General features: G+C 27.0%; 40 protein-coding genes, 3 tRNA genes and 2 pseudogenes. 8 read left to right on the top strand and 37 right to left on the bottom strand.

Annotated features, from left to right (window positions below; translation table 11 throughout):
• Positions 1–305: 305 nt before the first annotated feature.
• Together CRV10_RS02820 and rluD are read right to left on the bottom strand one after the other, a co-directional pair.
• A pseudogene (locus CRV10_RS02820) lies at positions 306–2435 on the bottom strand (AAA family ATPase); the annotation flags it as partial.
• 252 nt (positions 2436–2687) lie between these two features.
• Positions 2688–3652 (bottom strand): annotated as a pseudogene (rluD, locus tag CRV10_RS02825) (23S rRNA pseudouridine(1911/1915/1917) synthase RluD).
• A gap of 84 nt (positions 3653–3736) precedes the next feature.
• Here rluD and bamD point away from each other — a divergent pair.
• Complete coding sequence (gene bamD / locus CRV10_RS02830) at positions 3737–4471, top strand: outer membrane protein assembly factor BamD (RefSeq protein WP_136130314.1); 735 nt, start codon at positions 3737–3739, stop codon at positions 4469–4471.
• Between the two features lie 197 nt (positions 4472–4668).
• The gene (locus CRV10_RS02835) at positions 4669–5838 is read left to right on the top strand and encodes a chorismate mutase (RefSeq protein ID WP_136130315.1); all 1170 of its coding nucleotides are present in this window, start codon (positions 4669–4671) and stop codon (positions 5836–5838) included.
• Between the two features lie 474 nt (positions 5839–6312).
• Here the strand turns inward: CRV10_RS02835 and CRV10_RS02840 are convergent, their stop codons facing one another.
• The 13 genes from CRV10_RS02840 to CRV10_RS02900 form a co-directional block, all read right to left on the bottom strand.
• Complete coding sequence (locus tag CRV10_RS02840; protein WP_136130316.1) at positions 6313–7395, bottom strand: 3-deoxy-7-phosphoheptulonate synthase; 1083 nt, start codon at positions 7393–7395, stop codon at positions 6313–6315.
• 432 nt (positions 7396–7827) lie between these two features.
• Positions 7828–8175 carry a 50S ribosomal protein L19 gene (rplS, locus tag CRV10_RS02845; RefSeq protein ID WP_136130317.1) on the bottom strand — a complete coding sequence of 116 codons (348 nt, stop codon included), beginning with the start codon at positions 8173–8175 and terminating at the stop codon, positions 7828–7830.
• 39 nt (positions 8176–8214) lie between these two features.
• Positions 8215–8958, bottom strand: a complete 744-nt coding sequence (gene trmD / locus CRV10_RS02850; protein ID WP_136130371.1) for a tRNA (guanosine(37)-N1)-methyltransferase TrmD — start codon at positions 8956–8958, stop codon at positions 8215–8217.
• 38 nt (positions 8959–8996) lie between these two features.
• Complete coding sequence (gene rimM, locus CRV10_RS02855) at positions 8997–9542, bottom strand: ribosome maturation factor RimM (RefSeq protein ID WP_136130318.1); 546 nt, start codon at positions 9540–9542, stop codon at positions 8997–8999.
• The gene (rpsP, locus tag CRV10_RS02860; RefSeq protein WP_136130319.1) at positions 9535–9813 is read right to left on the bottom strand and encodes a 30S ribosomal protein S16; all 279 of its coding nucleotides are present in this window, start codon (positions 9811–9813) and stop codon (positions 9535–9537) included. The genes rimM and rpsP overlap by 8 nt, the downstream gene beginning before the upstream one ends.
• Positions 9814–9923: 110 nt before the next feature.
• A complete protein-coding gene (ffh, locus tag CRV10_RS02865) occupies positions 9924–11285 on the bottom strand; it encodes a signal recognition particle protein (RefSeq protein WP_136130320.1) in 1362 nt (453 codons plus the stop codon).
• A gap of 675 nt (positions 11286–11960) precedes the next feature.
• Positions 11961–13544 (bottom strand): glutamate--cysteine ligase, encoded by a 1584-nt coding sequence (gene gshA / locus CRV10_RS02870; protein WP_136130321.1) that lies wholly within the window; start codon positions 13542–13544, stop codon positions 11961–11963.
• Positions 13545–13843: 299 nt separating this feature from the next.
• A tRNA-Arg gene (locus CRV10_RS02875) sits at positions 13844–13917 on the bottom strand.
• Positions 13918–13931: 14 nt separating this feature from the next.
• Positions 13932–14020, bottom strand: a tRNA-Ser gene (locus CRV10_RS02880).
• Positions 14021–14208: 188 nt separating this feature from the next.
• The gene (gene csrA, locus CRV10_RS02885; protein WP_136130322.1) at positions 14209–14379 is read right to left on the bottom strand and encodes a carbon storage regulator CsrA; all 171 of its coding nucleotides are present in this window, start codon (positions 14377–14379) and stop codon (positions 14209–14211) included.
• A gap of 245 nt (positions 14380–14624) precedes the next feature.
• Positions 14625–17255: an alanine--tRNA ligase gene (gene alaS, locus CRV10_RS02890; protein WP_136130323.1), complete on the bottom strand. Its 2631-nt coding sequence runs from the start codon at positions 17253–17255 to the stop codon at positions 14625–14627.
• Between the two features lie 117 nt (positions 17256–17372).
• Complete coding sequence (gene recA / locus CRV10_RS02895) at positions 17373–18431, bottom strand: recombinase RecA (protein ID WP_136130324.1); 1059 nt, start codon at positions 18429–18431, stop codon at positions 17373–17375.
• Positions 18432–18496: 65 nt separating this feature from the next.
• Complete coding sequence (locus CRV10_RS02900; protein WP_136130325.1) at positions 18497–18991, bottom strand: nicotinamide-nucleotide amidohydrolase family protein; 495 nt, start codon at positions 18989–18991, stop codon at positions 18497–18499.
• A 240-nt stretch (positions 18992–19231) separates the two neighbouring features.
• Between CRV10_RS02900 and mutS the strand changes: the two genes are divergently transcribed.
• The gene (gene mutS / locus CRV10_RS02905) at positions 19232–21781 is read left to right on the top strand and encodes a DNA mismatch repair protein MutS (RefSeq protein WP_136130326.1); all 2550 of its coding nucleotides are present in this window, start codon (positions 19232–19234) and stop codon (positions 21779–21781) included.
• A 157-nt stretch (positions 21782–21938) separates the two neighbouring features.
• Here mutS and rpoS read toward each other — a convergent pair whose 3' ends face one another.
• The 10 genes from rpoS to cysJ all read right to left on the bottom strand — a co-directional run bounded on the left by rpoS (position 21939) and on the right by cysJ (position 33640).
• On the bottom strand, positions 21939–22925 hold the full coding sequence (gene rpoS / locus CRV10_RS02910) for an RNA polymerase sigma factor RpoS (RefSeq protein WP_136130327.1): 987 nt from the start codon (positions 22923–22925) through the stop codon (positions 21939–21941).
• 513 nt (positions 22926–23438) lie between these two features.
• Positions 23439–23912 carry a 2-C-methyl-D-erythritol 2,4-cyclodiphosphate synthase gene (gene ispF / locus CRV10_RS02915; RefSeq protein WP_136130328.1) on the bottom strand — a complete coding sequence of 158 codons (474 nt, stop codon included), beginning with the start codon at positions 23910–23912 and terminating at the stop codon, positions 23439–23441.
• Positions 23913–23917: 5 nt separating this feature from the next.
• Complete coding sequence (ispD, locus tag CRV10_RS02920; RefSeq protein ID WP_136130329.1) at positions 23918–24622, bottom strand: 2-C-methyl-D-erythritol 4-phosphate cytidylyltransferase; 705 nt, start codon at positions 24620–24622, stop codon at positions 23918–23920.
• 188 nt (positions 24623–24810) lie between these two features.
• Positions 24811–25407, bottom strand: coding sequence for an adenylyl-sulfate kinase (gene cysC / locus CRV10_RS02925; protein WP_136130372.1), 597 nt, complete (start codon positions 25405–25407; stop codon positions 24811–24813).
• 5 nt (positions 25408–25412) lie between these two features.
• On the bottom strand, positions 25413–26846 hold the full coding sequence (gene cysN, locus CRV10_RS02930) for a sulfate adenylyltransferase subunit CysN (protein ID WP_136130330.1): 1434 nt from the start codon (positions 26844–26846) through the stop codon (positions 25413–25415).
• Positions 26847–26859: 13 nt separating this feature from the next.
• Positions 26860–27768, bottom strand: coding sequence for a sulfate adenylyltransferase subunit CysD (gene cysD / locus CRV10_RS02935; protein ID WP_136130331.1), 909 nt, complete (start codon positions 27766–27768; stop codon positions 26860–26862).
• Positions 27769–27777: 9 nt separating this feature from the next.
• Entirely contained in the window at positions 27778–29193 is a 1416-nt protein-coding gene (gene cysG / locus CRV10_RS02940; protein WP_136130332.1) for a siroheme synthase CysG, read from the bottom strand.
• Positions 29194–29389: 196 nt separating this feature from the next.
• Positions 29390–30124 (bottom strand): phosphoadenylyl-sulfate reductase, encoded by a 735-nt coding sequence (locus tag CRV10_RS02945; protein WP_136130333.1) that lies wholly within the window; start codon positions 30122–30124, stop codon positions 29390–29392.
• A gap of 4 nt (positions 30125–30128) precedes the next feature.
• The gene (gene cysI / locus CRV10_RS02950) at positions 30129–31847 is read right to left on the bottom strand and encodes an assimilatory sulfite reductase (NADPH) hemoprotein subunit (protein WP_136130334.1); all 1719 of its coding nucleotides are present in this window, start codon (positions 31845–31847) and stop codon (positions 30129–30131) included.
• Positions 31847–33640 (bottom strand): NADPH-dependent assimilatory sulfite reductase flavoprotein subunit, encoded by a 1794-nt coding sequence (gene cysJ, locus CRV10_RS02955; protein WP_136130335.1) that lies wholly within the window; start codon positions 33638–33640, stop codon positions 31847–31849. Before cysJ ends, cysI begins: the two co-directional genes overlap by 1 nt.
• Before the next feature lie 233 nt (positions 33641–33873).
• Here cysJ and queD point away from each other — a divergent pair, with 233 nt between their 5' ends.
• Complete coding sequence (gene queD, locus CRV10_RS02960; RefSeq protein ID WP_136130336.1) at positions 33874–34233, top strand: 6-carboxytetrahydropterin synthase QueD; 360 nt, start codon at positions 33874–33876, stop codon at positions 34231–34233.
• Between the two features lie 60 nt (positions 34234–34293).
• On the opposite strand, the gene queE is transcribed toward queD, so the two are convergent.
• From queE to CRV10_RS02975, 3 genes are all read right to left on the bottom strand, one after another.
• Positions 34294–34965, bottom strand: coding sequence for a 7-carboxy-7-deazaguanine synthase QueE (gene queE, locus CRV10_RS02965; protein ID WP_136130337.1), 672 nt, complete (start codon positions 34963–34965; stop codon positions 34294–34296).
• 118 nt (positions 34966–35083) lie between these two features.
• Entirely contained in the window at positions 35084–36370 is a 1287-nt protein-coding gene (eno, locus tag CRV10_RS02970) for a phosphopyruvate hydratase (protein ID WP_136130338.1), read from the bottom strand.
• Between the two features lie 39 nt (positions 36371–36409).
• Complete coding sequence (locus CRV10_RS02975) at positions 36410–38017, bottom strand: CTP synthase (protein ID WP_136130339.1); 1608 nt, start codon at positions 38015–38017, stop codon at positions 36410–36412.
• A gap of 489 nt (positions 38018–38506) precedes the next feature.
• Between CRV10_RS02975 and queF the strand changes: the two genes are divergently transcribed.
• From queF to argA, 3 genes are all read left to right on the top strand, one after another.
• Positions 38507–39349 (top strand): NADPH-dependent 7-cyano-7-deazaguanine reductase QueF, encoded by an 843-nt coding sequence (gene queF, locus CRV10_RS02980; protein WP_136130340.1) that lies wholly within the window; start codon positions 38507–38509, stop codon positions 39347–39349.
• Between the two features lie 271 nt (positions 39350–39620).
• A tRNA-Met gene (locus CRV10_RS02985) sits at positions 39621–39697 on the top strand.
• A gap of 190 nt (positions 39698–39887) precedes the next feature.
• Entirely contained in the window at positions 39888–41210 is a 1323-nt protein-coding gene (gene argA / locus CRV10_RS02990) for an amino-acid N-acetyltransferase (RefSeq protein WP_136130341.1), read from the top strand.
• Positions 41211–41272: 62 nt separating this feature from the next.
• On the opposite strand, the gene recB is transcribed toward argA, so the two are convergent.
• The 5 genes from recB to rppH all read right to left on the bottom strand — a co-directional run bounded on the left by recB (position 41273) and on the right by rppH (position 50601).
• Positions 41273–44752 (bottom strand): exodeoxyribonuclease V subunit beta, encoded by a 3480-nt coding sequence (gene recB, locus CRV10_RS02995; RefSeq protein ID WP_136130342.1) that lies wholly within the window; start codon positions 44750–44752, stop codon positions 41273–41275.
• An 88-nt stretch (positions 44753–44840) separates the two neighbouring features.
• Entirely contained in the window at positions 44841–48212 is a 3372-nt protein-coding gene (gene recC, locus CRV10_RS03000; protein WP_136130343.1) for an exodeoxyribonuclease V subunit gamma, read from the bottom strand.
• 103 nt (positions 48213–48315) lie between these two features.
• The gene (gene thyA, locus CRV10_RS03005; RefSeq protein ID WP_136130344.1) at positions 48316–49107 is read right to left on the bottom strand and encodes a thymidylate synthase; all 792 of its coding nucleotides are present in this window, start codon (positions 49105–49107) and stop codon (positions 48316–48318) included.
• A 4-nt stretch (positions 49108–49111) separates the two neighbouring features.
• On the bottom strand, positions 49112–49984 hold the full coding sequence (gene lgt / locus CRV10_RS03010) for a prolipoprotein diacylglyceryl transferase (protein ID WP_136130345.1): 873 nt from the start codon (positions 49982–49984) through the stop codon (positions 49112–49114).
• A gap of 137 nt (positions 49985–50121) precedes the next feature.
• Positions 50122–50601, bottom strand: coding sequence for an RNA pyrophosphohydrolase (gene rppH, locus CRV10_RS03015; RefSeq protein ID WP_136130346.1), 480 nt, complete (start codon positions 50599–50601; stop codon positions 50122–50124).
• Positions 50602–50806: 205 nt separating this feature from the next.
• Here rppH and mutH point away from each other — a divergent pair, with 205 nt between their 5' ends.
• Complete coding sequence (gene mutH, locus CRV10_RS03020; protein ID WP_136130347.1) at positions 50807–51484, top strand: DNA mismatch repair endonuclease MutH; 678 nt, start codon at positions 50807–50809, stop codon at positions 51482–51484.
• A gap of 40 nt (positions 51485–51524) precedes the next feature.
• Here mutH and lysA read toward each other — a convergent pair whose 3' ends face one another.
• From lysA to recJ, 4 genes are all read right to left on the bottom strand, one after another.
• Positions 51525–52781, bottom strand: coding sequence for a diaminopimelate decarboxylase (lysA, locus tag CRV10_RS03025; RefSeq protein WP_136130348.1), 1257 nt, complete (start codon positions 52779–52781; stop codon positions 51525–51527).
• Between the two features lie 215 nt (positions 52782–52996).
• Positions 52997–54520 carry a lysine--tRNA ligase gene (gene lysS / locus CRV10_RS03030; RefSeq protein ID WP_136130349.1) on the bottom strand — a complete coding sequence of 508 codons (1524 nt, stop codon included), beginning with the start codon at positions 54518–54520 and terminating at the stop codon, positions 52997–52999.
• 8 nt (positions 54521–54528) lie between these two features.
• Positions 54529–55630, bottom strand: a protein-coding gene (gene prfB, locus CRV10_RS03035; RefSeq protein WP_136130350.1) for a peptide chain release factor 2 whose coding sequence is annotated in 2 segments (ribosomal slippage) — positions 54529–55563 and positions 55565–55630 — 1101 coding nt in all. Because the reading frame shifts where the segments join, the coding sequence is not laid out codon by codon here.
• A 198-nt stretch (positions 55631–55828) separates the two neighbouring features.
• Positions 55829–57571: a single-stranded-DNA-specific exonuclease RecJ gene (recJ, locus tag CRV10_RS03040; protein WP_136130351.1), complete on the bottom strand. Its 1743-nt coding sequence runs from the start codon at positions 57569–57571 to the stop codon at positions 55829–55831.
• Between the last annotated feature and the right edge of the window lie 100 nt (positions 57572–57671).

The raw sequence follows: 57671 nt of genomic DNA on the forward strand, positions 1-57671 counted from the left end.
ATTAAACTACGCAATAAATTACGTGTTTATTCGATAGATATTTATAGTCTTATGATTAAAAATCGTTGACACTAAATCTACGAATACCCACATAGATTGTCTGATAAATTTTTAAAGAGCAATAAAATTATTATGATATCTCCATTTAGTTTATTAGTCAAGTCTTAACTTAATACCTGTTCTTGATTAACAATATGATTTTAATAATTTTATTTGTTATTAGTTAATTTGAATGTTATATTGTTTATAATATTGGTGAACATTAATTATTATCATTGTTAATGATGATCTTATTCTAGATAAGATCAATTTATTTCTATATTATTATTTCTGACAATGATTGTTATCTTTTTGTCAGCTAATAGATTTTTTGAAAGTATCATTTGTGCTAAAGGATTTTCAATTTGCTGTTGAATAGCTCTTTTAAGCAATCTTGCTCCATATGATGGATTATAGTTAATTTTTCCCAATAAATCATATACTTCATGATCAATATTCAAATGATAGCCTTGTTCTTCTAAGCGTTTTATTAAAATTTTGAGTTGAATTTTTGCAATAGAACTAATATGTTTTTGATCTAATGGATGAAAGACAACTACTTCATCTATACGATTTATAAACTCAGGTCGAAAATAATTATTAACTTTATTCATTATTAAATCTTTCATATTATCATAAGTAAGAATATTAAAATTATCTCTAATCAAATTTGAACCCAAATTAGAAGTCATAATAATAACTGTGTTACGAAAATCAATAGTTCTTCCCTTACTATCAGTTAATCTTCCTTCATCTAGTACTTGTAATAAAATATTGAAAACATCTACGTGTGCTTTTTCAATTTCGTCCAATAAAATAACTGAATATGGATGAAGTCGAATTGCTTCAGTTATATATCCACCATTTTCATATCCTACATATCCTGGAGGTGCTCCTATAAGTCTAGATATTGAATGTTTTTCCATAAATTCAGACATGTCGATTCTTACAATTGAGTTATCAGTATCAAATAAAAACTGTGCTAATGATTTAGATAATTCTGTTTTTCCTATGCCACTAGGACCTAAAAATAAAAAAGAACCAATAGGGCGATTAGAATCAGATATACCAGAACGACTGCGACGAATAGCATTAGATATTGCTTTTACTGCTTCATTTTGTCCAATTACTTTTTTGTGTATGTGTTGTTCCATACGTAGAAGTTTTGTACGTTCACTTTCCATCATTTTAGCTATTGGAATTCCAGTCCAACGAGATACAATATCTGCAATTTCAATCTCAGTAACACGATTACGCAATAATTTCATATTATTATCTTCAGAATAAGTAGCTGTAGCAAGCCTTTTTTCTAATTCTGGAATTTTGCCATACTGTAATTTAGACATTCTTGTAAGATCTACAGAACGGCGAGCTTGTTCTAAAGATAATTTAGCCTTTTCAAGTTCGGTTTTAATTTTTTGTGTTCCTAAAAGATAAGCTTTTTCGTTTTTCCATTTATCTTGAAGTTTATTATATTCAATTTCCTTTTGATTCAGTTCTTGTTTTAGTATGTCAAGACGTTTAATACTTGATGAATCTGATTCTTTTTTTAATGCTTGTTGTTCAATTTTTAATTGTATAATGCGTCTTTCAAGTCTATCAAGAGACTCAGGTTTCGAATCTATTTGAAGACGAATACTAGATGCAGCTTCATCAATCAAATCGATTGCTTTATCTGGCAATTGACGTTCTGAAATATATCTTTTTGATAATTTAGCTGCCGCTACAATAGCTGGATCAGTTATCTGGACGTGATGATGTAATTCATAGCGTTCTTTGAGACCTCTAAGAATAGCTATAGTATCTTCAATATTTGGTTCAGATACGTAGATTTTTTGAAAACGACGTTCTAAAGCCGCATCTTTTTCAATATAATATCGATATTCATCTAAAGTCGTTGCTCCTATACAATGAAGCTCTCCTCTAGCTAATGCAGGTTTTAGCAGATTACTTGCATTTATTGATCCGTCTCCTTGTCCAGTAGAAACCATATTATGTAACTCATCAATGAATAATATAATATTTCCTTTCAATGTAGATAATTCTTTTAATATACCTTTTATACGTTCTTCAAATTCACCCCGATATTTAGCACCAGCTATTAAAGCACCCATATCTAGTGATAATATTTGATTTTCTTTGAGACCTTCTGGTATTTCATAATTAACAATACGTTGTGCTAAACCTTCAATAATTGCAGTTTTACCTACCCCAGGTTCACCAATTAGCACTGGATTATTCTTTGTTCTGCGCTGTAATACTTGAATAGTTCGACGAATTTCTTCATCACGTCCAATTACTGGATCTAATTTATTATCCTCAGCAAGTTTTGTAATATTAATAGTATATTTGTCTAAATTTTTACTTTTATCATCTGATGGCTGATTATTCACTTTTTAACCCTTGTTAAAATATTCTATAAAATATTTTATAATATATAATAAATATTTGGAATTAAATATATTAGTTTTTAATTGGTTATTATATTTTTTGTCATGAATCAAATAAAATAAAAATATAGAATTTTATTGTTTTCTTTCTTAAAAGAAACACCAATTTAGTATATTTTTCGATTACAGAATAACTTAAATTAACAAATAGTTGTTCAAAGAATTTATTAATATTATAAAAACATAAGTCTTATAAATTTAATTTTCAATTTTTAAATTATCGTCTTTAAGTATGTTGATAAGATTATTCATATCTTGAGGTATGGGAGTTTCTACAGTCATTCTAACATTAGTTATAGGATGATTAAAACTTAATTTTATAGCGTGTAATGCTTGACGGTTGAAATTATATATTTTATCAAACGTCAAATTAGTATTTTTTTTCGATCTATTAGTTTTTTTTCCGTAAGTTTGATCTCCTAGTATTGGATGGTTAATATAAGCCATATGAACACGAATCTGATGAGTACGGCCAGTTTCTATACGTACACGTATACGAGAATGATTACGAAAATATTCTAATACATTGTAATGAGTTACAGCGGTTTTTCCCTGTAAATTCACTGCCATTTTTGTTCTTTCTATAGTATGTCGAGCAATTGGCATATTAATTTTACCAGTGAAGGGTATAATACCGACTACAATTGCTTCATATTCACGAATAATGTCATGTTGTTGTAACATTTTAATTAATTTTAACTGTGTCATGAATTTTTTTGCTATAATCATTAATCCAGTAGTATCTTTATCTAGTCTATGCACTATACCTGCACGAGACAAATTAATTAAATGTGGATATTTATATAGTAACGCATTTAATAATGTACCATTAACATTATTAACTCCAGGGTGAACTACAAAATTTTCTTGTTTATTTATGATCAATATATACTCATCTTCATATACAATATTTAATGGTAAATTTTGTGGTTTTAAAGCTGATTGTTCTTCAATTTGTACATTAATATTTATGACTTCACCTCCTGATATTTTTTTTTTGGTTTTTTTATGATGTTACCATTTAATAAGATACATTCATTTAAAATCCATTTTTTTATACAGGAACGTGAATGATTAGTAAAATATTGTTTTAACGCTTGATCTAATCTTTGTTTTAATTGAGTTTGAGGTAAGATTAAAGTATATTTAATGTTTTTTAACATAATCACAACTTATTTTAAAATAAATTATCATAGCAATCAGTAATTGCTATCTTGTTTACTGTTTGTAAGGTTAACAATTATAACATGAAAATCATAAAATATACATTGACTATCTTTACATTAATATTAATGATGACTGGTTGTTCTGAATTTAATAGAACAGAATCATCCTATTATTCATTAAGTAAAATATATGATTTAGCTCAAAAAAAAATGCGAGAAAATAATTTTAAATCAGCAATTAAATATTTAAAAACAATAGAAAATCAAGATTTCATTGGATTATATTCTCAACAAGTACGTCTTGATTTAATATATGCTTATTATAAAAATAGAGACTTACATTCAGCACAACTAGTAATTCACCATTTCATAAATTTATATCCTAAACATCCTAATTTGGATTATGTAATATATATGAAAGGTGTAATAGAAATGTCAATAGATAATCCATCATTAATAATGAAAGTATTAAATTTTGATTATTATGATCGTGATCTTGAACATTCTAATAATGCGTTTGTTGATTTCAAACACATATTACATCACTATCCTAAAAGTGTATATGCTAATGATTCTTATAATCGATTAATATATTTACAAAATCGTTTAGCTAAACACGAATTATCTATAGCTTCATTTTATAATGAACGTAAAGCCTATGTAGCAGTAATTAATCGTATTAAAAAAATGATAAAATATTATCCCGATACAAAAGCAACTCATGATGCATTATTGTTAATGGAAAAAGCATATCGTAAATTACAAATTAACGAAAAAGCAGATAAAATAGCTAAAATAATTGCTATGAATACTTAATAAAAAATAAGTCGTTATTTTTCCATAATTAATTATTAATACTTATTGTATTAATAATGTTAAATTGTAAAACTAATTACTAGTTTTTTAAGTAATACTATTTCTTTATCATTTAAATTTTATATCAAAGTAATTGTTGTTACTAAATAAAATAAATGATATATAGTTCAAAAATTTTTTATTTTATGGGTATAAGTATGAATCATAAAAACTTAGAATTGTTAATGCTGCGTGATAAAATAAATGAAATTGATGATAATATATTAATATTACTATCAAAACGTCAATTACTGTCTGCTAAAATAGCAAAAGTGAAACTGAAACACAATAGTCAAATTCGTGATAAAGCTCGTGAACGTTTAATACTAGATCGTTTAATTATATACGGAAAACAATATAAACTAGACTCTAGTTATATCACAAAGTTATTCCATCTAATCATTGAAGATTCTATTTTTATACAACAATCAATTTTACAAAAGGATCTTAACTGCGCTTATGCAAATACAGCAAAAATCAGTTTTCTTGGCCCAAAAGGTTCTTATTCACATATTGCTGCTAGAAAATATTCTATGAGATATTTTGATGATATCATTGAATTTAGTTGTTTAAACTTTCATGATGTCGTTTATAATGTTGAGAATGGAATTGCAGATTATGCTATATTACCTATTGAAAATACTGCTTCTGGATCTATTAATGAAGTGTATGATTTATTACAAAATACAAATTTATCAATTGTTAATGAATTATTTTTACATATAGATCATTGTATATTATCTATACCAGATACAAACTTAGAAAAAATTAAAATAATTTATAGTCACCTACAACCTTTTCAACAATGTAGTAATTTCATAAGTTTATTTCCTCACTGGAGTCTTAAATATACGGAAAGCACAGCAGCAGCAATGAAAAAAGTATCTAAATTGAATTCATCAGAAATAGCAGCTCTAGGAAGTGAAGACGGCGGAATACTATATACTTTAAAAGTATTAAAGCGTAATATAGCAAATCAACAATATAATCAAACAAGATTCATTATATTGTCAAGAAAATCTATTGAAGTTTCTAATAACGTTCCGGCTAAAACTACTTTTGTAGTGGAAACAGGTCAAAATGTCAGTTCTTTAGTTGATATATTATTAGTATTACGCAATTATAGTTTAGTTATAAATAAAATTGAATCGAGGCCTATTAATGGTAACCCTTGGGAGGAAATATTTTATATAGATATAAAAAGCAACCTAAAATCTATAAACATGAAGAATGCAATAAAAGATTTAAATAGTATTACATGTTCATTAAAAATATTAGGATGTTATCCTAGCGAAAGCTATTTATCGATTGAGTATAATAAACATTAAAATAGTATTTAACTAAATCCAAAAAATTTGCTTTTTGTTAATAATATATTCTAATGCATTAGGTATATATATAATTAAATTAATTATTTATTTTTAAGATCTAAATTTAACAATCCTTAATTTTATAATATAAAAATATAAGTAAAAATACTTATTTTTATAAAGTTTAACATGAAATATAATCAAGCTAAATTACGAATTAATATCTATTATATTTTTAATTTTTATTAAACTAAAGGTAAACATCCCATTTGCTCTAAATAATATTTTCTGAATAGTCAGTATAGAGTCAAATTCAAACCACAATTTATAATTATAATTTATATTATTATATATATTTTTAAATCATATAATTATAATTTTATTTAGTTATTTAATTATATAAATGCTTGTCAATTGTAATGATGAATATTTTTATACGAATAATTATCTATTTTTTAAATACATTGATTTAGCTTTTTAAAAATTTAATAATCATATTTTAAGACTATAACGATTTACTAATACTCCTTTTAAACTTTCTTGTATATTATATAATAAGTTTTCTGTTGACTCCCAATTTATACAAGAATCTGTTACAGATACTCCATATTTCATTTTATTACGTTTTTGTTCAGAAGATTGATTTCCTTCATTAATATTACTTTCTACCATAAGACCAATGATAGAATCATTACCTCCTTGTTTAATTTGAGAAATTACTGATTTAGCAACTACAATCTGTCTTTTATGATCTTTATTGGAATTACCGTGACTGCAGTCTATCATTAGAGCTGGATTTAATCCCGCTTTGATCATTTCTTTTTCGCATTGAGCAACATCAGTAGGACTATAATTAGGTGACTTTCCTCCTCGTAAAATTATATGGCTATCTGGGTTACCTTTAGTTTGTAATAAGCAAACTTGCCCAGATTGATTTATACCAACAAAACGATGTGCCATTGAAGCAGCGCACATTGCATTAATTGCAGTATCTAAACTACCATCTGTCCCATTTTTAAAACCAACGGGCATTGATAAACCAGATGCCATTTCACGGTGCGTTTGTGATTCCGTAGTACGAGCTCCGATAGCTGACCAACTAAATAAATCTCCAAGATATTGAGGACAATTGGGATCAAGTGCTTCTGTTGCTAAAGGTAATCCCATCTTTACTAACGATAATAGTAAGCTACGTGCTATATGTAATCCAGCTTCTACATCAAAAGAATTATCCATGTAAGGATCATTAATTAATCCTTTCCATCCAATTGTTGTACGAGGTTTTTCAAAATAAACTCTCATAACAATATACAGTTGATCTTTTAGTATTTCAGATAGATTACGTAATCTATTACCATAGTCAATAGCAGCTTCTGTATCATGAATTGAACAAGGTCCACATACTATTAATAATCTTAAATCTCTACCTGAAATAATATCAGAAATTATTTTTCTAGAAGAAGCTATTTGTATTTCTTGACTGGATGTTAAAGGAAATTTTGATTTAAGATCTTCTGGTGTAATTAGTATTTGTTCATCAGCAATATGCACATTATTTAGCATGTCTCTTTGCATAATTAATGCTCCAATTTTAAAAAATTATACAACTATTTATTTTATGGATTTAAAAGATAAGATTTTTATATTTATGTATTATCTATTAGTAATATATAAAATTAAATACTACGATTGAATCTAATTTTAATATTAAAGTAATATATATAAATATAAATTTGATTTTATTATTTTTTATTCAATAAGAATGATTATTCATTCATACTTTATATGAATTTTATTGTGGATAAATTAACAGTATTTTTATTTATAGTAGTAAATATTATAAAAAATCAATAAATTTAATATTATTTAAAACATATAATAAGATAACAAATATTGATAGAAGAATCATATATTACTTATTAGATACTTTATTAGTACATTAGTACATTATAAAGAATAACAATGATTTCTTCTTCTTTATGTGCTTAATGTGCTTCAAAAGAATAATTAATTAAGACGTTCTTTGATACGAGCGGATTTTCCAGATAATTTACGTAAATAATATAATTTAGCTCTACGAACATCACCATGACGTTTAATTAATATACTATCAATTGCAGGAGAATAAGTTTGAAAAACACGTTCAACCCCTTCTCCATTAGATGTTTTTCGTACAGTAAAAGCAGAATTAAGACCTCTATTTCTTATAGATATGACTATCCCTTCAAACGATTGAATACGTTTTTTTGAACTCTCAATTACCCAAACCTTTACTTCTACAGAATCACCTGGGCGGAAATAAGGTATATCTTTATTCATCTGTTCTTGTTCTAACTGCTTAATAATTTTATTCATAATTAGAAACTCCTATATATTATTACAACTGCATAATTTTTATTTTTTTGATTCTTTTTGAAACTCTATTAATAATTTTATTTCTTCTTGATTTAAAACTAACTGCTCAAAAAGATCAGGTCTTTTTAGCCACGTTCGACCTAATGATTGTTTCAATCGCCAACGATAAATTTTATCATGATTTCCAGATAAAAGTATTTCTGGCACTTTCCTTCCGTATGAAACACTAGGTCTAGTATAATGAGGACAATCCAATAATCCATTAACAAACGAGTCTTTTTCAACAGATTCATATGTATTTAATACACCTGGAATTAATCTAGCAATTGTATCAATAAATATCATTGCTGGTAATTCTCCTCCACTAAGCACGTAATCTCCTATTGACCATTCTTCATCTATTTTAAATTCAATTACTCTCTCATCAATGCCTTTATACCGACCGCATACTAAAATGAATTTACTATTATATTTTAATAAATTATAGGCTTTTTTTTGATCAAGTTTCTTACCCTGAGGGGATAGATAAACAACTTTTACTCCTTTACCGGCTTGTGCTATTGCTACAGTAATTGCATCAACTAAAGGCTGTACCATCATGACCATCCCTGGTCCACCTCCATAAGGACGATCATCTACTATATAATTTTTTTTACGAGTAAAATCACGAGGATTCCAAACATGAATTTCTATGAGTCCTTTTTTTATACCCTTACTAATTACACCGTAATTAGTAATAATTTTAAAGACATCTGGAAATAAGCTGATTATACCAAACCACATTTTATGATACATGAATATACAATGATTGTTTTATGATGTTATAGAACAGGCTCCCAATCTACTTGAATGATTTTTGTATTTAAATCTACTGTTTTAATAATTTTATCAATAAATGGAATGAGGAACTCTTTTTTTTTAAATTGGTTTTTTATTTTTTGTTGCACAACAATAATATAATTTGATATAGTTTCTATGAAATTTATTACAACACCTATAATGAAACCTTCAAGATTAATTACTTGACAACCTATTATATCCTTTAAGTAATATTCACCATTATCTAAAGACGGTAGTTGTGTTGCATTAACTATAATGTCATGATTAGTTAACTTACTAGCTGTATCTCTGTTATTTATATCTTTTAATTTTATAATTATATTTTTATCTTGGTGTTTCCAATTACTAACTTCTAATTGATACCATAGATTAGCATAATAAACATACCATGGTTGATAGCAAAAAATATTTTCAGATGTTTCAGTGAAAGAAATAATTTTAATCCATCCAAAAATACCATATGCTTTTCCTATTTTTCCTAAAATAACAGGATCGTTAGGATAATACTTGACTAATGTTTTATTCATTTTTAGATTTTGTTCTATTATTAACTTCAGATGTTTTTACTTTCTTGATTAATGTATTAACTTTATTGGAAAATTGGGCTCCCTGATGTTTCCAGTATTCTATGCGGTTTAAATTTAGAGATACATTTTTTTCTTTTCCGTAAGGAATTGGATTAAAGAATCCCACGTTTTCAATAAATAAACCATTACGTGATTTACGACTATCAGCAACAACTACCTGATAAAATGGACGTTTCTTAACACCATGTCTTGCTAATCTAATTATTACCATAATATTTTTCCTTTTGTGATAACAGAAAATCCAACGTTTTATTTAAAGAAACCGAATTTTATTCTAATATAGAATAAAATATTATTATCATCAATTTCTATAATAATACTCTAACGTTTATAAAAATCATATGGAATTATATTTTTTATATATTTGGTTATGTTATTTATTTTGCTTTTTTTTATTTTTTTCATTATATTTTGCATATCATTAAATTGTTTAAGTAATTTATTAACGTCTTGCACTTTATTACCTGAACCATTGGCAATTCGAAGCTTACGTGCACCTTTAATGATATTTGGGTTTTTTCTTTCTTTTACTGTCATTGAGCTAATTATAGCTTCCATACGTATTAACATTTCATCATCTATTGCCGGTTTAATATTATTTGATATGTTTCCTAAACCTGGTATTTTTTTTACTAAGTCTGATATATTACCTATTTTTCTTATTTGTTTTAATTGTTGAAGAAAGTCAATTAAATTAAAATTTTCCCCTTTTTTTATTTTCTCACTTAGATTCTCTGCTTGTTCACTGTCAATTTTATTTTCTATATCTTCTATTAATGATATTACATCTCCCATCCCAAGAATACGAGAAGCGATACGATCAGGATAGAATTGTTCTAAAGCTTCTAATTTTTCACCCGTACCTATAAATTTTATAGGTTTGCCAGTTGTATAGCGAATCGATAATGCTGCTCCTCCTCTTGCATCACTATCGGCTTTTGTTAAAATCACACCAGTAAAAGATAATATCTTATCAAAAATTTTTGCAGCATTAACAATATCTTGACCCATCATAGCGTCAATCACAAACAAAGTTTCTATTGGGTTAATTGCATTATATATTTGTTTTAATTCTTCCATCATAGAATCATTAATATGCAGTCGACCCGCAGTATCTACTAATAAAACATCATAAAGTTTAATCGTAGCTTCTTTTAATGCATTTTTTGCAATACAAATTGGTTTTTCATTATAACTAGATGGATAGAAATCTACATCAATCTGATTTGATAGAGTTTCAAGTTGTTTAATTGCTGCTGGACGGTAAATATCTGTAGACACTATCAGAACTTTTTTTTTGTGTTTTTCTTTTAAAAATTTAGCTAATTTTCCTGTGCTAGTGGTTTTACCTGTACCCTGTAGACCAATTAATAATACAACTGCAGGCGGTGGTACAGCTAGATTAAGCGTATTATTTTCTTTACCCATAGCTATAATAAGTTCATTACGAACTATTTTAATAAATTCTTGTCCTGGAGTCATTCTTTTATTTACTTCTTGACCAACAGCTTTTTCTTTAACGCAATTAATAAAACTACGAACAACAGGTAATGAAACATCCGCTTCTAATAAAGCTATGCTAATATCATGAAGAGTTTGTTTGATGTTTTCTTCTGTTAATCTTCCTATACCACGAATATTTTTTAAAGTTGTTGATAGACGATTAGTTAAGTTATTAAACAATTGTATCTCACTTTCAATGTTAACAATTACTAATTAATGTGATTTAGATTATAACATAATTGCAAAACAATTTATTAGCTTGAAGGACTTAAATGAATATAAAAAAAATAAGTAATGTTTTTATTATAGTTTTATATAAATATAATATATTATATAAAAACTTTTTATAATTATTACAAAAATATTTAGTCTACAAAATTTTTATCATTATTTTAATATAACATAATTCTTAATATACATGAAAGCAATTATGTAATTATTAAAATAAAATCATATATTTATATAAAAATTTCATCTATTTTAAAAACATCAGAAATAAAGGATTGCACATAATCAAAAATTACTTACAACAAATTACTCTTAATCGTTTATTGTTTATTAAAAATGTAATATTTATTTCTTTCAGTCTTTCATATTATGCTTTTAAAACATTATTATCATAAATAATGATATTATATTGTTATAATCTGTATCATATGATTTTTTCGATAATCAAAGTATATGATTTATAAATTGATATTTATTAATTATAGAATGATGGAGAATTGATAATTATATGACCATTATAAAAAATATTAAAATTTTTATTGTTACGTAAATAGTATAACATTATTTATATTATGTTCATAACATGAAGTATTTTATTTAAATAACTTAAACAACATAATAAATAAATTATGTTATATATTTGTTATTTCTATAATTTAAATTACTTATATAATTTTCAAAATCTAGTGAATCACTATTTTCAATTTTTTGTTGTTCAATAATAGAATTTTCTGCTTTAATTCTAAAATCCTCTTCTTTTAATATCTTTAAAGATTTTGAACAAAAAAAACTGTGGTATTTTTTTGATAATGAAATACCAGTTTTAATTATGCCTTCTTTTTTTATAAGATCTAGAATACGAGCAGAATAAGTTAATTCAGGATTATCAAAATATAAAAAAAGTGTATTACAAGTTTTTTGATATTGCATATTATTTTCATTTTTATCTAAAATTTCTGCAATTTTATATAAATCGTTAAAAATTTTTTTACCTGTTTCTACTAGAGAATATTTTTTGTTATTGTCTCCTATATAAATTTTTTGATTTGGTTTTCGTCCTTCTAGTGTTACAATTTTCCAATTTTTATTGTTGTAATAAAGCTCTTTAAAGTTCATTTCAGAAGTATCAGCTAAAATACACCAAATTAAAAATAAATCAAGAAAATACACTTGTATATTATCTATACCTACACCTGAAAATGGATTTACATCAATAGATCTTACTTCTACGTATTCAATACCTTTTGTTAGCAGCGTATCTATATACGATTGACCAGAAATATTAATACACTTAGGACGTATTGGTGAATACAATTCATTTTCAATCTGAAGAATATTGGTATTAATTTGCATTCTTTTTCCACTTTTATCTTTAATTCCTATATCTATAAAATTTTTCCATGGTGTTGTTAGTGCTTTTTTCAATGTGTTAACGTATTCTTCAATAGAATTAAATGTTATTTTTAATATACTTTGAGCCTTATTATTATATCCTAAATCACTTAAACGTAATGATGTTGCATAAGGTAACCAAAGTGTATTTTTATCATTTTTTTCAAATGGTAATTTGATTGGATTATTTTGTAAAAAACTAGAACATATTGCAGGTGAAGCGCCAAAAAGATATGGAATAATCCAACCAAAACGATAATAATTACGAATTAATATTAAATATCCCTTTGAAACAGTTTCTGTACAATTTTTCAAGTTTCTAAAATTTGCCCATTCTTGCCAAAACGAAAAGGGTAATGAAAAATTGTAATGAATGCCAGATATAATTTGCATCATAGCACCATATCTATTTTTTAAACCTTCACGATAGAGAGTCTTCATCAATCCAACATTAGACGTACCATAACTAGCTAATTTAATTTCATTTATATTTTTAATTCTACAAGGCATACTTAAAGACCACATCAACTCTTTGTCTAACTTACGCGCAACATAACAATGAATATCTCTTAAAAAAGAGAGTGTATATTCTATTCTATTGTCAACTGGTGTCACGAATTCTAATAAAGATTCAGCGAAATCAGTGGTAATCCATTCATTTTTAAGAGAAGACCCTAATGATAAAGGATGCTCACTATTTGCAATATTACCATTTGGTTCTATTCTTAATGTTTCGCGTTCAATACCTCTATTGATTTTTTTAAAAATATATGAATTTTTTCTCAACCAAGATAGTGTATTAGATATATCCGGGAGCATATTAACCTCCGGCTTAAAAATAATTTATTCTCACTTATAAAATTAATATTAAAAAATAAAAGTAGCGGTTTAAATCAAAAATGTTATTTTAAATCAATTTTAATATATATAATTATAAATTTGTCTCTATAGCAGTTTTATGATTTTACAATCATGAATTTTTAATTCATTGGGATAAATATCGTTTGTACTAATTAATAATTTTCTTTCATATATTAAATTATTTTATAAGTAAGGATAAATAATTAATATTTTATGTCAGAGGATAGAAAAATAAATTATTATAATAATTAGATAATTGCATCCGGGAGGATTCGAACCTCCGACCGCTCGGTTCGTAGCCGAGTACTCTGTCCAACTGAGCTACGGATGCATTAAATAAGATGACGGTGAGAGAGGGATTCGAACCCTCGAGTAGTTTTTAACCACATACTCCCTTAGCAGGGGAGCGCCTTCAGCCTCTCGGCCATCTCACCTATAGGTAACTTCCGTTTGAACTTAATTATATTACTTCTCTATTTTAATAAGTCAAATATTTTTTGAATATAATTTTAATAAAAATATAAAATTTAATTAAAAAATATCATTAATTAGTTGTAATAAAATAAAATTATTCGCCTCGCTTTGTTTTGTGCGAGGCGCTAAAATTTAATTAAATACTTATTTATTTAGTTTTAGATTGAATACGCTGATAAATTTCTTCACGATGTACGGATATTTCTTTAGGTGCTGTGACACCAATACGCACTTGATTACCCTTAACTCCTAATACCGTTACAGTTACTTCATTACCAATTACTAGGGTTTCACCAACTCTACGAGTTAGAATAAGCATTATTTGCTCCTCAAGCAATAAAAAGAGTCGGGCTTATGTGGTGGATTCCTTTTCTTTATAACTCATTATTTTTATTGTTAAATAGTAATCATCAATGATACATAAAATTATGCATATTGCTAGTATATAGTACAGTGTATTTTATATAAGTTTAACTGAAGTGCACTATTTAATTAAAATTTATCAAATAAATGTTTCATTAGAGCAAGAAAAATTTTTCTAGTACTCTTTTCTATAGTAATTGACTATAAACGGTTATAAACCCATGATTTAATACTTGATAATGTATCCTTTAATGCTTTTATATTTTTACCACCGGCCCTTGCTAAATCTGATTTTCCGCCACCTTTCCCATCAATTTGTTTTGCTAAATAATAAATTAGTTCATGAGCTGGAAAACGGCTAGTTAAATCTTTAGTTACACTAGCGATTAATAAAATTTTACTCTGTGTTACTGTTGCTAATACTATAATTGAAGAATGTAATTGATGTCTTAATTGAAGTATTATATTATTCATCATTGACGGAGTGGTATTTTCTATTTTATTTACTAAAAGCTTAATTCCCTCTATATTAATAGCATTATTGATTAATATTTTACTATCATTAGAAGCTTTTTCATTAAGTAATTGATCTATTTGTTTTTCAAGGATATTAGATTTTTGAATTAAACTCTCAATTTTCTGATCTAGATTTTCAACATTAGTTTTCATCTTATCAGATATATTATGTAATGTATTTTTATAAATATTTATCTGATTCAATACAGCTTTGCTTGTTATACCTTCGATTCTACGTATACTTGAAGCTATTCCAGATTCAGATCTTATAAAACACAAACCAATTTCACCTGTACTTACTGCATGAGTGCCACCACATAATTCTGTTGAAAAACTTCCTATTCTTACAACCCGAACATTTTTACTATATTTTTGTTTAAATAACATTTTTGCTCCTTGAATTTTTGCTTCTTCAAGATTTGTGGTTTTCGTTATGACAGGTAAATTACAGTAAATTTGTTCATTTATAATTTCTTCAATTTTATTGATTTCGTTTTTTTTCAGAGCACTATGGTGTAAAAAATCAAAACGAAAATAGCTATCACTTATGAACGATCCTTTTTGTAATATATGATTACCTAAAACTTTACATAGTGCAGAGTGTAACATATGTGTTGCTGAATGATTCAAAGAAATAAGTCTACGATATGTTGTATCGACCATAGTTTCACAAATATCACCAATAGATAAATTACCTGATAATAATATACCTATATGATAAGTTAAATTTCCATATTTTTTGGTATCATTTATAACAAATTTAGCATTTTGTTTGATTAGAATACCGATATCTCCAATTTGACCACCAGACTCACCATAAAAAGGAGTTTTGTCTAAAATAATTATAGCATTTTGCATATTAGTAGAAATATTTTCTACTTTTTCATCTAAAACATATATTAATTTTATCACGGATAATGAATTAAGTTGTTCATATCCAATAAAAGAAGATTCAATATTATAGTTCATCAAATTATTACGATGAAACTCGAATTGATTTGATTTACGAGCACGTGATTGCTGTGATAACATTGCTTTTTCAAAACATGACATATCTATTGTAACATTGCGTTCTTTGCATATATCTTTAGTGCAATCAACAGGAAAACCAAAAGTATCATGCAGATAAAAAACAAACTCACCGTTTAAAGTTTTACCCTGCAAATTTGAAAGTTTTTCATTTAGTAATGAACGACCTCTTTGAAAGATTTTAGCAAACTGCTCCTCTTCAAATTTCAATACTTTTTCTATTTGAGTTTGTTTATTACTTAAATCGTTTGGTTTTGTATTTATAATTTCAATGAAGGGTTTAACTAATAGATAAAAAAATGATTTTTTAGCACCCAATTTTTTTCCATGACGAATTGCGCGACGAATGATACGACGTAGGACATAACCACGGTTTTCATTTGAAGGAAGAACACCATCCGCAATTAAAAAAACAGAAGAACGTATATGATCTGCAATAACTTTAAGAGAATTATTATGAATGTCTTGAATACCAATAAGTTGTGCTATTTTATCAATTAATTTTTTAAAAAAATCAATTTCATAATTTGATCTAACATTTTGAATGACAGAAGTTATGCGTTCAAGACCCATACCAGTGTCAATAGAAGGTTTAAACAAAGGTAACATAATCCCATCAGATTGACGATCAAATTGTAAAAAAACTATATTCCATAATTCAAGATAATCATTATTGTGTAATGTTAAATCAATATTAAACAAATCTGAACTGAGATTTCTATAATCATATATAATTTCAGTACAAGGACCACAGGGACCAGTATCCCCCATTTGCCAAAAATTATCTGATAAATAAGGTATACCCTGCTGATCTCCAACTTTAATAATACGATTATTTGGAATACCAATGTCGTTAGCCCATATATTGTAAGTCTCACTATCTGATATATAAACAGTAACAAATAAACGATTTTTAGGTATGTTAAACCATTTATTGCTTGTCAGTAATTCCCAAGCAAACAAAATAGCTTCTTTTTTAAAATAATCACCAAAACTAAAATTACCAAGCATCTCAAAAAAAGTATTATGTCTTTTAGTGTACCCTACATGTTTTAAGTCATTATGCTTACCACCTGCTCTAATACAACGCTGACATGTCACAGCGCGAGTATAATCAACTCGTTCCTGACATAGAAAAATTTTTTTAAATTGATTCATTCCAGCATTTGTAAATAATAAAGTCGTATCATTATCTGGAACTAATGAGCTACTATCTATAACTTTATGCCCTTTACTCTGAAAAAAATCGAGAAACATTTGACGGATCTCATTAGTACTTTTGATCATATGTTTATTTATATCCTACATATTTCATTGATAAATTTTTTCTAATTATAATAAAATTATTAAAGATAATCTAAAAAAGCATAATTAATCATTCAATTAAATATATTTAAGGTAAATTTAAACATTATTACTATTACTTAAGGATTCATGTTGTTCAAGAGAAATTTCAGATAATGATTTATTATTATTTAATAACATTTCACGTAATTTATTATCAATTTCTTTTGCTATTGTTACATTATTTTTGAGAAAAATACTGGCGTTTAACTTACCTTGACCAATTTTATTGGATTTATAACTATACCAAGAACCGGACTTATCAATAAGTCCATATTTTACACCTAATTCTATTAGTTCACCAAAAATATTAATACCTTCACCATACATAATTTGAAAATCAGCTTGTTTAAATGGAACCGCTATTTTGTTTTTAACAACTTTAACTCGAGTTTCACTACCAATAATATTATCTCCTTCCTTTATTGAACCAATACGACGAATATCAAGTCGAATAGAAGCATAAAACTTTAATGCATTACCACCGGTAGTTGTTTCTGGATTACCAAACATAACACCTATTTTCATACGGATTTGATTAATAAAAATTAATAATGTATTAGATTGCTTAAGATTACCAGCTAGTTTCCGCATTGCTTGACTCATCATACGTGCTGCAAGTCCCATATGTGAAGCACCAATTTCACCTTCAATTTCAGCTTTAGGAGTTAAGGCTGCTACAGAATCAACAATTATAACATCGATAGCACCTGACCGCGCCAAAGCATCACAAATTTCTAATGCTTGTTCACCAGTATCTGGTTGTGAACATAATAAATTATCAATATCAACTCCAAGTTTTTTAGCATATGTAGGATCTAAAGCATGTTCGGCATCAATGAAAGCACAAGTTTTTCCTTTAAATTGAGCAGCCGCAATAACTTGAAGAGTCAAAGTCGTTTTACCAGAAGATTCAGGACCATATATCTCAACAATACGACCTAAAGGAAGGCCTCCTGCTCCTAGAGCAATATCTAAAGATAATGAACCTGTTGATATGGTTTCTACATCCATTGAACGATCTTCTCCTAAACGCATTATAGAACCTTTGCCAAACTGCTTTTCAATTTGAGATAATGCTGCTGCTAGTGCTTTCTTTTTATTTTCATCAATTGCCATTTAAGCTCCTATTGTATTTATTATATAATAGATATTAAATTAAGTTATAATGCATGCTTAAATTACTAATTTAGTAAAAATTCATTATAAAAAATTTGCAATGCCCAATATACAGATTGACTTCTTATAATGTTACGATTCCCGTTAAATTTGTGATGGTAAGTTAACACCTTTTTTTCAGGTGTAGCAAAACCAAACCATACTGTACCTATCGGATTATTAAGATTACTTCCACTTGGACCCGCTATACCGCTAACTGCAATAGAATAAGAAGATCCAGACTTACACTGAGCTTTTAAAGCCATTTCACTTACAATGATTTCACTAACTGCACCGTATTCTTGTAATAATTTATAATTTATACCTAATATTTTCTGCTTAGCTTTATAACTATAAGTTACAAATCCACATTCAAACCACATAGAACTGCCAATTGTATCCGTAAATATTTTAGAGATCCAACCACCAGTGCAAGATTCAGCACATGAAACAGTTGATTGTTTAATTTGCAATTGATTACCAATTGCTTTACTAATTATTTGTGATTTAGAACAAAACATAATTCCTTCTTCGAAGATTTATTTTAAAAAATAATAATTATTATATAAAATCCTTTAGTAGTATAAAAGGGTTATAATATCTATATTGTTTGATTATAATTAAAATTTAAAAACAAAATACTCAATAATAGATAATATTTATTTTTATTGAATAAATAAAAATAAATATTTTATGTATCAATAAAATATTATTTTCTATATAAAAAATTAAATATCAATGTTTAAAAAAAGAGAAATATAATGGATCTTTTTGCGCATACACCTATGATGCAACAATATTTAAAAATCAAATCTGAATATCCAGATATCTTATTATTTTACCGCATGGGTGATTTTTATGAATTATTTTATGAAGATGCTAAACGTGTATCACAAATGTTAGGAATATCATTAACTAAACGTGGAAATTCAGGTGGTAAACCTATTCCTATGGCAGGTGTGCCTTACTATAATGTTGATAATTATCTATCCAAATTAGTGAAATTCGGTGAATCTATAGCAATTTGCGAACAAATACCTAATGCTTTACAAACAAAAGGCTTAGTTGATCGTAAAGTTATTCGTATTATTACACCTGGTACTATTAGTGATGAATCTTTTTTACAAGAAAAATACGATAATATCATAGCAGCAATTATTCAAGATGAACACAAATGTAACTACGGTTATGCTACTTTGGATATGAGTTCTGGTCGTTTTCTTATTAAAGAATTGATTAATGCAGAATTTATGGCTATAGAATTATATAAAAGCAACCCATCCGAATTACTTTATCCAGACAATTTTAAAAATATCCATTTAATTAAGGATTGTCGTGGATTAAGAAATCGTCCAATATGGGAATTTGACATTGACACTGCAAATCAACAATTAAATCTACAATTTGGTACAAAAGAACTAAAAGGATTTGGAGTTGAAGATGCCTTTTTATCTTTAAAGGCAGCTGGTTGTTTAATACAATATGTAAAAAATACTCAATGTAATGAAAAGTTACCTCATATAAAATCGATAATAATGGAACACCCACAAGATAATATTATAATGGATTCTAATACATGTCGTAATTTAGAAATAACAAAAAACATATATGGTGATACAAAAAATACATTGAATGAAATATTAAATAAAACAATGACATCTATGGGTAATAGAATGTTAAAAAGGTGGTTGCAAATACCAATCCGCAATATTGCTCTTGTAGAGCAACGCCAAGAATCTATTTTAGAACTACAACAATTCTATAAAATAATACAGCCCATTTTACAACAAATAGGAGATTTAGAAAGAATAGTAACACGTATAGCTCTTCGCAATGCACGACCACGTGATTTTGTTCGTATACGTCATGCTTTCCAAATATTACCTGCTTTAAATAAAATCAGCTTACAATTTAAGACGAAACAATTAAAACAAATACACGAACATATAGGAGAATTTAAAGAATTATGTAATTTACTTAAACAAGCAATAGTTGAATTACCTCCTATCTTGATTCGTGATGGAGGAGTTATTGCTACTGGTTATAATACAGAACTAGACAAATTGCGAATTTTAGCTAAAGGAGCAAACGATTATCTAAATGAAATTGAAAAACAAGAACGAATAAAATTAGGATTAGAAACATTAAAAATAGGATTTAATAGTACGTGTGGATATTATGTTCAAGTGAATAAAAGTAAAAGTAATAAAGTTCCAGAACATTATATAATTCGTCAGACATTAAAGAATGTTAATCGCTATATTATTCCTGAATTAAAAACATATGAAAGTAAAATAGTTGTTTCAAAAGCAAAGTCTTTATCGTTAGAAAAAAATCTATATGAATCGATATTTGATTATTTTATGCCTTATATTGAGAGACTACAAATGAGTTCATATTCCATAGCTGAGCTTGATGTACTAAGCAATTTAGCAGAACGTGCTCTAAATCTTGAATATTGTAGGCCTGTATTACAAAATAAACCAATAATAAATATTATTAATGGTCGACATCCAGTAGTAGAAAAAGTATTACAAGAACCATTTATTCCTAATTCATTATCTTTATCAACAGAAAATAGAATGTTAATTATTACTGGACCTAATATGGGTGGTAAAAGCACTTATATGCGTCAAACTGCTCTAATAGTTTTGATGGCTTGGATTGGAAGTTTTGTCCCAGCTAAAGAAGCATTAATAGGAAATTTCGATCGTATTTTTACTAGAATTGGAGCATCAGATGATTTAGCTGCGGGTAGATCTACTTTTATGGTCGAAATGACTGAAACAGCAAGTATCTTGCATAATTCAACTAAGAATAGTTTAGTTTTAATGGATGAAATAGGTAGAGGCACTTCAACATATGATGGTTTATCTCTTGCATGGTCATGTGCTAATTATCTTGTTAATAAAATTAAATCTATTACATTATTTGCAACACATTATTTTGAATTAACTTTTTTACAAAAGAAGACAACAGGTGTAATAAATGTATATTTTGATGTAATAGAACATGAAGATAATATTGTATTTATGCATACTATTAAACAAGGAAGCATGAATAAAAGCTATGGGTTAGCTGTAGCTTTATTAGCAGGTATTCCTAAAGAAGTTATTAATTTAGCAAAAGACAAATTAAATGAGTTAGAGATGGAAAAGCATCTTTCTCCCTCTAACTCAGTAAAAAACAACTCTAGGCTAATAGAAAAAAATACATCAATTATAAGTGATATAATAAAAAAAATAGATCTAAATAATTTAACACCCTATGAAGCTTTAGATTTAATATATTTATTAAAATCAATAACTTAGAATATTATAAAATCATCAATTAATTTAGTTGATTATAATTTATAAATCAATTGGTTTTTTATATTCTTATAGTTTATTTCATGAATATATTAATAAATAATTAACTTCGATAATGTTATAGTAATTAATTAGTAACAGATAGTTATAAAAATTTAATTTACTTGCGAAATAATGCCTCAATATTAAGACCATGAGATTGCAAAATATCGCGTAGACGACGTAGTCCTTCAACTTGAATTTGACGAACTCTCTCACGTGTTAAACCAATTTCACGACCAACATCTTCAAGAGTTGCTGCATCATATCCTAATAAGCCAAAACGACGTGATAGCACTTCTCGTTGTTTAATACTTAGTTCAAATAACCATTTGATAATACTTTGTTTCATATCGTCATCTTGAGTAGTCTTTTCAGGACCATTATCTTTTTCATCTGCCAAAACATCTAACAACGCTTTCTCAGAATCTATACCTAAAGGCATGTCTACTGAAGTTATATGCTCATTAAGTTTTAACATACGATTAACATCTTCAACTGGTTTATCTAATTTTTCTGCTATTTCCTCTGCACTTGGTTCATGATCAAGTTTATGAGACAGCTCACGTGCTGTACGTAAATAAACGTTTAATTCCTTCATAATGTGAATAGGCAAGCGAATGGTACGAGTTTGATTCATAATTGCGCGTTCTATGGTTTGACGAATCCACCAAGTAGAGTAGGTTGAAAAACGAAAACCACGTTCTGGATCAAATTTTTCTACAGCACGAATCAAGCCAAGATTACCTTCTTCAATTAAATCTAATAATGCCATTCCTCTATTACTGTAACGACGAGCGATTTTCACTACTAATCTCAAGTTACTTTCTATCATACGTCGACGAGACGAAGTGTCTCCTTTTAATGCACGTCGGGCAAAGAAAATTTCTTCTTCTGCAGTTAGCAATGGAGAATAACCAATCTCACCAAGGTATAATTGAGTTGCATCTAAAATACGCTGAGTAGTTCCTGGCAACAATTCTTCTTCTATAATATCCTCTTCTAATTCATTGTGGATACAATTGTTTTCATCAAAAATTTCATTCTTAGTTTCTTCAAATTCTATATTTTCATGTAGTTCATTTAATTTCAGTATATTTTGATTCATACTAGGTCCTACCTGTAATTTCAAGGTAAAACACTTTTTCTGCCCGTTTATACTAATTTTTAAAAATTCTCTTATAAAAAAATTATTAGATAATTAATCTCTATTGAAATCTAAATTTTATTGAAATTAATATTAACCATAGATTTTAATAGAATTAATTATTATTAATTAATATATAAATTATAAAAAACACCTTACGTTAATATAATAACATAAGTTATTTTTATAATTTTTAACCTTTGATTTTATATCAAAAATTTAATGAATAAAAACATAAAAATACAGTTTAATTATCGTATAATTAATTTAATTAACTATTATTAACAATACAATTCAACATTTTACATCAAAGATGCTTCTTCGCTTTATATATTTAACAACTTCAATTAAGTGTACAAAATATTTTCTTTTAATACAAGAATACATTGTAAATATTTTTGCTTTGCTATCAATTTTTAATTGAAAAACGATTTTTTATGTGATAGTAATAGTCGATGTAGGATCAAAATTAACTTAATTGTTTTTCAATAAAACAATTGATTCACAAGCGATGCCTTCACCTCTGCCGATAAAACCTAATTTTTCAGTTGTTGTAGCTTTTATATTAATTTTATCTATTTTACAATCAAGATTTTCTGCAATATTGACACACATTTGTTTAGCATATGGTGTAATCTTTGGAACTTGTGCTATGATAGTCAAATCAACATTTCCTATATGATAACCCTTAAAAACAATGCGTTTCCAAGTTTCACGTAATAAATAACAACTATTAGCCTTTTTAAAATTTAAATCATTATCTGGAAACAACATTCCGATATCACCCATTGCAGCTGCCCCTAAAAGAGCATCGATTAATGAATGTACAACTACATCGCCATCAGAATGTGCTACTAATCCGTATTTAAATTTTATATTAACACCTCCAAGGATTAGAGGATTTTTACACCCAAAGGTATGAACATCAAAACCATGTCCAACACGCATGTTTATTATCCTTCAAATTGTTTGTTAAGATAAAATTCTGCAAGTAATATATCTTCTGAATAAGTAATTTTTATATTGTCACTACGTCCTTTGATTAGAATAGGATAATAACCACAGTATTCCAATGCATTAGCTTCATCAGTAATATTTACATCGTTAAATAGTGCTTCTTCTAAGCAAGATATTAAAAGAGAACGGGAAAAAAACTGTGGTGTTAAAGCACGCCATAGATTTTTACGTTCTAATGTCCGATCAATAACATCTTTACCAGTTTTATTAAGCTTGATTGTATCAGTTAATGGTGCTGCTAATATACCGCCAATATTAGTTTTATCACGTATTTTTATTAAACGAAGCAAATCATCAGTATGTAAGCAAGGTCTAGATGCATCATGTACTAATACCCAATTTGTTATGGGAGCAATTTTTAATCCAGCTAATACTGATTTAGCTCTAGTATCGCCTCCTATAACACATGATACTTTATGATTATTTGCTATTGGTAATGTAGTAAAATATTGATCTTCAGAATTTAAAGCAATAATAATTTGCTTTATATCAGGATGAGTTAATAAACTTGTGATACTATGTTCAATAATAGTTTTTTTACCGATAGTAATATATTGTTTCGGATAATTTATTTGCATACGTCTACCAATTCCAGCTGCTGGGACTATAGCAACTATATCTTTCTTATATAAATTAATCATAATTGTTATTATTTCATTTTATGTTATTTTAAAGATTCATTGATCTAATAATCACATAATTATTATAAAATAATTGCAATTGCTTATGATAACATTTTAATATATTCAATTAAATATATTAAAAATAACATATCACTAATTTTAAAATAATTTCATACTGATATTGTTAAATATCTAAATAATAATATTTAAATAATATTACGATCATTGAGCAATTTGATTAATTCAATGACAAGTAAACCAACTGGTTGCTGTCCGTTTAATTTAATTTCTGGTTGTTCAGGAATTTCATACTGACTATCAATACCAGTAAAGTTAATTAATTTACCAGCACGTGCTTTTTTATACAAACCTTTAGGATCTCTAGATTCACAAATCTTTAGAGGAGTGTTAACAAATATTTCAATAAATTGATCTCTATTAAATAAATTTCTTACTATTCTGCGTTCATTTCGATAAGGAGAAATGAACGCAGTAAGAACCAATAAACCAGCATCTATCATTAATTTTGTAACTTCACCTATACGACGTATGTTTTCTATCCGATCTAAATCACTAAAACCAAGATCACTACATAATCCATGACGCAAATTATCACCATCTAGTAGATAAGTATTTATATTCATTTGATATAATTCTTTTTCTAAAAAATTTGCAATAGTAGATTTACCTGAACCGGATAATCCTGTAAACCATAAAACTACACCTCTATGTTTATTTTTTATTTCTCTTAATTGACGAGTAATCATGTGATGGTGCCAAACTATATTTTCATGTTGTTTCATTATTTTCATTTCGTTAATAAATCATTTACATTCCAATGAGGAAAATAATTACGCACTAATGCATTTAATTCTAATTCAAAATTACTATATTTATTAGTGTAATTTTTTAAATCAAATTTAGGTTCATTAATCATACCTGCACCCATAGTAGCATTGCTAAAGCGATCTATAAATATCAAACTTCCAGTAATTTTATTTTGATTATATTTATCTATAAACATAGGTTCTTCAAAATTTATTGTTACTAAACCAATACTGTTTAATGATAATTCATTAACCTTATATGTTTCTAATGAATTTATATTGATTTGATGGATTATATCCTCTACATGACTAAGAATTTTTTTACCAGCTATTTTAATATAATAACTATTATTAGATTTCATGGGTTGTTCTGACATCCATACAACGTTTATAACAGCAGATTGTGCTGGCTTAATAACAGTATTAATATCTACAATTAAATCTCCTCTACTAATATCTATTTCATCTACTAGAACTAATGTAATAGATTTACCGGTACTAGCTGACTTTAAATCTCCATTAAAAGTTACAATACGTTTTATATTAGATTCTATACACGATGGAAGAATTTTTACACGTTGTCCAACAGAAATAATACCAGAAGCTACAGTGCCAGCATATCCACGAAAATTTGTATTAAAATGATTAACATACTGTACAGGAAAACGCATTGAATGATTATTGTTTCTAAAGTTATCTAAATTAGTATTTTCTAATATCTCTAATAAAGTACTTTCAGTGTACCAAGACATTTTTTGACTTTTTGATACTATGTTATCACCTCTAAGAGCAGATATTGGAACAAAATTTATTTTTATATCATTTGCTAAATTTTTTGCAAACTCAATATAATCTTTCTTTATATTATCAAATATATTAAAATCATAACCAATTAAATCCATTTTATTGATAGCTACAATTAAATGTTTAATATTCAATAAAGTAGATATGAAGCTGTGACGACGTGTTTGGAATACTATTCCTTTACGAGCATCTACTAATATAATAGCTAATTGGCAAGTTGATGCACCAGTGACCATGTTACGTGTATATTGATCATGTCCCGGAGTATCAGCAATGATAAACTTTCTTTTTTCAGTAGTAAAGTATCGATATGCTACATCTATAGTAATACCTTGTTCACGTTCGGCTTGTAAACCATCTACAAGTAACGCTAAATTAAGTTTTTCACCTTGAATACTATAACGTTTGCTATCATTATGAAGTAGTGATAGTTGATCTTCATATATGTAACAACAATCATGTAATAGACGACCAATAAGAGTACTTTTACCATCATCTACACTACCACAAGTAAGAAAACGTAGAAGATCTTTCTTTTGTTGTGCAAATAACCAAGCTTTAATACCTCCTTGCTTAATCATTTGCTTTACATCTTCAATTACAGTATTCATGATTTATATTTCCTTAAAAGTAACCTTGCTTTTTTTTCTGTTCCATTGAATTTGATTGGTCTGTATCAATTACACGATTTTTACGTTCACTAGTATTAGATAACAACATCTCTTCTATTATTTTTTCTAATGTTTCTGCCGTTGATTCGACAGCACCAGTAAGAGGCCAACATCCTAGTGTACGAAAACGTACCTTACGCGTTTCTATAAATTCATTTTGCTTTAAATTAATTCGATTATCATTTATTACTATGAGAATGTCATTTCGTTTCAATACAGGACGTAATGCGGAAAAATACAGTGGTACAATTTCAATATTTTCTAAAAAAATATATTGCCAAATATCTAATTCAGTCCAATTTGATAAAGGAAATACTCGAATATTTTCACCTTTGTTTATTTGCCCATTATAATTATTCCATATTTCAGGTCTTTGATTTTTAGGATCCCAACGATGAAATCGATCCCTGAATGAATAAATACGTTCCTTTGCCCTAGATATTTCTTCATCTCTTCTTGCACCTCCAAATGCTGCATCAAATCCATATTTATTCAAAGCTTGTTTCAAAGCTTCTGTTTTCATAATATCAGTATATTTTGCACTACCATGTATAAATGGATTGATACCCATTTTTATGCCTTTTTCATTACTATGAACTAATAATTCAGCTCCTATTGATTTAATAATACGATCACGAAATTCGTACATTTCTTTAAATTTCCAACCTGTATCTATATGTAAGAAAGGAAATGGAATAGTGGCAGGATAAAAAGCTTTTTGAGCTAAACGTAACATTACAGAAGAATCTTTACCAATAGAATACATCATTACTGGATTAGCAAACTCTGCTATAACTTCTCTAATTATATAGATGCTTTCTGCTTCTAGTTGATATATATGATTTAGTTTTTGGCAATCCATACTATATCCTCAAGATAAATTAAGAATAAAAGATTCACGGGGATTATTTTGAATTTCACCTGTGAACCAAGAGAGTTGACTATGCAGTTTAACTACTTCTCCAATAATTAATAGAGCTGGTGTAGAAACAGATGCAGCTAGTTCTCCTAGCTGTGCTAAAGTACCAATTAATACTTTTTGATCATATCTCGTTCCTCTACTGATAACAGCTACTGGAGTAGAACCAATACATCCTTTACAAATCAAAATTTTACTGATTTCATTTGCATGTATAATACCCATATAAACAACTATTGTTTGATTCTTACGTATTAAAGATTCATAATTTATAAGACTATTTTTAAAATGACAATGACCTGTAATAAAAACGACACTATGTGCATAATCACGATGAGTTAATGGAATACCAGCATATACAGTAGCACCTACAGCTGCTGTTATTCCTGGAACAACTTGAAAGGAAATGCCAGCTTTTTTAGCAGCTTGCAGCTCTTCAGCTCCACGTCCAAAAATAAATGGATCTCCACCTTTCAATCGAACTACATATTTACCTTGTAATGCTAGTTGCACTAGCATTTTATTCGTTTCTTTTTGTGAAAATAATTGAGAACCAATACTTTTACCTACGCAGATAAGATCTGCATCTTTACGTATAAGTTCTAATACTTCTTTACTCACTAAATTATCATATAATACTACATCAGCTAATTGTATTACTTGTAAAGCACGTAAAGTTAGTAAGCTACTATCTCCAGGTCCTGCACCTACTAAAATAATTTTACCTTGGTGATTTGGATTATATTTTAATTCATTTTTTAAGATGAGTTGTGCTTTATTTATATTGCCTGTCGCTATTTGATTAATGAAAGGTCCGTTAAAAATGCGTTCCCAAAAACGGCGACGATCCGATAGATAAACAAAATGATTTTTAACCTTATGACGCCATTTACTAGCCAATAATGCCATTTCATTTATATTATTTGGTAATAATGCTTCTAACTTTTCACGCAATGTTTTAGCTAATACAGGAGCTGTTCCACTTGAAGATATGGCAATTAATATAGGTGAGCGATTGATGATAGAAGGAAAGATAAAATTACAATTTGATTGATTATCTACTATGTTGACTAATTTATATCTGATATTTGCTTCTTGGTAAATTTTTTTATTCAGTATGTTATCATTAGTTGCAGCTACTACTAAAAATACTTTATCTAATTGGATAGGATCAAATTTCTTAGATATCCATTCAATTTGATGTATATCAATTAATTTTTTTAGCTCACTACAGATCTCACTAGCAACAATTTTTATGCATGCACCAGCTCGATATAGTTGTTCAATTTTCCTTTTAGCGACAATCCCTCCGCCAATAACTAAAACTGCACGGCTATTTAAATTGATAAAAATAGGTAAATAATTCACATTAACCTTAATATCACGATTTTTTATTACTTTGAATTATACCTCTCTGTATTTATTGAAATTAAATTATGAATTAGCATGAGTAGTTACTGAATAGAATAAATATTTAGATTTTATTCTATGTTTGATTATTATAATACAAGTACATTTAAAGAAATAATATAAGATTATAGATCTTTATTTATATATCAATTTATTAATTTTCATGAATTCCGCATTCTCGTTTAACACCGAAAAAGCGTGTATCTTCTTCTTTCATACCTGGTTTTAAAGTTTGAGTAGTATGTATATCGCCTAAAGATACATAACCTTTGTTCCATAAAGGATGGTATTTTAAATTATGTTTTTTTAGATAGTTATGAACCTGACGATTATCCCAATCCACAATAGGTAATACTTTAAAAATACCTTTTTGCATATGTAATATAGGTAAATTAGATCTAGAATTAGATTGAGTTCGACGTAGTCCAGCAAACCAAGTTTTGATTTTTAGGTGTTTAATAGCATAATTCATTGGATCTATTTTATTTATTTTATTGTATAAGTTAATGCCATCTAAACCCTGTTTCCATAATTGACCATAACGTGATTCTTGCCAAGCTGGTGATATTTCAGAACGGAAAACATGCAAATTTAAATTAAATTTATCTACTAAATCGTCAATAAAATTATAAGTTTCTGGAAATAAATATCCGGTATCTATTAATATTATTGGAATATTAGGTTGTAAACTTGTAATTAAATGTAAAGAAACCGCAGATTGAATACCAAAACTAGAAGATAAGATGTGTATTTTTGGTAAATGTTCTAATGTCCAAATAACACGATCCTCTGCTAAACGTGATTTTAAATTAACATTAATAGAAATTAACATATCTTCACGTTCTAATCTTGACATTTCTGTAAGCATTGAACAATCTAATTGAATCATTGTTTTAATCCCAAAAGTCTTTTGCTGGATCTAATACTGGTCTGACAATTCCAACTCTTATTGCAAAATCACCAAAGTCCTCTTCATCAAGACTTTCTTTAGACCAATATTCTATTAATTTGGAAATATTAGCAATAATATCAACTTCATTAATATTTTCACGATATATTTTTGCAATTCTCGTACCTATTTTATTGCCTCCAATATATAAATTATAACGACCAATTGCTTTACCTATTAAACCAATTTCAGCAAGCAGAGCACGACCACAACCATTAGGACAACCAGTAACTCTAAGTATGATATATTTTTCTTCTATTCCATAAAATTGCATTATTTTTTCAATTTTTGTAATAAAATTTGGTAAAAATCTTTCAGCTTCTGCCATCGCTAACGGACATGTCGGGAAAGCAACGCAAGCCATGGAATTTTTTCTCTGTGATGAAATGTTATCCATTAAACCATATTTACGAGCGAGTGATTCAATATGTAATTTTTCACTTTCTAGTACACCAGATACTATTATATTTTGGTTAGCAGTTAGACGGAAATGACCCTGATGACATTTTGCAATTTCCGAAATGCCTTTTTTTAATTTTTTGTTAGGATAATCAAGAATACGTCCATTTTCAATAAATAATGTTAAATGCCACTTTTCATCTGTTCCTTTAATCCATCCTATACGGTCACCACGAGAACTTAATTTATAAGGATAGCTAGGCTTAAATTTTATATTTGCACGTATTTCTATTTCTCTTTTGAAAATCTCAAAACCTACGCGTTCTAATGTGTATTTAGTTTTAGCATTTTTTCGATTCGTACGATTACCCCAGTCACGTTGTATAGTGATTACAGCAGTAGTTACATCAATGATTTTTTCAACTGAAATAAAACCAAAATCTGTTGCTGTACGTGGATAAGTTTCTTTATTACCATGATCTATAGATAAACCACCACCTATTAACACATTGAAACCAATTAAATTATTATTATTTATAATAGATATAAAATTAAGATCATTTGCATGTAAATCTACCTCATTATGAGGTGGAATTACTATTGTGGTTTTAAATTTTCTTGGTAGATAAGTTTTGCCTAAAATGGGTTCTACATCTACTGTATCGGTTGTTCTTTTTTTATCTAACCAAATTTCTGCATATGCTTTTGTACGTGGTAATAAGTGATCAGAAATTTTTTTTGCTAAATTATACACTGTTTGATGTATAGTAGATTCAAGAGGGTTTGAAGTACATAGTACATTTCGATTGACATCATTAGCGGTAGCTAATGAATCAAGTCCTATGCGATGTAACATCTTATGAGTAATTTTAATATTATTTTTAAAAATACCATGAAGTTGGAATGTTTGACGATTTGTTAAACGAATACTACCGTACATGGTATTAGTAGTAGCAAAATCGTCAATAGCTAACCATTGTTTTGATGTAATAAGACCTCCAGGAATTCTGCAACGTAACATCATAAAATATAGCGGTTCTAATTTCTGTTTCATTCGTTCCGCTCTAATATCTCTATCATCTTGTTGGTACATTCCGTGAAAACGAATTAATGAAAAGTTATCTCCACTAAAACCTCCAGTTATTTCATTTTTAAGGTCTTGAAGAATAGTGCCACGCAAATAATTACTTTGATCTTTTATGCGTTCTGCATCTTCTAATTTACCTTCAATAATTAAAGAATTTTTTAAATGTTTTGTAGTCATTAGTAAACGTCTCGTTGATACCGGTGTTCAATACGTAATTTATTTAGAAAATCTTCAGCTTTTTCAATATTTATTTGACCATATCTAATAATAATTTCTAATAATGCTTTCTCAACATCTTTTGCCATACTATTCGCATTTCCACACACATAAATATGTGCACCTTCTTGAATCCAATTCCATATTTTAACTCCGTTAGTGCGAATTTTATCTTGAATATAAACTTTTTCAAATTGATCTCTTGACCATGCTAAACTAATTTTATTTAAAAGACCTTTTCTTGTGTAATCTTGCCATTCTATTTGATATAAAAAATCTTCTCTAAAGCTATGATTTCCAAAAAACAACCAATTTTTACCTGAAGCATTATCGTAATCACGTTGTTGCATAAATGAACGAAACGGAGCGATACCAGTTCCAGTACATATCATAATTATTGGTAATGTTTTGTCTATAGGTAAACGAAAATTATCATTATTTTGAACAAATATAGGTATATTATCTTCTTCTATACAATTAGATAACCAAGTGGATGCACCACCACCACGACAATAATTATCAATACTGAAAGTAACTACATTAACTGTAATATGTATTTCATTTCTCATTTCAGATTGAGAAGAAGCAATTGAATAAAATCTAGGTGTTAATGGACGTAATAAGCTAATTAATTGTTCTGCAGTTAACTGATTAGGAGCTAAACGAATCATATCAACAATAGGATAATTATTAACATATTTTTGTAACTTATATTTATCATTGATAATAGACAATAAATGTTTATTCTTTGATAAGAAAGCGTATTTTTCAACTATTTTACTGCTATTTTTTGTTAGTTCAAAATATTTTTTTAGCGCTTTTTTTATTGATATGTTTTTACCATAAATGCTAATTAATTCATTATCATGTAATTTAACTAGATTTAACATTTCATTAATCAAATTATCATTGTTTTCATACCATACACCAACTGCATCACCTGGTTTATAAACCATTTTTGAGTTACTGATATCAATTTCAATATGACGCACATCCTTTCTTGAATTTTTACCAGTAATTTTTTGATTTAATAAACAAACTGCATTGAAAGGATTGTTCTTATGATAACTAGAAACATAATCTTTATTTATTATATTTTCTACATTTGTTTTGTCTTGCTGTATTAATGAAGTTTTTATGTGAATTTTAAGAGTTTTTATTAATGTATTATACCAAATTTTTATTTGATTATCGTAGTTAATATCGGCATCAAATCTATTTAATAAACGTTTCGCTCCTAATTCATATAGTCTGTTATCAACATCTTTACCTGCTTGATTAAAGAATTCATAAGAACTATCTCCCAAACCAAATACTGCAAATAAAGTATCAGTCATGTTTGGTGCTCGTTTTGACATCAAAAATTTATATAAGGCAATTGATTCTTCAGGAGGTTCTCCTTCACCTTGAGTAGATATTATTATCAATAAAATTTTTTCTTGATCAATATTTTTAAATTTATAATTAGCTGCATTAACTAATTTTACATTAAATTTAATTAATTGAAATTTTTCAAAAATCCATTTTGCTATACGGCTAGCATTACCAGTTTGTGATGCAGATATAATTGTTATTACAGGTGATTCTTCTTTACATATATTATTTTGTGTCTCTTGGTTAATTATACCCCAGAGATAACCTGATACCCATAGTAATTGATCTTTTGATAATTTGTTTATAACTAAATTTAATTTGTCTAATTGTTCCAAAGTTATTGGAATTTTAATACTTGAAAAGGATGGTCGATTATTCATCAGATTAAAATTTTTTAATACATTTGAATACAACATTTATGTAATAAATTAAAAATTATCAAACTATAATTGCACAATGAAATAAACATTAAATATATTAAATAACTAATAATTTAAAATATTTATTTCGAATTTTTAGGTATTATAGGTTATAATTGTATCTAGTTTTTAATAAATAAAAATTTTTAGTCTTAATTTTGAAATAACAGTTACTTATTAAGTAAGTATTATATATGCCAATAACTTTGTTTAAAAAATTTAAATTTGAAGCAGCACATTTTTTACCTAATGTACCATTAGATCATAAATGTAGTAAATTACATGGTCATTCATTTTTAGTTCAGCTGGAAATAACTGGTGAGATAAATGAACATAGTGGTTGGGTAATAGACTTTTCTAAAATACAGGATGCATTTAAACCAATTTATAATTGTCTTGACCATAGTTGCCTCAATGAAATTTCAGGATTAGAAAACCCAACTAGTGAATTGTTAGCAAAATGGATCTGGAATCAAGTAAAACCAAATTTACCTCTTTTAAGTTCAGTGATAATATATGAAACTTGTACATCAGGATGTGTATATAAAGGATAGAAATTATATGATATAAAAATAATATAAATAAAAAGATAACCTAATCATTTTAATGATTATTTATCTGATATTTAAATATCTATGTATTTGAATAGATAATTTCCAATTGCGAGCTAAGCAATTTTTGATACAGATATTAGTTGCAATACTATTACAACTAATAGGTTGTAGAGAAATGATACGTTTTTTATCATCATTAATGTTTAATAGTAATTTATCTAAAATTTCAATATCGAGTTCACTATTTACTAAATATTTAATTTCATCAGATCTAATTAGTGATTTCATTAATGTCTTGTTATCACTTTTAAGGTCTAGTTTTGGTGAAACTGTTACCCATGTTTTTTCTGAACAATTAATTGCATAAGTACCACTGGTTTCTAACTGACAGTAAAAGCCGTTTTTTTCTAAAAAAATTGTTAAAGGACGGAGATCATGCATTGAAGGTTCCCCTCCAGTAATAACTATATGATTGGCATTCCATTCTTTTTGTACAATTGTACTTAAAACGGTCATACAATCTAAATAACTCCAAATATTACTTACCTTACTTTTCAGTAAGATATCTTTTAATAAACCCATTTTATTTGATAATTGTTTCCATGTATATTTAGTATCACACCATTGACAACCTACAGAACATCCTTGAAATCGAATAAAGATAGCTGGAACGCCAGAATAAAAACCTTCTCCTTGTAGACTATGAAATATTTCATTAATTGGATAAAGCATATTGTATTTTATCGACCTATTGAATAATCAACTTATTAACCAATATTAAATATACATTTTAATATTAGTTAATTCCATATTTAGAATAATTATCAGAATAATATTAAATTGAATTCTGTTATCTAATATTTAGTCTATTTAAAATATGATCATTATAATTCAATCTTTCTTCAATACGAATTAACCGATTATATTTAGCTACACGTTCAGAACGGCTTAAGGATCCAGTTTTAATTTGACCTGCTGCTGTACCTACAGCTAAATCAGAAATTGTCGTATCTTCAGTTTCACCTGAACGATGAGATATTATTGTACTATAACCTGCATCTTTTGCCATTTTAATAGCTGTTAAAGTTTCAGTTAATGAACCAATTTGGTTATATTTTATTAGTATAGAGTTAACAATACCTTCATTTATACCTTTTCTAAGCATTTTTGTATTAGTAACAAATAAATCATCACCTACTAACTGAATTTTATTTCCTAAAATTTTAGTTTGATAAGCAAAACCTTTCCAATCAGATTCATCCAATCCATCTTCAATAGAAGTTATAGGATATTTTTCAGTAAGTTCTCTTAAAAATTTAGTAAAATTTTTTGAATTAAATGTTTTATTTTCTCCTTTAAGCCAATAATAACCTTTATTATATAATTCAGAAGCTGCACAATCTATAGCTAAAGTAATATCCTTACCTAATTTATAATCAGTTAATGATATTGCTTCACTTATAAATTCTAAAGCTTCTGTATTTGATTTTAAATTAGGTGAATAACCTCCTTCATCTCCTACGTTTGTACTCATACCTTTATTTCTTAAAACGATAAATAAATTATGAAATATTTCTGATCCCATGCGTATAGCTTCTTTAATATTTTCAGCGCTTACTGGTTGAATCATAAACTCTTGTATATCAACATTATTATCAGCATGTTTACCACCATTAATTATATTTATCATTGGTAATGGCATAGAATATTTTTTTGGAGTACTATTTAGCTCTGCAATATGTTCATAAAGCCATAAACCTTTTGAAACAGCAGCAGCTTTAGCAGTAGCTAATGAAACAGCTAAAATAGAATTTGCACCAAGATTAGATTTATTTTCTGTTCCATCTAAATTAATCATGATGTTATCAATATTTTCTTGATTTGTAGCATCTTTATGTTTTATTGCTTGTTTTATGACAGTATTAATTAAATTAACAGCTTTACAGACACCTTTTCCAAAAAAACGGGATTTATCCATATCACGTAATTCTATTGCTTCAAGAGATCCTGTAGACGCACCTGATGGAACTGATGCTATACCTATAGAACCTTTTTCTAAATGTACTTCTGCTTCTACAGTAGGATTACCACGTGAATCTATAATTTCACGACCAATTATATTTGTTATTTTAGACATTAAAATTTTCCTTGACATAAAAAAATTGCAATATTTTTATTAATTTTGATATTCATAGGCAGCCTTAATAAAACTCATGAAAAGAGGATGACCATAACGAGGATTAGACTGAAATTCTGGATGAAACTGACAAGCTATAAACCAAGGGTGATCTAGAATTTCTATAACTTCAACTAATTTATTGTTTTTAGAACGTCCAGTTATTTTTAAACCAGATGATTCAATTTTGTTTAAAAATAAATTATTTACTTCATATCTGTGTCTATGACGTTCAAAAATTGTATCAGAGTTGTATATTTTTCTTATTTTACTATTTGGTGATAACTTACATAATTGAGTGCCAAGTCGCATAATACCTCTTAATTTATTATTTTTATTATATTTTGAGTATAGATTTTTTATAGCTAGAATTACTGGGCTTTTACAGTTTAAGACAAATTCTGTAGAATTAGCTTCTTTAATGCCGGTAACATTACGAGCAAATTCTATTATTGCTAGTTGCATACCTAAACAAATACCTAAATAAGGAATTTTATTTTCACGTGCATATTTTATAGTTTTTAACTTACCATCTATGCCACGAATACCGAAACCGCCTGGTATTAAAATTGCATGCAAATTATTTAATAATTCGATACCATATACTTCAATATCTTGAGAATCAATCAATTTTATATCAACAGTAATACGATTTTTTAAACCCCCATGCTTTAATGCTTCTATTACGGATTTATAAGCATCTGGCAAAGCGACATACTTACCTATCACCCCAACAGTAACCTGACCTAATGGATTAGATTCCTCATACACCACTTGATCCCACTGTGATAAATTTGCTTCTGGTGCTATTAGTTCAAAAAATTCACATATATAGCCATCTAATCCCTGAGATTTTATCATATTGGGTATTTTATAAATAGAATCAATATCTTTAATTGAAATAATAGCTTTTTTTGGTACATTACAAAATAAAGAAATCTTAGCGCGTTCATTATCTGGAATTGTACTACTAGATCTACAAATTATAACATCTGGTTGAATACCAATTGAAAGTAACTCTTTGACAGAATGTTGTGTTGGTTTAGTTTTCAATTCAGCAGCTGTATCTATATAAGGTACTAAAGTAAGATGTATATACATAATATGTTTACGACCTATATCTACAGACATCTGACGAATTGCTTCTAAAAATGGTAACGATTCAATATCACCTACAGTACCACCAACTTCCACAAGAATAACATCATAACCTTTTCCTCCAATAATAATATTTTCTTTAATAGCATTAGTTATATGAGGAATAACTTGAATTGTAGAACCCAAATAATCACCTCGACGTTCTTTATATAATACTTCTGAATATATTTTACCAGTAGTAAAATTGTTTCTACGGGACATTTTAGTGCTAATAAAACGTTCATAGTGGCCTAAATCTAAATCGGTTTCAGCTCCATCTTCAGTAACAAAAACTTCTCCATGTTGATTTGGATTCATAGTACCAGGATCTACATTGATATAAGGATCTAATTTTATTATAGTTACATTAAGATTACGAGCCTCGAGAACAGCTGCAAGAGATGCAGTTGTAATACCTTTCCCTAAGGATGATACAACTCCACCTGTTATAAAAATATAATTTTGTATCATAATTAAAACTTTCAAAAGTTAGATTTAAACAAAATAGAATAAATAAGGAGAAAAACCCAGTATATATTAAATATAATTTAGTCACAATGAATTACTATTTTATTGATTTATTCTTAAGTAATTACTTTAAAGAAAATAATAGTTGTTTATAACAAATTAATAAAAATCTTAATCTCTAAATTATATTAGAAAAACATTTATATGTAATAAAGCTATATTATAGAACATATCATAAAAGCTATATATTTGTTTTACATTTCAAAAAAGCTGTAATGAAAAAAACGTTCAATTAAAATCAATTGTTTTTTTATTTGATTAATTTAAATATACACAATTATATTATAATAATATATTCCATACTATTAGGTAGGGTTACTATAAAATGATATAAAATTAATTGTAATACTTATCTTAAAATTTAAGATGCAATAAATTTAATAGTATACAATTATACTCAATTTTTATGATAGATACTAAATAGGAGTTATTATGATTGTAAACAAAAATAATACAACAATGGATACAATATTGTTAAGTAAAAATACAATTTATACTAGTAAATATAATAACATACTTAAGACAATAGCTCGTAGTGCACATCGTAAAATTATTGGTCTAACCGACAACAATTTACCATTTTTTGGTAATGATATATGGACATTATATGAATTATCCTGGTTAAACAATAAAGGACTACCACAAGTAAGCATAGGAAAATTAATATTTAATTATGATAGCAAAAATCTGATTGAATCAAAAAGTTTAAAATTATATCTTCATAGTTTTATGCAAATTAAATTTAATAGTTGGAATGATGTACGTTATGTTATAGAACGTGATTTAAGCATGTGTACAGAAAGTAAAGTTTATTTGTCATTATTTCGTTTAAATGAAATAAAAGTTCAATCAATAAATCATTTCAACGGTCATTGTATTGATGAACAAGATATAGAGATAAATGATTATCATGTAAATCCTAATTACTTGTCAAAAGCAATAAGTACAAAAATAGTTAAAGAAACATTAGTTAGTCACTTATTCAAGTCTAATTGTCCCCTTACTAATCAGCCTGATTGGGGATCTATTATGATTTATTATAAAGGATTTAGCATTAACTATGAGTTACTCCTGCGATATCTTATTTCATTTCGTAATCATAATGAATTTCATGAACAGTGTATTGAAAGAATATTTAATGACATATCAAATTTCTGTAATCCTAAAGAACTAACTGTTTATGCAAGATATACACGTAGAGGAGGCATTGATATAAATCCTTGGCGTAGTAACATACCTTTTTCTCCAACTTGTTTACGTTTAGTCCGTCAGTAACAGATAATAATATCTGTATTTTTACAATCAAAAAATGAATAAAATTATAATTACTATTTACAAATACTTCTATGTTTATAGAAAATAAAAACATGAATTCTTGAAATTAATTGACTAATTATATTGAAATGTAATCATTATAGTTTTATAATGTTTTTTTATTTGTTAGTTTATTGTTTATTGATATAACACTGTATTAAAAGCAGTAAATCGGTAGATATATAATATCAAAAATTTGCAATAAAACTTAACAATAAGTATAATGTTATACCGCGGGGTGGAGCAGCATGGTAGCTCGTCGGGCTCATAACCCGAAGGTCGCTGGTTCAAATCCAGCCCCCGCAACCAATATTAGTATTTATATAAGATTATTTTATTATTTTTTATAGATAATAACCCACTTACGCTTTTTTAATTTTCAAAAAATTTCTATTATAATCCTAAACAAAATATAATATTAAATCAAATTATTATTTCAGTAATGCTAAAAAATTAGATATTGAAGTAATATTATGTTTTGGTATAAAAAGGTTAATTTGTGAAGAAACGTGGTACTGAAGTAGTTCGTAGTCTTCGTCATACAGTTCCCTATATTAATACTCATAGAGGCAAAATATTTGTTATTATGCTTAGTGGAGAAGCGATTTCTCATAGTAATTTCTATAATATCATTAATGATATTGGTTTAATTCATAGTCTTGGCATCCGTTTAGTTTTGGTTTATGGTGCACGTCCACAAATAGATTCATGTATGTTGGAACATAACATTAAGCCAATTTATCATAAATTTACTCGAATTACCGATAAAAAATCTCTTGAAATAGTAAAAAAAGCTGCAGGACGTCTTCAACTTGATATTACTTCTCTTTTATCAATGTCGTTAAATAATACACCTCTGCATGGAGCTAATATTAACGTTGTTAGCGGAAATTTTATTACTGCTCAACCATTGGGTATAGACGACGGTATAGATTATTGTCATGGTGGGAAAATTCGTCGTATTGATGATAAAGCAATTAAACATCAACTTGACAATAATACAATTGTTTTATTAGGACCTGTAGCAGTTTCTGTCACTGGAGAAAGTTTTAATTTAAATTCGGAAGAAATTGCTATCCAATTAGCTATCAAACTGAAAGCAGAAAAAATGATTGGATTTTGTTCTGAACAAGGAATTATCAAGAATAATGGTAATACTGTTTCTGAATTATTTCCAAAAAATGCTCAATTATATATAGATAAAAGTAATTGTTTATTAGAAACAACGCGTTTTTTGAGCGGTGCAATTCAAGCATGTCGTAGTGGAGTTCATCGTTGTCACTTAATTAGTTATCAAGAAGATGGTGCATTATTACAAGAATTATTTTCACGTGATGGTATTGGTACACAAATTGTTATGGAATCAGCAGATCAAATTAGGCAAGCTACTATTAATGATATTGGAGGAATATTAGAATTGATTCATCCACTTGAAAAACAAGGAATTTTAGTTAGAAGATCTCGAGAGCAATTGGAAATAGAAATTGATAAATTTATAATTATTAAGAGAGATAGTTTAACTATTGCTTGTGTAGCATTATATCCTTTCATCGATGATGATATAGGCGAAATGGCCTGTTTAGCAGTACATCCAGATTATCGAAATTCATCTCTTGGTGAAATACTATTACAACATGTAGAATTACAAGCTTATAAAAAGGGATTAAAAAAAATATTTGTTTTGACTACTAGAAGTATTCATTGGTTTCAAGAGCGTGGTTTTGAACCAGTAGGTGTTGAATGTTTACCTAAAAGTAAAAAAGAAATGTATAATTATAAAAGACGTTCGAAAGTTCTTATTAAATATTTAACCAATAATTAAAATTACTATAAAATAAACATATGTATTAATATTTATCTTAATCATTTAAATTAATAAATAATTCATTGTTTCTTCTTACCAATTAATACATCTAGTTTTTCAATTATAGTATTACTAGGATATATATTTAGTATTCCGTTATTAGACGATTCATTTATACCTCTTATAAATAAATAAAATATACCACCAAAATATTTCTCATAACTATAATCGTGTAATCTTTTTTTCAGATATCGATGAAATGCTAACGTACATAAATTATGTTGCATTGCAGAACTTCTATTAATGATTTCATCTTCTAAAGATCTTAATTCGTAGCAATAGTTACTTTCACCTAAACAATTTAATTTATAATATAATAAATAATACTTACCATGCCAAAGAAATACTAAATCTATACAACCTGTAATAATTCCTTTTACTTGATTGCAATGAATTTTATCTTCATATTCAGATAACACGCACCCATTGTTTGTTGATGTATTAATATTTAAAATAATTGAAGAGTTTCTAATAGGAAGAAAAAATTTCATATTTCTCATATGTTTTATATTTTTTATCTCTGCAAGATTTAATCCTTGTAAATTAAGTGGTTTATTCAATATTAAAGTTAGCCACGCATTTATAACTTCTAATAAAGACAGCGGTAAACCGTATTGATTTAATTTAGATTTAAGCCATTTTTGATTAACATATTTATTTAAATCTATGGATGTAAATAAGTTATTCATAAATTGGTTAAATTTTAAATTATTTGGAAAATAATTATTTAATGATAATATTTCTTTTTTATTTTCTTGTTTTATGATATTTTGTTTTTGGTTTACCATATCTTCTATATCATTAAATGAAGATAAAGAAATATTAAAATTATTTAAAATTAACCAATCGTCAGAAATATTTCGACTCATTTTAAGACTATCTAATGTCATGTCAACATCAATTTTACTTTGTAAAGCTTCACCATAATTAGTATTAGTAGTGATTAATTTAATATCTATTGGATTTAATTTCTTAATACGATCTATTAATTCGTTTAAATTAGTATTTTGATCACAATTTAATAGATAACCAAGTGCACTTTTATACAAATCATTAGAATCTTTTCTTTTATTTAATCCTTTTACAAAAGTTGCAATACCAATACTACAATGATATATAGATCTAGTCACTGCTACATACAAAAGACGTAAATCTTCACTAATTCTGTCTTGTTTTTTCATAGTCAGTTTTTTAATATTTTCTTCCGAAAAGATAATATAATTTTCACTAAAACTAACAGCAAAAGGTAACCATATTATAGGATATTGTAAACCTTTTGATTTATGTATGGTAATAATACGTATAAGGTTATGGTCTTCTTCTAAACGTAATTGTTCATCATCAATATGGTTATTTAGATTATTTATTTGTTGTGAAAAAAATATTAAAAGATCATTTGGACCGATTAATGAATTAGATTTTACCTGCAATAATTCAATTATATGCATTAAATTTGTTAATCTACGTTTACCATTATATGAAGCTAATATATTTTCAGCTATGTTATAATCTGAAATAATATTACGAAACATTGACATTATGCCATGTTTTTGCCATAGTTTTTTCCATGCAAAAAATTTCTTTATTAAAATATTTAATTCTATATTATCATTCATTAATAATTCAATATTCTTTGATTCAAATGAAAAAATAGAAGTTGCCAATGCCGTACGTATTAATCTATTTCTTATTGGATATTGTATTGCTTTTAGTAAATATAATAATTCACGTGCTTCTACAGTATTGTAAACACAAGTAGTATCAGAAAGATAAACCGATTCAATGCAAAATAAATTAAGTGCATTACGAATTAAACTAGCTTCATGACGATTACGTACTAGTACTACAATATCAGAAGCCTGTAAAACACATAAATTATTATCTTTACTTAAAAAAGTATGTTGTTTATTTTTAGCTAATAACCAATGGTTTATATCAGCAGCACACTGTCTTGCTATATCTTGTTCATAGTCTATTAATTTTATATTTTTATTAGGATGTATCCAAAAACGCATTGCAGGATATTTTTTTTCATTAATAATAAGTTTTAATGTTTGATTATTAATAGCAGGTTTAATTGGGTAGAATGGAATTTCTGAAGACAAGAAAGGAAAGATTCTTTGTGAAAAAAGACAATTTACACTATTTATCATTTCAAATGATGAACGCCAATTTACATCTAAAGTATAAACATCATTAATTTCATTACGCATATTAAAATAAGTAAATATATTGGCACCACGAAATGAATAAATTGCTTGTTTAGGATCACCAATAATTATTAATATTAGATTTGATTTTGTTGCATAAATTTTATGAAATATTCGATATTGTTGCGGATCTGTGTCTTGAAATTCATCAATTAATAAGACTGGAAAATAATTTCTAATATTATCTGCTAATAAATCACCATTAGGATGTTTCAATGCTTTATCTAAATTATATAACAAATCATCAAAACTAAATAAACCTTGCAAATTTTTTTCTCTATCCATAGCATGAGTTATTTTAGTTAATGCTTCTGAAATAAAGACATATTTTAATGATGGAGGATCAATTAAAAGTTCATCTATCAATTGAAATAATTTAAAATTAATTGGTTTATCTATTTTATTTTCTTTATTAATTTCAGAATATCTAAATCTTAATAACTCATTGGGTATTTGATAATCTATAGTTAAGGTATTAGCCCACACCGTTATTTTATTAATCCAATTATTTAAATTTTTATTATTATAAACACGCTTGTTAATTTTAAAAGCATTAATAATTTTTGGTATATCCTTATGTAAGGATATCCATATATTTTTTATTGAGTTAATATTAGATAAATTCTTAATGTGTTTTGAATTTAAATTGTCATCATCTAAAGATAAATATCTTATCTTTCTTTGAAAGAAAGGGTATAAAGTAAATAAAAAATCTTCTGCATTTTTCCATTCATTTAGAATTATTTTAGCTATATCCATTGACACAGAACAAAAAAATTTCTGCCAAAAATCTGAAGTAAGTTTTTTTAATAGTATATATTCATCAGATAATATTTCATTTTTAAATAATGTATTCAAATCATAAACAAAAGATTTTATTATCTTTCTACAAAACCCGTGCATTGTATAAATAGCTGCATTACTAATATTTTGTTCTGCAAACAATAGTCTCTCGATAGCTTTATGCCTATCTTGGATCTGTTCGATTAATAATTGATGCATAGGATTAGAACTTTCACCACGTATACAACTTAAACGTAACTGATGAATATCATTACTAATACGATTACGTAATTCAATTGTAGCTACTTCAGTAAAAGTTACTACTAGAATTTCTTCTATAGAAAAAGGTCGATAGTATTCATGGTCACCTTTTAGTCCCAATAATAATCTTAAATATAATAAACTAATCGTAAAAGTTTTACCTGTTCCAGCTGAAGCTTCAATAAGTATATTACCTTGTAGAGGAACTGTTATAGGATTTAATATTTTAATATCTAATTTATTCATTTTTTATTTTATTACATAATAATATTTTTACAAAAAATCATGTGTCAATGATAAGATACTAATATATAAAGTTATATATTTTTGCTTTTTATAATAATTTAATATCTTTATTTGCTTGAATAACGGGTAAATACCATCTTACTGCAGATTCAGTAATTTGTTGTATTTCTGTTGATCCTAAACTACTATATAAGCGTTGCAAATAAGGATCTTCTTTTTCGCCTATTGATACTTTATCTTTTCCGTTCCAAGCTTCTAGTAAACGATTATGTGCTTTTGTTTTAGTATTGCTATCATTAAGTAAGATTTTATTTTTTTTGTCATAACAACACATTAACCAAGCACTACCACTTTTTTTTAATAACAATAAAGGCTGACTCATTCCAAAAAAATAACCCTTAATATATTTATTTAATAGATTAATAGCTTCATGTTTTGGGATGCTGGTGAAGCACCAAAGGCTTTTAGAAATACCAAATTGTTTGCTAGTACCATATCCTCCCATTGCACAATATATCAAGTGTTCTAACCAAAACAGTAGTCCATCTCTAATATCAAGAATATTAGGAGACCAACGTAACAATCCATCTTCTTGAACTGTATTTAAATAACCTGTTAATGTTATATCTTGCAATTTTAAATTAATTTCCCAAACATAGTTATGTTTAATATTATCAATAACTTGCATTGCTACTTGTTGTATTTGTTTCGTTTGATTTTGCCAAAGTAGCTTTGGAAATAAATCTAAAGGTAAATTATTATTTATTTTGTTTTGGTCCAATACCTTATGTAAGGTATCTATATTATTATTGTGTTCTATCAATGCATTTAATAGTTGAGATTTGTTTCTATAAATATTGAAACTTTCAAAATCAGATAAATTTTTTTGTAATGGATAATATTTTTTAGGAAAAAATATATTTAACCTTTTTTGAAACCAAGCCCTTACTGGATGGTGCCAAAAATATAATAATTGTTTTAAATTTAAACAATTTAACTTAGGTGCGCTTAATATATTAATAAAGCTTAATTGTGATTTACCTAACCCTTGTGCTGCTGGCAACCATTCTGAGGCAAAACTTTGTGTTTTTGAATTTAATATAAAATTGCTCGATGAAAACGGTGCACGAGTGTGATATTGTACCAAATGTTTTTGAATGTTATTACAACTTTTATCTATTTCAATATTTTTATCTCCTTGAATATAAAAATTTTGACCAATATATTCTAATAGATCTGTAATTAAACTGGATGGATAATATTCTGTATTATCTTGCATAGATTTGCCAACATAACTTATGTAAAGTTTATTTTTAGCTGCAATTATAGTTTCAAGAAATAAATACCGATCTTCATCAGCAATATTACAGTCTCCTTTTCGAGGTTGCTTATACATTAAATTTAATTGAGTTAAATTTGGTTTTCTAGGGTATATATCTTTATTTATACCCAATATACATATTACCTTAAAAGGAAAAGAACGCATCGATGTTAAATTACAAAAATTAATTTTGCCAGAAAGAAAAAAATTGCTAATACGTTTTTTATCGATATAATTTAAAAACATATTACGTAACAACTTAATTGAAAACTTTTTAATATTAAATTTTATTCCAGATTGTGTTACAATGTTCCAATTTTTTTCTAAAAATAATAAAATAGATCCAGACTCATTATCTACAATAAAAAAATCGTTAACTAATTGTCTAAATAAGAGATACCAATCTTTTAATGAGTAAGGTTTTATCAGTATTATAGTCCAACGATGAATTTGCAACATAAGATTAATCAAATTTACAAGTAACATATTTAATAATACTTCTAAATCTAAATCAGATGAAAAATGTTTTAAATAATCCTTTTTATCTTTATATAAATGATGTAACAATATATTTTTAACATTGCGTAATATTATACTTTTATTAGAGTTATCTTTATTTGTTAATATTTTTTTTAATTCATTTAATTTTTTATAAGTATTAGTATTATCAATTATAATATGTAATAAAAATAATTGTTTTTCATCGATTGAAAAATGGTCTGCTATAGACTTTACATCTAAGATAGCTAATAATTTTTCAAAAAAACAACTACTATTTGATTCAGATAATGAAAGTAGTTTAAAAAAAACAATAATAATTGAGTTCTCTATACTAACACAACGATCTGAAATCATAAAAGGCAAATACCGATCATTATGTGTTCTAGAAAATGTTGCTTTAATATATGGCATATAAACATTAATATCAGCTACCATAACTATAATATCACTTAAGTTAATATCCATATTACAATTTATTAATTTTAGTAAATAATCTTGTAGTGCTTCCACTTCACGTTGAATACTATAACAAACATTAATTGAAATAGATTGGTCGTTTACAGCAATACAACGCTTTTGATCATTATATTGCAATTCCTTACGATATAATCCGATAACAGCACTATTTTTGAAATTAAGGATATCATTTTGTATGCAATGTAATAAATTATCTTCCTTAATATTAACAAATGCATCAATATGGTTAACTAATTCTAATTGATTCATAAAATAAAGATTATCACAACCTAATTTACCCCATGATAATAAAAGCTGGTTGTTAGTATGTAGTTCATAAGTTTCTTTAAAAAATTCTGAAATATATTCATCATTAATATAATTATTAACATATTTTTGATTATTTTTTGATCTTTTAAAAAATATACTATGATTATAAATATCTCCCCAATAATTTCTACAAGGGTTATTGATAAACCAATGGATATCAATATAATGGCTAATAGTATTTAAAACTTTTAAATGATAGGGAGGAATAGTATTGATCCCGTATATAAATAAACGAGAAGGCAAAAATGATAGATTTGAATTATTCTGTAATTTGTTAATAAAAGAAGAATAAATATCATTAGACTGATATTGATGTGATTTGGCTACATTATAGGAAATTAAATCTTTCCAAATAATTGATTGCCATAATTGTTCTTCTCCAAGAGCGCTTACTAGTCCACCACATTCCCAAATATGTAACCAATCTGGTCTATATGTTAAATATTTTTCAAATATGTTAGCAACACTTAAGCTAAATTTAAATAAATTACTTTCATTATGACAATTATCGAGATAATTTAAGATAAAATCAAATCTATTATTCTTTAAAATTACTGGTATACGTGATATTATTTCCCAGACAAGATCTGTTTTGTCAAAAAAATGTTTAACTGTAGTATTCGGTACTATCTTACTAATGATATTCCATATAAAAAAAGTTAATCTAGCAAATTTAATGTTTATAGCAACATCAAAATGTGATGCTATTCCTATTTTTATCCATTTTGCTGTATCTAAATTTTGAACAAGTATTAAATCTGATTGAAGTATATCATTATACTGATGTTCAATAACTGAATTTAGTAAAGTTCTAAGCACACTAGATTGATTAGAATGATATATATAAAACATGAAATTCCTAATTTTTACTAAATTAAATTAATATTGTTTTTAATAAAACTTAAAATAAATACTTCAAAATTAAATATTTAACTTTTTAGATATCATTTATCCATTAAACAGCGATAGGTGCTTTTATCGCCGGATAGGGATAATAGTTTTTTATTTCAAAATCATTAGCTTGATAGTCAAATATTAAATTTGGCTTCCGTTTAATAACTAAATGAGGTAATAAACGTGGTGTCCTAGTTAACTGCAAATTAGCTTGATTTAAATGATTTTTATATAGATGAATATCACCACCGCTCCAAATTAGCTCTCCCAAAGTTAAATTACATTGCTGTGCTACCATGTGAACCAATAGAGCATAACTTGCAAGATTAAAAGGTAAACCAAGAAAAACATCACATGAACGTTGATATAAATGGCATGATAATCTATCATTTGCCACATAAAATTGAAATAAAATATGACAAGGTGGTAATGCCATATACTTTAAATCACTCACATTCCAAGATGAAACTATAATACGACGTGAATCAGGAGTTGATTTTAGTTGGTGAATAACTTGTTTTATTTGATCTATTTTTCCTGTTTTGGTCTCCCAACTGCGCCATTGTTTTCCATAAATTGGTCCTAAATCACCTTGTTCATTAGCCCATTCATTCCAAATAGAAATTTTATTTTTTTTTAAGTATGTAACATTAGTATCGCCTGTAAGAAACCAAAGTAATTCGTGGACTATTGAATGAAAATGACATCTTTTAGTTGTTATTAAAGGAAATCCACTATTCAAATCAATACGCATTTGATAACCAAAAACAGAAACTGTGCCAGTACCAGTTCGGTCAGATTTTATTATTCCTTTATTTAATACATATTTTATTAAATTCAGATATTGTTGCATGGATTTAATTTTTATTTTTCATACTAATATTAGCCCAAATAATAATAATTAAGCCTATTATAACCATTGGTAAAGATAAAAGTTGACCCATACTGATGGTATCATAAAACAATCCCAATTGAACATCTGGTTGACGAAAAAATTCTGCTAATATTCTAAATATACCATAACAAAACAAAAAAAGACCTGATGTGCTTCCCATAGGTCTGGACTTATAAATAAATAAATTTAATATAAAAAACAATAATACACCTTCAAGAACAAATTCATATAATTGAGAAGGATGGCGTGGTAAAGCACCATATTTATTTAATAATAATTGGTATTTTGGATTAGATAAAGAAACTATTAAATCTTCATTATATGAATTCGGAAATAATACCGCCAAGGGAAAATTTAAGGTTACTCTACCCCATAGTTCACCATTTATAAAATTACCTAAACGACCAGCTCCCAATCCAAATGGAACTAATGGAGCTATAAAATCTGATATTGCAAAAAAATTTATTTTGTTTTTATATGAAAAATAAATTATTGTTATAATAACTCCTATTAATCCTCCATGAAAAGACATACCACCATTCCAAATTTTAAGTAAATATAATGGTTGTTTTATAAATAAGTGCAAATTATAAAACAACATATAACCTATTCTCCCTCCTACAATTGCAGCTAAAAAACAGTAATATAAAAAATTCTCTATTTCTTTTTCTGTGATTTTTAAGTTACTTTGATAACTATTAATACGATGCTTAGCTAACCATACGGCAAAAATTAATCCTATTAAATACATGAAACCATACCAACGAAAAGATATTGGTCCAAAAGAAAAAATAACAGGATTAATTTTAGGAAAAATTATATATTTTGTTATCATTATTATTAAGTTTCTTTGTTTTTGAAAGATTGAAATAACCAGTAATATTATCAAAAAATATTAAATAATATATTATTATGTTATAATAAATGGTATAAACATATGATATTTCTTTTTGTATTATTAATTATTTATTTTTATTTAACTAATTCCATTATATGAAAAAAATTGTTCATTACTATACGATATACTTCACGCTTAAATGATACAATATGACTTAAAGGATACCAAAAATTCACCCATTTCCAATCATCAAATTCAGGAAGTTTACTACAATTTATATCGATGTTACTTTCATCAGTTAGCAGTTGTAATAGAAACCATTGTTGTTTTTGACCTATACACAATGGTTCAACATCATATCTAATTAGTTTTTTAGGTAACTTGTAACTCAACCAATTATCATTATGTGCTAATATCCGCACATCTTGTCGATATAAGCCTATTTCTTCAAATAATTCACGATACATCGCTTTTTTTATTGTTTCACCATAATTCACACCTCCTTGTGGAAACTGCCAAAATTTTTGCTTAGAACGTTTCGCCCATAACAACTTTTTTTGCATATTACAAATAATAAACCCAACATTTAATCGGTAACCGTAATCATCAATCACTAGATTAGCTCAATTATTAATATAAATAAATTTATTTCTCTATTTTCTTATTTGTGAAGTTACGCAACTTTATTTCACAAATCATATCATTAACATAAATTATTATAATAATCCATGTTAGAATATAATGGTAAAAATATCTAAAAATATTATAATTAACCATTATATAGATAAACTACAATTAATAAATATTTAAAATATATTAATGAATTACTTATTTAATCCTCCGAAAAATAAAATTACCTTACTAGCACGATCTCAAGCATTAGCTGGATTTACAATAGGAAATTTAGCATCTCTTGCTGGATTGGTAGTTCCAGAAAATTTAAAAAAGAATAAAGGTTGGATTGGTAAATTAATAGAATTATATTTAGGAGCTAATTCACAAAATAAAGCTGAACAAGATTTTGTTCATCTTGGAATAGAATTAAAAACTATACCTATAGATTCATCAGGTAATCCAAAAGAATCTACTTTTATTTGTACAGCTTCTTTGATTAATAATGTTGGAATTTCCTGGAAAACTAGCAATGTTCGTAATAAGCTATCAAGTATTTTATGGGTTCCTATAGAAAGCAATACTAATATTCCTCTCAAAAATCGCAGAATAGGCATATCTTTATTATGGCGTCCAAGTCTTAGAGAAGATATTATGTTGCGTAAGGATTGGGAAGAAATTATTAATATGATTATTTTTGGTCAGGTTAATTATATTAATAATTTTCATGGTATGCTATTAAAACTTCAACCTAAAGCTCTTAATAAAAACATTTTAACTAAAGGAATAGGTGATAAAGGTGAAAATATTATGACTATACCAAGAAGTTTTTATTTAAGAAAATCTTTTACTAAAATTATATTATCAAATAATCATATAGTCTAAATCATATAAATCTTTGTAGATTATGTATAATAAAGAAATCTTATATTAATTCTAAAGACAATAAATCTTTAATTGTCTGAGCACGACGAATTTCTCTATATTGGCCATTTTCAAATAATACTTCTGGAATTAATGGACGACTATTATAATTAGATGACATTGATGCACCATATGCACCAGAATCATGAAAGATTAAATAATCTCCTACTTGTGCTAAAGGAATATCACGGGTTTGCAATATAGATCCTTCTGTTTGAGTAAATATATCACCAGATTCACATAAAGGTCCTGCTACCACACTGTTAGTGGTATTGTGTTTATCTATGTTACGATTGTCTTTAGTCATTAAAGAAATATGATGATAACAACCATACATTGAGGGACGCATTAAGTCATTAAAACCAACATTAACTAAAATAAAATGTTTGTTTCCCATATTTTTTATCGCACGTATCTGAGATACCAAAACACCAGATTCAGCAACTAAAAACCGACCTGGTTCTATTTCTAGTGTAATTGAATGACCTAAATAATTAGAAATACACTTTCTAGCTTTATTCCATAAATCAAAATAGCAATTGGTATCAACTTTTTTTTCTCCATAATGATAAGGGATTGATAATCCTCCACCTGCAGAGATCTTTGTTATATTTTGACCTAATTCTATGATTATACGAATCATTGAATTACATACTAACTTTAAATGATTATAATCTACTCCAGAACCTATGTGTATGTGTAATCCTACTAGACTTAATTTATATTTTTGAATTACTGATAGTGCTGAAAACAAATGTTTATACCAGATTCCATGTTTGCTATTTTCTCCTCCAGTATTTGTTTTATTACTAAATCCATATCCAAAACCTGGATTTACACGTAACCAAACTTCATGTCCCGGAGATATAGAACCTAATTGTTGTAACATATCAATAGATCCAACATTCACTTGTAATTTCAGTTCAACAACACGTTTTAATGTAATTTCATCTAATATGTCAGATGTAAATACAATTTCATCGCAACAACTCTTGTAACCTGCTGCTAAGGCACGTTCTATTTCTCCTAATGAAACTGAATCAACTTTCACACCTTCTGAACGCATAAGACGTAAAATATGGATATTAGAATTAGCCTTTTGTGCAAAACGTATTATATCAAATTTACGTAGTTGAGAAATACGAGATCGTATAATTTGAGCATCATAAGCCCAAAATGGACTATTATAATATTTTGCTAAATATAATAAATTATTATAATTAAGTGCATTATTTATATCATTTAAAGAATGAGGCATAATTAATTTCCTATAGCAATTAACATAATTAGAAGATAAAATCTTATACGCCTAAGAAGCTAAGATATTAGCAATTATACAAAATATTGAAAAATTATATATCATTGATAATATATGCCAATTAATTTAAAAATTAATTTCTTATATTAAACTGTGCAATCAATTAAATTAATGATTATTTAAACAGTATTACGTGAAATATTTTAATTCCGTAATTATTTTTTTGGTTTAAGTGTAGGAAACAATATAACATCACGAATGTTATGACTGTTAGTAAATAACATTGTGATTCTATCAATACCCATACCTAAACCAGCTGTAGGAGGTAAACCATATTCTAAAGCTGTAATATAATCTTCATCATAAAATATTGATTCAGAATTATTATAATTTTTATTGTCGAACTGTTGTATAAATCTTTCTGATTGATCTTCTGAATCATTAAGTTCTGAAAAGCCATTACAAATTTCATAACCTCCAATAAACAATTCAAATCTATCTGCTATTTCGGGATTAATATCGTTGCGACGTGCAAGAGGAGATACTTCTGATGGATATTCAGTGATAAATGTAGGTTGCATTAAATGAGATACAACATGCTTTTCGAAGATTTCGTTGATTATACGACCCATACCCCAATTGTTTTCAACTATTATATCAATAGATTGAGCAACCTTTATTAGTTCAATACGATTTTGCAAATTATTTATATTTATTTTTGAACAATATTTTATTATTGCATCACGCATTGTTAATATTGTAAATGGACTACCAAAATCAAGTTTTAATTTACCATAAGAAAATTTAGTAGTTCCAAAAATATTATTAGCTATAAAAAGAAATAAATCTTCAGTTAATTTAATTAAATCTTTATAATCTGCATAAGCTACATAAAGTTCCATCATAGTAAATTCCGGATTATGTTTCGGTGATATCCCTTCATTACGAAAATTTCTATTTATCTCAAATACTTTTTCAAATCCTCCTACAACTAAACGTTTTAAATATAACTCCGGTGCAATACGTAAATACATGTTAATATTTAATTTATTATGATGAGTAATGAATGGACGCGCTACTGCACCCCCCGGAATTATATGCATCATAGGAGTTTCTACTTCTATGAAGTTGGATTTCATCATAAAATTACGAATATTATTTATAATTTGAGCTCTTATTTTAAAGATATTAAAAGACCTCTCGTTTACAATGAGATCTAAATAACGTTGTCGATAACGTAATTCTTGATTATGAATTCCATGAAATTTATCTGGTAGCGGACGTAATGATTTTGTTAATAAATAAATTTTAAAGCAATGTATAGATAATTCTCCAGTTTTTGTTTTAAATAATTTACCATAAGCACCAATAATATCACCAAGATCCCAATTTTTAAAATAATTATAGTAAACATCATCTGATATATCTTGACAAGTTATGTACAGCTGAATACGACCACCACAATCTTGTAAAGTAATAAAAGAAGCTTTGCCTAGTATACGACGTGTCATGATACGACCAGCTATATTAACTTGAATGTTTAGCTGTTCTATTTCTTTATTAGTACTATTGTCATATTTACTATGTAATTGATCAGATGTAATATCACGTCGAAAATTATTAGGAAAAGCTATACCATGTGTACGTAATGTATTTAATTTTTCTCTTCGCAGTCTTAATTCATTAGTTAATTTAAAGTGAGTATCAAATTCAGAAATATGTTGTTTTTTTTCAATCATATTTTTTCCTATAAGCCTAATTTTAAACTGTTTTTTATGAATGGATCTAAATTACCATTTAATACATCTTGTACATTACGTATTTCTAAACCGGTTCTTAAATCTCTAATACGAGAATCATCTAATATATAAGAACGAATTTGGCTACCCCAACTTATACAGGATTTATTGTTTTCTAAAAAACTCTTTTCAGCATTTTTCTTTTTCTCTTCAATCTCATATAATTTAGCTTTCATTTGTCTAATGGCTTGTTCTTTATTTTTATGTTGTGAACGACTATTCTGGCATTGAGTTACTGTACCAGAAGGAATATGTGTAATACGAACTGCTGATTCTGTACGATTAACATGTTGACCACCAGCACCAGAAGATCTGTAAACATCTATACGCAAATCTGATAAATTAATGTCGATATTAATATAATCATCGAGTTCAGGATAAATAAATACTGAACTAAATGAAGTATGTCTTCTATGACCAGAATCAAAAGGACTTTTACGTACTAATCTATGAATGCCACTTTCTGTACGTAACCATCCAAAAGCATATCTTCCAGATACATGAATAGTTGCAGATTTTATAGTACCAATAATATCTCCTAAAGATTCTTCTATTATTTTAGTTTTAAAACCTTTGTTGTCTAACCATCGCAAATACATACGTATTAACATACTAGTCCAGTCTTGTGCTTCAACGCCTCCAGAACCAGATTGAAAATCAATGTAACAATCACATTGATCATTATCACCAGAAAACATTTTACTAAATTCTAGCTTATCTATATCATGTTCTAATTCTTCTAACTCTATCATGATATCTTTAATTGTATTCTTATCTTCAATGCTTTTCACTAAATTAAACAGGTCTTTAATATCATTTAATCTTAGCAAAATTTGATCAAGATTATTAATAATAGTTTCTAAAGAAGATTTCTGTTTATTTAAAGATCGTGCACGTTTATAGTTATTCCATATATTTGATTGTTCTAATTCAATATTTATTTCTTCGAGCTTTTCTTTTTTATTTGTATAGTCAAAAACACCTCCTAAGATTATTATTACGTTCAGTAAGACTGCTAATAAGATTTTTAATTAAATGTAATTCAATCATAACTTAATCTCTTTATGTAAAGTTTCAATTAGAAAACCACATATTTTATGAAATTCAATGTCAATATTAATTGCCTATATTATATATTTATTATTAATTATCATATGTATGTAAAAGTATAAAAAACATTAAAATAATAATTATTAAAAATAAATAAAAATTCGTGCTAAATTCTTTTAAAGAATGCAAATTCTAAACTTACTTTAAAGGACATAAATACTCAATGATTAATTGAACAAAACGTTTACCACGATATTTTTTTATATCAAGCTTATATACTAATTCAACTTGATTAACATCAGTATTTGGCCAGATATTTGTATCAACGTTAAATAGCAATCCATCAATTAACGGACCATTATCTAAAACTCGTAATAAAACATGTAAATGTCTCTTATTTATCAAGCGTTGTCTGATTAATTCAAATTTACCGTCAAAAGTAGGTTCTGGAAAGGATGGACCCCAAGGTCCTGCTTTACGTAATAAATCAGCGGTTTGAATAGAAAAATCAGATGGTTGTAAAGGTCCATCGGACCATATAATGGTTGAAATCATCTTATCTTGAACTAAATCATTAACTAAGTCAGAAAAGTTTTTACTGAACTCTTTATAATGTGATTCTTTAATAGACAAACCAGCTGCCATAGCATGACCACCAAATTTTATCATTAATTTTGGCTTAATAGTATTCAAATGTTCAAGTATGTCTCTCAAATGTAAATTTTCAATCGAACGTCCAGAACCCTTTAATATCCCATCTCCTATACCTGTCGGTGCAAAAGCAATTACTGGACGATGAAACCGTTCTTTCAAACGCGAAGCTATAATTCCTACAATTCCTTGATGCCATTCAGGATGATAAACAGTTAAACCTAAAGGTAAACTACTTTCTTGTTTCTGTAATACAGAACATAATTTCAATGCATCATTTTGCATGACTATTTCAATTTTTTTACGAGCTTGGTTTAGTGTATTTAATTCGTTTGCTAAAGCACGTGCTTTAGCTAAATCATCTGTCAGTAATAATGCCACTCCTATTGACATATCATGTAATCTTCCTGCAGCATTAAGACGTGGTCCTAATATATAGCTAAGATCATCTGTTGATAAATCGTGCAAATCACGTTTCGCGATTTCTAATAATGCAATAATACCTGGTCGACATATTCCTGCACGTATACGGTTTAACCCTTGCCATACTAAAATTCTATTATTTATATCAAGTGGCACTACGTCAACAATAGTACCAAGAGCAACAAGGTCTAATAAATTAGCTAGATTTGGTTCAACCCATTTACTATTAAACCATCCTTTTTCACGTAAATAGGTCCTTAAAGCGGTCATTAAATAAAAAGCAACACCTACTCCTGCTAATGAACATAAAGGTAACGAACAATTTGAAATATTTGGATTAATAATAGCTGTAGCATCTGGTAAATTGTGACTAGGAAGATGATGATCAGTTACGATTACTGGAATTCCATATTTTTTAGCACATTTGATTCCTTCATGAGAAGAAATACCATTGTCTACAGTAAGTATCATATCAGCACCTATCATGTGTAAATATGTTACCATTTTTCTTGTTAAACCGTAACCATCTACAAATCGATTTGGTATTAAATATTGCACATTTTGACCACCCATACTTCTTAAAGCTAATACTGTTAATGCAGTACTAGTCGCTCCATCAGTATCAAAATCTCCTACTACTATAATCTTACGGTTTTTACTTAACATTTCATGTAATAATACTACTGCTTTATCAATATCATATAATAATTTAAATGAAAATAAATGTTTTGTACTACGTTCTAAATCTTTTGGATAACATAAACCACGATTTAAATAAATACGTTTTAGTAATGGAGGTAAATCTGCTGGAAAATAATCTTTAACAGTTGCGTGACGTCTAACTAATTCAATTTTATAATTTAACACTGATTAATCGCTATTATTAATTTTTATATGATCTTAAAATTATACAAATGTTAAGATATATAATATATTAGATATAAAATATGATTATTACTGATATGAA

Origin of the sequence: Candidatus Pantoea edessiphila, assembly GCF_002933355.1 — a bacterium.
GTDB classification, from domain to species: Bacteria; Pseudomonadota; Gammaproteobacteria; order Enterobacterales; family Enterobacteriaceae; genus Pantoea_C; species Pantoea_C edessiphila.

What these genes read in the sequence shown, in the direction of transcription:
- cysD (WP_136130331.1), bottom strand. Translation starts at nt 27,768, where the DNA reads ATGGATTGCCAAAAACTAAATCATATATATCAACTAGAAGCAGAAAGC.
- CRV10_RS02945 (WP_136130333.1), bottom strand. Translation starts at nt 30,124, where the DNA reads ATGATTCAATTAGATTGTTCAATGCTTACAGAAATGTCAAGATTAGAA.
- queF (WP_136130340.1), top strand. Translation starts at nt 38,507, where the DNA reads ATGATTGTAAACAAAAATAATACAACAATGGATACAATATTGTTAAGT.
- csrA (WP_136130322.1), bottom strand. Translation starts at nt 14,379, where the DNA reads ATGCTTATTCTAACTCGTAGAGTTGGTGAAACCCTAGTAATTGGTAAT.
- cysI (WP_136130334.1), bottom strand. Translation starts at nt 31,847, where the DNA reads ATGACTACAAAACATTTAAAAAATTCTTTAATTATTGAAGGTAAATTA.
- cysN (WP_136130330.1), bottom strand. Translation starts at nt 26,846, where the DNA reads ATGAATACTGTAATTGAAGATGTAAAGCAAATGATTAAGCAAGGAGGT.
- lysS (WP_136130349.1), bottom strand. Translation starts at nt 54,520, where the DNA reads ATGATTGAAAAAAAACAACATATTTCTGAATTTGATACTCACTTTAAA.
- eno (WP_136130338.1), bottom strand. Translation starts at nt 36,370, where the DNA reads ATGTCTAAAATAACAAATATAATTGGTCGTGAAATTATAGATTCACGT.
- rimM (WP_136130318.1), bottom strand. Translation starts at nt 9,542, where the DNA reads ATGAATAAAACATTAGTCAAGTATTATCCTAACGATCCTGTTATTTTA.
- CRV10_RS02840 (WP_136130316.1), bottom strand. Translation starts at nt 7,395, where the DNA reads ATGCAAAGAGACATGCTAAATAATGTGCATATTGCTGATGAACAAATA.
- CRV10_RS02835 (WP_136130315.1), top strand. Translation starts at nt 4,669, where the DNA reads ATGAATCATAAAAACTTAGAATTGTTAATGCTGCGTGATAAAATAAAT.
- queD (WP_136130336.1), top strand. Translation starts at nt 33,874, where the DNA reads ATGCCAATAACTTTGTTTAAAAAATTTAAATTTGAAGCAGCACATTTT.
- recB (WP_136130342.1), bottom strand. Translation starts at nt 44,752, where the DNA reads ATGAATAAATTAGATATTAAAATATTAAATCCTATAACAGTTCCTCTA.
- rpsP (WP_136130319.1), bottom strand. Translation starts at nt 9,813, where the DNA reads ATGGTAATAATTAGATTAGCAAGACATGGTGTTAAGAAACGTCCATTT.
- ispD (WP_136130329.1), bottom strand. Translation starts at nt 24,622, where the DNA reads ATGATTAATTTATATAAGAAAGATATAGTTGCTATAGTCCCAGCAGCT.
- cysJ (WP_136130335.1), bottom strand. Translation starts at nt 33,640, where the DNA reads ATGAATAATCGACCATCCTTTTCAAGTATTAAAATTCCAATAACTTTG.
- mutS (WP_136130326.1), top strand. Translation starts at nt 19,232, where the DNA reads ATGGATCTTTTTGCGCATACACCTATGATGCAACAATATTTAAAAATC.
- alaS (WP_136130323.1), bottom strand. Translation starts at nt 17,255, where the DNA reads ATGATCAAAAGTACTAATGAGATCCGTCAAATGTTTCTCGATTTTTTT.
- recC (WP_136130343.1), bottom strand. Translation starts at nt 48,212, where the DNA reads ATGTTTTATATATATCATTCTAATCAATCTAGTGTGCTTAGAACTTTA.
- lysA (WP_136130348.1), bottom strand. Translation starts at nt 52,781, where the DNA reads ATGCCTCATTCTTTAAATGATATAAATAATGCACTTAATTATAATAAT.
- mutH (WP_136130347.1), top strand. Translation starts at nt 50,807, where the DNA reads ATGAATTACTTATTTAATCCTCCGAAAAATAAAATTACCTTACTAGCA.
- cysC (WP_136130372.1), bottom strand. Translation starts at nt 25,407, where the DNA reads ATGAAACAACATGAAAATATAGTTTGGCACCATCACATGATTACTCGT.
- CRV10_RS02975 (WP_136130339.1), bottom strand. Translation starts at nt 38,017, where the DNA reads ATGATACAAAATTATATTTTTATAACAGGTGGAGTTGTATCATCCTTA.
- CRV10_RS02900 (WP_136130325.1), bottom strand. Translation starts at nt 18,991, where the DNA reads ATGTTTTGTTCTAAATCACAAATAATTAGTAAAGCAATTGGTAATCAA.
- bamD (WP_136130314.1), top strand. Translation starts at nt 3,737, where the DNA reads ATGAAAATCATAAAATATACATTGACTATCTTTACATTAATATTAATG.
- gshA (WP_136130321.1), bottom strand. Translation starts at nt 13,544, where the DNA reads ATGCTCCCGGATATATCTAATACACTATCTTGGTTGAGAAAAAATTCA.
- trmD (WP_136130371.1), bottom strand. Translation starts at nt 8,958, where the DNA reads ATGTGGTTTGGTATAATCAGCTTATTTCCAGATGTCTTTAAAATTATT.
- lgt (WP_136130345.1), bottom strand. Translation starts at nt 49,984, where the DNA reads ATGATAACAAAATATATAATTTTTCCTAAAATTAATCCTGTTATTTTT.
- recA (WP_136130324.1), bottom strand. Translation starts at nt 18,431, where the DNA reads ATGGCAATTGATGAAAATAAAAAGAAAGCACTAGCAGCAGCATTATCT.
- queE (WP_136130337.1), bottom strand. Translation starts at nt 34,965, where the DNA reads ATGCTTTATCCAATTAATGAAATATTTCATAGTCTACAAGGAGAAGGT.
- thyA (WP_136130344.1), bottom strand. Translation starts at nt 49,107, where the DNA reads ATGCAACAATATCTGAATTTAATAAAATATGTATTAAATAAAGGAATA.
- rplS (WP_136130317.1), bottom strand. Translation starts at nt 8,175, where the DNA reads ATGAATAAAATTATTAAGCAGTTAGAACAAGAACAGATGAATAAAGAT.
- ispF (WP_136130328.1), bottom strand. Translation starts at nt 23,912, where the DNA reads ATGCGTGTTGGACATGGTTTTGATGTTCATACCTTTGGGTGTAAAAAT.
- rpoS (WP_136130327.1), bottom strand. Translation starts at nt 22,925, where the DNA reads ATGAATCAAAATATACTGAAATTAAATGAACTACATGAAAATATAGAA.